The sequence below is a fragment of the Proteus penneri genome (genome assembly GCF_003144535.1).
GTDB lineage: Bacteria > Pseudomonadota > Gammaproteobacteria > Enterobacterales > Enterobacteriaceae > Proteus > Proteus penneri.
On record NZ_PHFJ01000004.1, the window covers coordinates 1 to 57,671 of the forward strand.

The window sequence follows — 57,671 nt, forward strand, 5'->3', positions numbered from 1 at the left end:
TGGTGGGCGGTATTGGGCTCGAACCAACGACCTCCTCCTTGTAAGGGAGATGCTCTACCAACTGAGCTAACCGCCCGTCGTGATGGGGTGCATTATAGGGATACTGCGCTATGAGTCAACGATTTTTATCAGTTTTTTATTGTGAAAATGATCGTTCGTTTTATTTTTAGTCAAGATGCTTTTTTTAGCATCATAAGTGATACAGCAATTAACCAAAATAATCCTACGGGTACTCTTCGTCAAACAAAAAATCATCAATTTGAAAATTTTATCTCTGTTAAAGGCTTAATGCCATTGAGGAATTAACATCCAGTGATAAAATGAGGTAACCATTTCGTTTTTTTGATAATCACGATTACTTATCTATATAAGTAAGACGTACAAAGGCAATCCCAATGAGTAAAATAAAAACCCGTTTTGCACCAAGTCCTACTGGCTATCTACATGTTGGTGGTGCGCGTACCGCACTTTATTCCTGGTTATATAGCCGTCACAATAAGGGCGAATTTGTACTGCGTATAGAAGATACCGACTTAGAACGTTCTACTCAGCCAGCCATCGATGCAATCATGGACGGTATGAATTGGTTAAATCTGAATTGGGATGAAGGTCCTTATTATCAGACTAAACGCTTCGATCGCTATAACCAAGTGATTGATCAAATGTTATCTGCGGGTACTGCATACCGTTGCTATTGCTCTAAAGAGCGTTTAGAACAGCTACGCGAAGATCAAATGGCCAAAGGTGAAAAACCGCGTTACGATGGTTGTTGCCGTGGTGGTAACCATAATCACAGCGCTGATGAGCCTCATGTTGTGCGTTTCTTAAATCCTCAAGAAGGTTCTGTTATTTTTGATGACAAAATTCGTGGCCCAATTGAATTTAGTAACCAAGAGCTTGACGATCTAATTATTCGTCGTACTGATGGATCCCCAACTTATAACTTCTGTGTTGTTATTGATGACTGGGATATGGAAATCACTCACGTTATTCGTGGTGAAGATCATATCAACAACACACCTCGCCAAATCAATATTCTCAAAGCATTAGGTGCGCCTGTACCAGAATATGCTCACGTATCAATGATTTTAGGTGATGATGGTAAAAAATTATCTAAACGTTATAACGCTGTCAGCGTAATGCAATATCGTGATGAGGGCTATTTACCAGAAGCACTATTAAACTACTTAGTACGTTTAGGTTGGTCTCATGGTGACCAAGAGATCTTTACTATTGATGAAATGATTGAACACTTCACTTTAGAAGCTATCAGTAAATCAGCCAGTGCATTTAATACTGATAAACTACTTTGGTTAAACCATCACTACATCAATACACTGCCAGCTGAGAAAGTCGCTGTTCATTTAGATTGGCATATCAAACAACAAAATATTGATACCAGTAATGGCCCATCATTAGTTGAACTGATCAAATTATTAGGCGAACGCTGTAAAACATTAAAAGAGATGGCTGAAAGTTGCCATTACTTCTATGTTGATTTCGAGAACTTTGAAGAAACAGCTGCGAAAAAACATTTACGCCCAGTTGCTCGTCAACCATTAGAAGTTGTTCGCGATAAATTATCAGCAATTACGGAGTGGACAGCTGAAAATATTCACCAAGCTATTCAAGATACCGCTGATGAATTGGAAATCGGTATGGGTAAAGTGGGTATGCCATTACGTGTTGCTGTAACGGGTGCAGGCCAATCTCCAGGCTTAGATGTTACTGTTCATGCTATTGGTAAAACACGGAGTATTGCACGTATTAATAAAGCATTAGACTTTATTACTGAAAGAGAAAACCAAGCTTAATTTACTCGTTAATCTTGCTTATCAAGAAAGATACATTCCTAAAATAGGGAATGTATCTTTTTTTTGTACTCTTTTTCAGCAATCAATAAATAATGTGAGATTAACTGATTGACAGTATTGTGCTTGTTGCCTATTATCAAGCCCGTTCCAGTATGTTGGGGCTATAGCTCAGTTGGGAGAGCGCTTGCATGGCATGCAAGAGGTCAGCGGTTCGATCCCGCTTAGCTCCACCAATATACTTCTAGAACAATCCAATATGTGGGGTTATAGCTCAGTTGGGAGAGCGCTTGCATGGCATGCAAGAGGTCAACGGTTCGATCCCGTTTAGCTCCACCAGAATTTTAAGATCCTGAAGAGAAATCTTCGGGATTTTTTGTTTTCTACTCTCCCTTTATTTATTTCTACTGTGCAGTGTAACCGCCATCAATGGCATAAAACGCTCCTGTTGAGAAACTGCTCTCATCTGAAAGTAAAAAAGCAACCGTTTTAGCGACTTCATCTCTAGTTGCCATTCTTTTCATTGGGTGTGTATTTGCCATCCATTCACGAACTTCGTTGGGTAGCATTTGCATTCTTGGCGTATCAACATACCCAGGCCCAATAGCATTGATCCTTATTCCTTTATCTGCAAACTCAAGCGCAGCTGAACGTGTGATCCCTAATACGGCGTGTTTAGCTGCTGTATATGCTGAAATACCCGCAATTCCCACGATGCCATTAGATGAAGAAAGATTCACAATACTCCCTCCTCCACTTTTTAATATTGCGGGTATACCATATTTCAACCCATAAAATACGCCATTGATATCTGTATCAATTACTGCTTTCCAATCTTCAATCTCATAATCCACAATAGACGTATTATGAGGCCCCGTGATCCCTGCATTATTAACCAAGCCATGTAATGCTCCAGCTTGAGACATAACAGCCTCAATCATTTTTTCGACTTGAGAAGATGAGGTCATATCAGCCTGTAAAGCAATCACTTTCTCGCCTGTTATATCAATAGAACGTGCTGTTTTTATTACTTGATCTAAATGCCTACCTGTAATGAAAACCGTCGCACCACGTTGAAATAGTAACTGTGCAATACCTTCACCTACACCAGTACTTGCACCAGTGACTAAAATCACTCTACCTTTAAAATAATCCATCATTTCAACTTTACCTCTTATCAATAACATCAGTTTCTATCAAGCAACCATAAAATAATTAACCAAAGTTAACTATATACCATAATATTTGATTAACTTTAGTTAATCAATATAAAGTTTGTTCAAAATGCATGACCTGATAATATTAACTTTAGTTAACATAATTCATGAGATGGCGTATTTATGGAAAAATGTGAATTAGAAAATGCATTGTCATTATTACAATGTACATTAGTCGCGCAGCGAACTCGTTATACCCCAGAGCAAGTCACTTGGGGTCAATATGATATTTTGGAATTATTACGCTTACGAGGTGACTTAACCCCTTCTCAATTGAGTGATTCTTTGGCTATTTCAGGACAAAATTTGTCGAAATTTATGCGAGGATTAAAATCATTAGGATTTATTGCACAAAAACGTTCTGAAAAAGATAAGCGTGAATTTATTACCCATTTAACTGATGAAGGTCACGCTTTTTTAGCAAGAGCAGCATTAGGTCGAAAACAAAATGCTGAAAAAATAAGTGAATGTTTAACGCTCGGAGAACAAACATTATTTATTGAATTAAGTCAGAAAATTATTAATGCATTAACACCTGAAAAATCCGGTATAGATAATAATTAACATCATCGCTTTAAGGGCTTTAATAGTCCTTCTAAGCCTTCAATTTTAATTGCAAGGGTCATCTCCATGAGTTGCCCTAGTTTTCCTTCAGGGAACTGTCCTTTCTTAGCAAACCATAATAAATACTCTTCAGGTAAATCAACTAACATTCGCCCTTTGTACTTACCAAATGGCATTTGTGTGTTTGCTATATCAATAAGATGCTGTTTCTCTAACATGTTCTCTACCACATTGCCCTTGAAGAAATAGTTCCGATTATAGGGTAATTTAAAGATAAAAAAAGCAGTACCCAAAGGTACTGCTTGATTTTCTGTTACTTGATTAACAAGTGATGCAATTTACATTGTTATTTTATTCACATGCTACCTATCTATTTTATCTTCCAAGATTAAACAAACAGACCTGCGATAGCTGCGGATAAGAAGCTTACTAATGTAGAACCAAACAGTAATTTCAAACCGAAACGAGAAACAACGTTTCCTTGTACTTCGTTTAAACCTTTAATCGCACCTGCCACAATCCCGATTGAAGAGAAGTTAGCAAATGAAACTAAGAATACAGACAAGATACCAACAGAACGCGGTGAAATTTCAGCAGCAATATCTTGTAAGCTACCCATTGCAACGAATTCGTTAGACACTAGTTTAGTTGCCATAACACTACCAACACGTAATGCATCTTGCTCTGGAACACCAATAACCCATGCTAATGGATAAAAAACGTAACCTAAGCAATCTTGGAAGCTAATACCAAAAATCATGCTGAAAATTGCATTCACTGCAGCAATTAAGGCAATAAACCCAATCAGCATTGCAGCTACGATTAACGCAACTTTGAAACCAGCTAGAATGTATTCACCTAACATTTCAAAGAAGCTTTGACCTTCATGAAGATTACCCATTTGAATATCTTCTTCATTCTCAACAGAATATGGGTTAATCACCGAAAGGACGATAAAGGTACTGAACATATTCAGTACTAGAGCAGCAACAACGTATTTTGGATCTAACATTGTCATGTATGCTCCAACAATTGACATTGATACTGTCGACATTGCTGTTGCAGCCATAGTGTACATACGACGCTGAGACATTTTGCCTAAAACATCTTTATAAGCAATAAAGTTCTCTGATTGACCAAGAACTAATGAGCTCACTGCGTTGAAAGATTCCAGTTTCCCCATACCATTCACTTTAGAAAGCACTGTACCGATAATACGGATCACGAAAGGTAATACTTTGATATGCTGAAGAATACCAATTAATGCAGAAATAAAGATAATTGGACATAAAACATTCAGGAAGAAGAATGCTAAACCACCTTTCATCATGCCACCGAATACGAACTCAGTACCTTGTGCGGCATAACCTAATAAGTGATCAAATAATCCAGCGAATCCACGAACAAAGCCCTCGCCAACATCAGAGTTGAGGAAAAACCATGCTAATGCGATTTCAATAACTAATAACTGCACGATATAACGCAGACGGATCCCTTTGCGATTGTTACTCGCAATGAATGCTAATGCGCCAATAACGGCGAGTGCTAAAACGAAGTGAATGATAGAAGACATGCATGCTCCAAAAATAAAAATAAATCTTGTAGAGCATTTTATGTAACGCGTAACATTACGATGTGATTTTTGTCACAATACTATGAAACCATATACACACTATTTATTAAATAAGATAGGTTGATCACATTTTCAAAGTTACTTAAGGAACATTAAATGTACATTTAGCTTAAGTAAAAAATGCTACTAGGAAGGTTTTCCAGTAGCATTTATTAAATAGTAGAATGATTATTTCGATTGATCAAGTAATCGTATCATTTCATCTTCATCGATAACAGTTATCCCTAATTCATTAGCTTTCACTAACTTAGAGCCAGCCGCTTCACCCGCAATCACCATGTCAGTTTTTTTAGAAACACTTCCACTCACTTTTGCACCTAATGCAACTAATCTGTCTTTTGCTTCATCACGGGTTAACTGTGAAAGTGATCCAGTTAACACGACAGTTTTACCTGCAAAAGGATTTTCACCCACTTCATGAGTCACAATAATAGGTGCTTGCCATGTAATACCAGCATCATTGATCAATTGATCAATAACCGTTCTATTGTGTTCTTCTTGGAAGAAATTAACGACATGTTTAGCCACGATATCGCCTACATCAGGGACTAATTTTAGCGCGTCAACATCCGCATTTCGTAATGCTTCAAGCGTAGAAAAATGGGCGGTTAATCCACTTGCCGTTGCTTCACCGACTTCTCTAATTCCGAGAGCATAAATAAAACGCGCAAATGTCGTTGATTTAGCCTTGTCTAAAGCAGTGATCAATTTTTTTGCTGATTTTTCACCCATTCGCTCTAAACCAGATAGGATTTTTTCATCTAAACGAAAAAGATCTGCTGGCGTTTTGACATACTCTTTTTCAACCAGTTGGTCGATAATTTTATCGCCCATACCATCGACATCCATCGCACGACGAGAAACAAAATGCTTAAGTGCTTCTTTACGTTGTGCACCACAAATTAATCCTCCTGTACAACGCGCTACCGCTTCGCCTTCAATACGCTCTATATCAGATTGGCAAATTGGGCATTGCGTTGGAAAAATAATCTCTTGTGCATCAGCTGGACGTTTCTCTTCGATCACACTAACAACCTGAGGAATAACATCACCTGCTCGACGAATAACCACCGTATCGCCAATGCGTATCCCTAAGCGTTCAATTTCATCAGCATTGTGTAATGTAGCATTACTCACAACAACACCAGCAACTTGTACCGGCTCTAAACGAGCAACAGGGGTAATTGCTCCAGTACGTCCAACTTGAAATTCGACATCTTTGATAATCGTCATTTGCTCTTGAGCTTGAAATTTATAAGCAATAGCCCAACGTGGTGCTCTTGAGACAAAACCCAGCTCTTCTTGCAGAGCAATATCATCCACCTTAATAACGACACCATCGATATCAAAGCCTAAGTTAGGGCGAATTTCTTCTACATGGTGGTAAAAATCAAGTACTGCTTTGCTACCTGTGCAAAGTTTAACAGCATCACTAACGGGCAATCCCCATTTTTTAAACTGTTGTAGGCGCTTATAGTGGCTTGTTGGTAATTCTCCACCTTCGAGTACCCCGACCCCATAACAGAAAAAGGTTAATGGACGTTTTGCTGTGATACGGGGATCAAGCTGTCTTAATGAGCCGGCTGCAGCATTACGAGGGTTAGCAAAAACTTTTCCACCTGTGCGACGAGCTTCCTCATTTAAATATTCAAACCCTTTTTCATTCATAAAGACTTCGCCACGGATCTCAATACGAGCAGGAATATTTTCACCATATAAACGCAGTGGAATGGCTTTGATCGTTCTTACATTCTCAGTGATATTTTCCCCTGTTGTACCATCACCACGCGTTGCAGCTTGTACTAATACTCCATTTTCATAAAGTAAACTGACAGCCAATCCATCTAATTTTAATTCACAGCAGAAAGTAATCTCTTCACTATTCTTTAAACGATCACGTAAACGCTTATCAAACGCCAGATAGCTTGTTTCATCAAAAGCATTATCTAAGGAGAGCATCGGAATTTCATGTCTCACTTGCTCAAATGCAGTTAGAGGTAAGGCACCAACTCGCTGTGTAGGCGAATCAGAGGTAATTAATTCGGGATATTCAGCTTCTAATGCTTTTAGCTCATTCATTAAGCGATCGTATTCAGCATCAGGTATTTCAGGTGCGTCCATGACATGATAGAGATATTCATGGTGACGTAGAGTAACGCGAAGTTTATCAATTTTTTGTTGAGTGTTTTTATTCATGATTATCACCAAAGAAGAAAAACCCCCGCAAGCGGGGGTATTTTTACAGATATATACTCTAAATAATTCGAGGTGCAGCTAGGCGACAAGTAAACGAATCGCTAGGAGCATTCATCAGTATGTGACTAGTGCGAATGAACGTAGTCAACAACGCTGCAACTTGAAGTATGACGAGTATAAAGCTATTGATTTAGATCCAACGTCCTGCGAATTCTAGATTTATAAAGCTCGATTTTTTGTGGCGTTAAGAGTTTGCGTTCATCATCCAGCACAACACCACCTACATCAGATGCTATACGTTGAGCCGTAAGTAACATCAATTTAAAGTTTTGGTTAGCATCACCATAAGATGGCACCATCATAAACATTGATACACCTGGTGTCGTCAATTCCGCCATTGTATCAATATTAAATGTTCCCGGTTTCACCATATTCGCTAAACTAAACAATACAGGCCCATTAGCTGTTGGATTAAGATGACGATGGAAAATATTCATTTCACCAAACTGGAATCCAGCTTGAATGATACTTTGCATTAACGCTTCACCATCCAGCATTTGACCATGATGTGCACTTACGTTTAGAACAATAACCAGCTCTTTCTCTGCTTCTGACGCTTGTGAAGCCGATTCTGCCATTGACTCTTCAGCAGGAACATGATGCGAAACCTCAGTTTCAACAGGAGTCACATGAGCCGCTGTCTCTGAAATTGAAGGCTCAAAATTTGCAGATGGGCTTTCTGTATTAACGTGTGATTTTATTTCACTCGCAACATTAACCGCAGGAGCTGGTTTTGGCTCATCTCTAACAATAGGTGTTGGCTCTTTTTCAATCACATCAAAAACACCAAGGCTGGGCTCTTGCTGTAATGAAGTATCGTGAGAGTTCCCTTTTGTTTGGGTTTCAGACATTAATGGATCACTATCTACCACTGAAATTTCAGGTTCATGTAGAGGCGCCGATTTTATCGGTGGCTCACTCTCCCGCTTTTCAGTAGAGGATAAAGTTGATGTCTGATGACTAGCCTCAGCATATTGTGGTTCGTCATCGTTCTCATCTGACTGATAATTCTGTTTCTGACGTTTTACTGGGCGATTACGGAAAAGCTTAGAACGCTCTTTTCGACCAATCCATAAGCCGTGTAATAACAAAGCTATGATTAAAATCGCACCAACAACGATTAATATCAGACGCAAATTTTGCTGCATCATTTCTATCTCTGTTGTCTTGAGGTTTAATAGCCACGTTGGCAAATATTACTTTTTACTAAGAGTATTTGCCAATGCTCATAAGTGCAAGCCAATACTTAATTTTCTTGTCACAAAGATACACACATCAATCTCTTATGCACATTTTTTAGACAATTCATGACTAGTAAGGCTGATTATCTCCCTATATGATACTAGCTTGCCCTCATTGGAGAGAATAGGAAGTATGACAAATTTGACAGAAACGAATAAAAATTTAAATGGATTTCATTATTTTGCTCTTGGTTGGCGTTTAATTACACGCAAAGGGCTAAAACGTTTTGTTATCTTACCATTACTAGCCAATATTATTATTCTCGGAAGCGCCTTTTGGTGGTTATATGGTCAAATTGGTGGCATGGTCAATTGGATGATGGAAAAAGTGCCTGATTGGTTACAGTGGTTGAGTTATTTAATCTGGCCATTATCCGTTATTTTTATCTTATTAGTGTTCACTTATTTCTTTAGTACCTTAGCCAATATTATTGCTTCTCCGTTTAATGGATTATTGGCTGAAAAATTAGAAGGCCAAATAACTGGCATTGCACCACCAGATACGGGTATTGCGGGTATATTGAAAGATGTTCCACGTATTTTAAAACGTGAGCTAATTAAAATAGCTTATTATTTACCACGCGCTATTGTCTTGTTATTGCTCTATTTTATTCCTGCTATCGGACAAACCGTTGCCCCTATTTTATGGTTTGCTTTTGGTGCTTGGATGATGGCAATTCAATATAATGACTTCCCATTTGATAACCATAAAATTTCATTTTCAGCGATGAAATCCTCACTCAAACAGGACAAATGGAATAACCTTCAATTTGGTATGGTTATTAATATTTTTACCATGATCCCTATTCTAAATTTAGTCATCATGCCCGTCGCAATTTGTGGAGCGACTGCAATGTGGTGCGATCGTTATCGTAAACAGCATGTGCAAGATGGGCAGTGGTAAGCCTAACTAATTTAGCAACATCTCGATAAATACAAAAAACCCCGTTTTATTTAATTGTAAGCGGGGTTTTATTTTAAACTTTTTTCAATAGCGTGGTTGGGCTTATTTTGTTATTAGCCAGACTACTCAATTAATGAACGAATATAATCTTTGGTTTCTTCTCTATCCATCGGCTCACGCTCATTAATTCCCATTTCAAAGATATTTAATGCACCATCTAGTTTTTCAATAATCTCTTCATCATCTCGAATGCAGAGAATATAAGCATTTTCAAACGGTGTGAGATCAACCAATCGTAACCCTTTTTCTGTCAAAAAGTAGTTAATATATTCCAAATAAGGTAGTTCATAAGGCAACATATAAGGATCAATACTCACTTCATCCCAATCAATATTTTCAACTTGAGATAAAATCAGTGCGCCAGGTGATTCAGACAAAGAAATCTGTTCTAACGATTTCAAGTCAGGAATATCACCAAAATATTCTGTCCATTCCACATAATCCATTAATCCTTGAGCAGAGAGCGATTCGTATAGCCAATTAAGTACATCTTCTTGAGCATCGGACTCGGGTAAATTTTCACGCAAAGCTTGCGCATCTAATTCTGGTACAGCGAGTTCAAGTGCGTTAATCAACTCTTCAATGGTTTCCATTATGACCCCTGTATTTGCAAGAAATGTAGTTAAAAATAGATTATCAGCCATCAATATACTGCACATCTCTTGATTTATTAATTTGTGAATTGTCTCACTGACTCTTGATTAGAATCTTTTGGAATAAAAAGATAAAAAAGTTATAAGTATATTCATAAAGCTTATTTCCATCTTTAGCTTGATGGCGTATGGTAATTTCATCTGACCTTATAAAAAATCATGTACCGAGGATAAAAATGAGCAAGATTTTCGAAGACAACTCGCAAACTATTGGGCACACTCCTTTAATTCGCTTAAAGCATTTCGGAAATGGTAACATTCTGGCTAAAGTGGAATCTCGTAACCCAAGCTTCAGTGTAAAATGCCGTATCGGTGCCAACATGATTTGGGATGCAGAAAAGAAAGGTATTCTTAAAGAAGGTGTTGAACTTGTAGAACCTACTAGTGGTAATACTGGGATTGCTTTGGCTTATGTTGCAGCAGCTCGTGGCTACAAATTAACACTGACAATGCCTGATACCATGAGTGTAGAGCGCCGTAAATTACTCAAAGCATTAGGGGCTAATTTAGTGCTGACTGAAGGCGCAAAAGGCATGAAAGGGGCTATCGATAAAGCCAATGAAATTCGTGATAGCGATCCTGGCCGTTACCTTTTACTACAACAATTTAGTAATCCAGCTAACCCTGAAATTCATGAAAAAACCACAGGCCCTGAAATCTGGAATGACACTGATGGTGAAGTAGCTGCTGTTATTGCTGGCGTCGGCACTGGCGGTACTATTACAGGTATTGGTCGCTATTTGAAAAACACACAAGGTAAAGCAGTAACAATGGTTGCGGTTGAACCAGCAGACTCCCCTGTTATAACTCAAGCTCTAGCTGGTGAAGAAATTAAACCAGGCCCTCATAAAATCCAAGGCATCGGAGCAGGTTTTATTCCTGAAAACCTAGATTTATCGTTACTGGATCGCGTTATTCAAATCACTAACGAAGAAGCCTTTGATACTGCTCGTGAACTTATGACGAAAGAAGGTATTCTCGCAGGTATTTCTTCAGGTGCAGCTATTGCGGCAGCCGTAAAACTTGCAAAAGAGCCCGAATTTGCAAACAAAGAAATTGTGGTTATTTTACCTTCTTCAGGTGAGCGTTATTTAAGTACACCACTTTTTGCTGATATTTCTGACAGCTAAATCGCATCACTCAATTGTAAAATATTTATTAAAAAAGCACCTCAATGGTGCTTTTTTTGTGGTAGAGATCAAAGTTTGTCATCCAGACAGGTGATTTATTTCTTCGAGTTTAGTATTTAATCAATTAATTATTTCGAAGGTCGAAATTAATCAGAAAATAACCGAGATAACAAAACGAACTCTTTTATCTTTCTGAACACTATTTTTATCAGATGACGCTTTACGACTTAATATTATCTGATATTGCTACGCAAAGCAGGACAAATTCATCTACACTTACTAAGTCCTGACTTAATGTGAACAATTGAGTTATAAAAGGAAAATATCCTATGTACCAGCAAGAAGTTACTATTACAGCACCAAACGGCTTACATACTCGTCCTGCGGCACAATTTGTAAAAGAAGCCAAAACATTCTCTTCAGATATCACGCTTATCTCTAGCGGCAAATCTGCCAGCGCGAAGAGCCTTTTCAAATTACAAACGTTAGGCTTAACTCAAGGTACTGTTGTGACTATCTCTGCAGAAGGCGAAGATGAAAAACAAGCCGTTGAAGCATTGGTAAAATTAATGGCGGAATTAGAATAATTCGCGATTAATTATTAGCACAGTATTTATTCCCCTGAAACTATTCAGGGGAGTTAATTTCAATGATGATTTTAAAACAACAGTATTTTGCAATCCTATTCTTTTAAGATTATCACCAGCAAGTCGTAGGATAAATTATGATTTCAGGAATTTTAGCATCACCCGGTATCGCATTTGGTCAGACCCTTCTCCTCAAAGAAGAACCTATCATTATTAGCCAACGTAAGATCCAAAGTGATGAAATTGAGGATCAAATCGAACGCTTTAAAGACGGCCGTAATAAATCTGCACAACAACTAGAAATTATTAAAGAACGTGCTGAAAAAAACCTTGGTGCGGATAAAGCCGAAATCTTTGAAGGTCATATCATGTTGCTAGAAGATGAAGAATTAGAACAAGAAATTGTTGCTCTCATCAAAAGTGACAAAAAAACCGCTGAAGCTGCTGTTCAATCAGTTATTGAAGATCAAGCAACTGCATTAGAAGCGTTAGATGACGAATATCTAAAAGAGCGTGCGGCTGACGTCCGTGATATTGGTAAACGCTTGATGCGCAATATTTTAGAAATGCCAATTATCGATCTAAGCGCTATTTCAGAAAAAGTTATTTTAGTTGCAACAGACCTTACCCCTTCTGAAACTGCTCAATTAAGCTTAGACAACGTATTAGGTTTTATCACTGATTTAGGCGGTAGAACATCTCACACCTCTATTATGGCTCGTTCATTAGAAATTCCAGCTATCGTAGGAACATCTAATGCGACACAAACCATTAAAAAAGACGATTATCTTGTTCTTGATGCGATTAATAACAAAATCATTATTAATCCATCAGATGAGGAACTCGAAACATTAAAAGCAATCAAAGACGAGTACCTGCACGAAAAAGAAGAATTGGCAAAACTTAAAGACCTACCTGCTATTACACTTGATGGGCATCAAGTCGAAGTTTGCGCTAATATTGGTACAGTTCGAGATGTTGCGGGTGCTGAACGTAACGGTGCTGAAGGTGTTGGTCTGTATCGTACTGAATTCTTATTTATGGATAGAGACTCTTTACCAACAGAAGAGGAACAATTCCAAGCCTATAAAGCGGTAGCCGAAGCAGTAGGAAGTTCTGCGGTCATTATTCGTACTATGGATATTGGTGGTGATAAAGACTTACCTTACATGAACCTACCAAAAGAAGAGAACCCATTCTTAGGCTGGCGTGCAATTCGTATTTGTCTTGACCGTAAAGAGATCCTTCATCCACAATTACGTGCTATCTTAAGAGCATCTGCTTTTGGTAAACTACGCATTATGTTTCCAATGATTATCTCTGTTGAAGAGATCCGTGCATTGAAAGCAGAACTTGAAATACTAAAAAGCCAGCTTCGTGAAGAAAAGAAAGCTTTTGATGAATCTATTGAAGTCGGTGTGATGGTAGAAACCCCTGCCGCAGCAGTGATGGCTCGTCATATGGCAAAAGAAGTTGACTTTTTTAGTATTGGGACTAACGATCTAACACAATATACTCTGGCTGTAGACCGTGGAAATGAGCTGATATCTCATCTATATAATCCAATGTCACCTGCAGTACTCAACCTGATAAAACAGGTAATTGATGCATCACATGCTGAAGGTAAATGGACTGGAATGTGTGGTGAACTTGCTGGAGATGAACGAGCAACATTGCTCCTTCTCGGCATGGGATTAGATGAGTTTAGTATGAGTGCTATTTCAATTCCTCGCATCAAAAAAGTGATTCGTAACGCGAATTACGATGATGCAAAAGCACTAGCAGAGCAAGCACTTGCTCAGCCAACTGCTAAAGAATTGATGGACTTAGTAGAAACTTTTACTAAAGAAAAGACACTGTGCTAATCGCATTAGCCAGAGCCCGGTCCCAACTACAATAATTAGGAGAAGATTCATGGGTCTGTTTGATAAATTAAAATCACTGGTTTCAGAGGAAAAGAAAGGCAGTGGCACGATTGATATTGTCGCACCACTTTCAGGTGAAATCGTCAATATCGAAGAAGTTCCTGATGTTGTTTTCGCTGAAAAAATCGTAGGTGACGGTATTGCTATCAAACCTGCTGGTAATAAAATTGTTGCGCCAGTCGATGGTACTATCGGTAAAATTTTCGAGACTAACCATGCTTTCTCTATTGAGTCTGACAACGGTATCGAGTTATTTGTCCACTTCGGTATCGACACTGTTGAACTGAAAGGTGAAGGGTTTAAACGTATCGCTGAAGAAGGTCAGCAAGTAAAAGTCGGTGATACTATTTTAGAATTTGACTTAGCTGTATTAGAAGAAAAAGCAAAATCAGTTTTAACACCCGTTGTTATCTCTAATATGGATGAAATTCAAGGTTTAACCAAAATGACAGGCCCAGTTACTGTTGGTGAAACCGTTATTATTCAGATTAAAAAATAATCTTCTGTAATGTTCTCTATTTAAACCGCCACCCATATGTGGCGGTTTTTTTATATTCAAAACCCCAAGACCAAAGACCCAAAATACTCTAAATAATTCAAGATGTAGCTAGGCGACAAGTAAATAAGTCGCTAGGAACATACACAAGTATGTGCCTAGTGCGAATGAACGCAGTCAACAACGCTACACCTTAAAGTATGACGAGTAACGCTGCAGTTTGAATTATGACGAGTAAACACCCGTCGACAAATAACGATCCCCTCTATCACAAACAATCGCCACAATCACTGCCCCTGGATTTTCTTTTGCAACGCGCAGAGCGCCAGCAACAGCCCCTCCAGAACTTACGCCACAGAAGATACCCTCTTGACTTGCTAAAAGGCGCATTGTTGATTCAGCTTCGGTTTGAGACATATCAATCACACTATCCACCAGCTCTTTTTTAAAAATTCCCGGCAAATAAGCGGGTGACCAGCGACGAATACCTGGAATTTGGCTTTTTTCTTCTGGCTGAAGTCCAATGATTTGTACTTGGTCAGATTGTGTTTTTAAATAACTACCTACACCTGTAATGGTGCCTGTTGTGCCCATACTTGACACAAAATGTGTAATACGGCCTCGCGTCTGTTGCCAAATTTCGGGGCCTGTTGACAAAAAATGGGCTCTTGGGTTATCTGGATTATTAAATTGATCTAATACCTTTCCTTCGCCCTGCTGTTCCATTTGTTGTGCAAGATCTCGCGCACCTTCCATACCGACTTCACGACTTACTAAAATCAATTCTGCGCCATAAGCTTGCATAGAAGCTTGACGCTCTTTACTCATATTCTCAGGCATTAACAATTTTAAGCGGTAACCTTTTACCGCCGCAATCATCGCCAAGGCAATACCCGTATTACCACTGGTTGCTTCAATCAGCGTATCACCCGGTTTTATTTCACCGCGTAATTCCGCTTGTTCAATCATCGATAATGCAGCTCTGTCTTTAACTGAACCTGCAGGATTATTGCCTTCAAGTTTAACCCAGATTTCAGCGTCTACCTCTTGCGTAAGTCGTTGTAGTTTTACTAATGGTGTATTACCAATAAATTGTTCTAACCCTGCCACAATAAGTCCCTGCTCATTTATTTGTCTGTATTAATGAAGAAATCACATTTAACTTATTAACGCAATAATATTAATGCAATTCGATAAGTCTCTTTGCTTTTATAGAAACCAAAACACCCACGCCAGAAATAAGCATGGGTGAAAAAGAGTGAAATTAGCGATAGATTAATAATGAAATTAGGCAGTATAAGCTAACGATACCGTTTTTAAGGGTGTATCGCCCGAATATAAACGGGCTTGAGCACCGCCCATATAATAGGTGTTTCCTTTTGTTGGCGTTAAAGACATCTCATTCCATACTGCCGTAATTGGCGTTTTATTCCATCCTATGGGCTGTAAAATCAATTGCCAATAATGTCCTTTAGGTGAAACCTCAATGACTTTAACCGGTAATCGACAAACACTATTTTCATGTGTACTTAATGCTATTTCCCAAGGGCGTAAAAACACATCGACTGAACCTTGATAAAGCGGTATCACCGATAATGGCAAGTGATATCCCCCAATCTGTAATTGAGCGCCATTAATTTCACCTTGTAGATGATTCACATCACCTAGAAATTCTAAAACAAAGCGGCTTTGTGGTGATTGCCATACTTCTTGTGGTGTCCCTACTTGCTCTATTTTACCATTCCCCATAATCACAATGCGATCAGCAACTTCCATCGCTTCCTGTTGATCATGAGTCACAAAGACACTGGTAAATTTAAGCTCTTCATGCAATTCACGTAGCCAACGGCGTAATTCTGTTCTTACTTTGGCATCTAAAGCACCAAAAGGCTCATCTAATAATAAAATTTGAGGCTCTACAGCCAAAGCCCTAGCTAAAGCCACCCGCTGTTTTTGCCCACCCGATAATTGTGCTGGGTAACGTTGCGCTAAATGAGGCAATTGGATCATCTCTAACAACTGCTGCACTTTTTTATGAATAGCTTCTTTGTTCGGGCGCTCTCGTCGAGGTAATACTGTTAAACCAAAAGCAATATTCTCAAATACGGTCATATGGCGAAACAGCGCATAGTGCTGAAAAACAAAGCCAACTTTGCGATCTCTCGCATGCAATTGGCTAACATCCTGCCCTTCAAAACAGATTTTTCCTTGGGTTTGATGTTCTAATCCCGCAATAATACGTAAAAGCGTTGTTTTTCCTGATCCTGAAGGCCCTAACAGTGCCACCATTTCACCTGAAGCGACATCAAGGGTGACATCATGCAACACTTCAGTGCGATCAAAATATTTTGTGACACTATTAATTTCAATACTCATATTTTGCCTCTACTTTGTGTCAATAATGATGTCATTGCTGACGGGCTAAATGCCATTGCAAAGCACTTTTAAACATTAAGGTAAAAATTGCCATCATCGCGAGTAATGCAGCTGCAGTAAATGCACCAACAGTATTGTAATCTTGATGCAGCAATTCAACTTGTAACGGCAGTGAATAGGTTTCACCACGAATAGCACCAGATACCACCGAAACAGCGCCGAACTCACCAATGGCTCTGGCATTGGTTAAAACCACACCATATAACAATGCCCAGCGAATATTTGGTAATGTCACACGCCAAAACATTTTCCATCCACTCGCCCCTAATAACACCGCGGCTTCATCTTCTTGGCTACCTTGACTCATCATCACCGGCACCAGTTCTCTAACAACAAAAGGACAAGTGACAAATACGGTGACTAAAACCATTCCCGGCCATGAGAACATAAGCTGAATATCAAACTGAGATAACCATTGACCAGCCCAGCCATTACTGCCGTAAAAAAGCAAGTAGAGCAGTCCAGCGACAACAGGCGATACCGCAAAAGGGATATCAATGAGTGTCATTAATAGTTGTCGCCCCGGAAAACGAAAGCGAGTAACCAGCCATGCCATACTGACACCAAACAACATATTGACAGGCACCGTGATTAACGCGATTAATACCGTTAACCAGACAGCATGTAACATATCGCTGTCTAATAAGTTTTCAGTAAATATTTCAACACCTTTTGAAAACGCAGTCATAAAGATCCACGCAATCGGCACAACTAAAAATAAAATGGATAACACAACGCCTGTAAGAATTAATCCCCACTTTACCCAATCTATTTGGCGACGATAGATAGAGCGTTGTTGCATAATATCTGACATCAATGCCCCCTCAACCGTTGACCAAATCGGCTTTGTAATCCATTAATTGAAAACAGTAAGACTAAAGAAACAAGTAAAATCACGGAAGCCACAGCACTTGCCGCAGGATAATCAAATTCTTGCAATCGAATAAAAATCATCAAAGAAACGACTTCTGTTTGCCATGCAATATTGCCAGCAATAAAAATCACAGCGCCAAACTCACCTAAACTGCGCGTAAACGAGAGCGCAGTTCCCGCTATTAGCGCCGGCGATAACTCCGGTAATACAACCTTACGAAAAGTTTGCCAACGACTCGCCCCGAGTGTTTCAGCAGCTTCTTCATACTCAGGGCCTAACTCTTCAAGCACTGGCTGAACTGTTCTTACAACAAAAGGTAAACTGGTAAAAGCCATAGCAACGGCGATGCCAATCCATGTATTAATGACTTTGATATCAAATTTATCCAATACAAAACCGTACCAGCCTTGTGTTGAAAAAAGAGTTGCAAGCGTCAAGCCAGCAACAGCCGTAGGTAAAGCGAAAGGTAAATCCATTAAACCGTCAAGTAGTCGTCTACCCGGAAAACGGTAACGAGTAATGATCCATGCAAGCAACATACCGAAAATAGCATTAAAAATACTGGCAACCGCAGCCGCTAATAGTGTGACTTTATACGCAGCCACAATTTGAGGATGTGTTATCACCGCCCAATATTGGGACCAACTCATATCAGAAAGTTGCACAACCAGCGCACTCATTGGTAATAGTAAGATCAAGCAGGTATAAAACAGTGTTCCGCCTAAGCTTAATCCAAATCCCGGTAATACCCGCTTACTGGTTGTGATAAACATTATTGACGTCCTTGCACTAATAACTTGTCAAGCATGCCATCAGTTGTGAAATGCGTTTTCATCACGTTATTCCAATCACCAAATATCTCTTCAACGGTAAATAAAGATGTTGTTGGAAACTGTGCTGCTTTTTGAGCCATGACTGCTTTATCATTTACGCGATAGTTAAATTGCGTGATGATCTCTTGTGCTCTAGGGCTGTATAAATAATTGAGGTAAGTTTTTGCCAATGTTTCTGTGTTATTACGTTGCACATTTTTATCAATCCAAGCGACTGGAAACTCAGCTAGAATATCTACAGGTGGCACAATAACTTGATATTCATCTTCACCATATTGCTGGCGAATATTATTAACTTCGGATTCAAAACTGATCAGCACATCCCCAAGCCCACGTTCAATAAAAGAGGTTGTAGCACCACGACCTCCCGTATCAAACACTTCAACATTTTTAAGGAACTTTTTCATTGCTTCTTGGGTTTTTGCATCATTACCATAAGCTTTTTCAAAAGCGCCCCAAGCAGCTAAATAGGTATAACGCCCATTACCTGATGTTTTTGGATTAGGGAAAACCACTTTGACATCTTCGCGGGTTAAATCCTCCCATGTTGTAATATTTTTAGGATTACCTTTGCGAACTAAATACGCCATAGTGGAATAATAAGGTGAGCTATTGTTAGGCAAACGTTGTTGCCAATCTGCAGGAATAAGCTTGCCTTTATCATGCAGAATTTGCACATCTGTAACTTGGTTATAGGTCACTACATCCGCAGGTAGCCCTTGCAATATCGCAAGTGCTTGCTTAGAAGAACCCGCATGAGATTGTTTAATAGTCACTTTGTCATCAGGATGCTGCGCATCCCACTGCGTTTTAAAATCACTATTTAGCTGTGTGAATAACTCTCGCGCAATGTCATAAGAGCTATTAAGTAATTGAGCGGCCCCTGCATAACTACTAACAACCAAAGACAATACTGCGGTTGTTTGTAATGCAAAGGTTTTGATTGTATTTTTCTTCATCAAAAGTACCCATCATTGTAAGTTTTATTCTAATGGTTACTTTATCGGCTTTATTTATAACAGTGTAGTTAGCTTTTGTTATTTGATATAACTGAAAGATATTAAAAATGAATAAAACTCAGGCTAATTTATTAAATTTGTATCAATTACTATTAATATGAAAAAAATTCAGACAAAAATGCCCGCTTTAAAAGCAGGCATTTCATTAATAAAACGTATTTAACACTAGATAATGATTACAGTGCTTTTAATACTTCGTAAGAAGGTGCGAAGTAATAACTTCCTGTTACCGGTTTACTCATACGTAATAGGTCGTCATGTTTGCCATCTAATTCACCAAACATGCTCAATAATTGCTGCTCGATGTTATATAAACGACCACAGTAAGCTAAGAAATATAAACCATGTTTGCCGCTTGCAGTGCCGTAAGGTAGGCTGTGACGTAAAATCGCTAACTCTTCACCATCTTCTTCAATCACAACACGAGAAACGTGAGATGTCACATTACGTTCTGATTCATCAAGTTCAACACTGTCTTTTTTAGTACGACCGATCATTTTCTCTTGATCTGATTCACTAAAACGAGCCCATTTTTTTAGGTTATGCTCATAACGTTGAACTAAAACATAACTACCACCCGCATCAACACCATCATTAATTAGCGCAACACCATAACGCTCATCATCTTGTGGGTTTTCTGTACCATCAATAAAACCACTTAAATCGCGCTCTTCTATCCAACGGAAACCATGAATTTCTTCTTCAACTTTGATTGCATCACCAAAAGCAGTAATTGCAGCTTGAGCGAGTGAGAAATTCACATCATGGCGCATAGATTGAATGTGAATAAGGAGATCACGTTGTGTCGCTGGTGCTAAACCTTTACCTAATGGGCGAAAAGGTTTTAGCTCAGGAGCACTGTTTTCATCTGATAATTTTTTCCAAAGATCAGAGCCAAATGCAACAACTGCGCCTAATGACGCATCAGGAAATTGCTTTTGTAAATCAGATAATGATTGCATGAATTTCTGACACCCTTCACGCAGAGCATCTAATTCACCCACGACCATTGCTTCAATAAAAAGACCAAATTTACTATGTGAGACTAAAATGCCACTTTGTGCATGAGACATATTGCTTTCCTAATCAATAATCAAAACACCCAAAATGATGTTGATTATATCGAATATTTTTTTCTGAATATTTGCCTTTTAACAAATATCAGACAGTCTAGTTATAAACTATTCCTTGTTTTATAAGGAATAGCGTTAAAGCGATTTATTAAGCCAAATAATTTGCGTTAATGTCCAGTTTGATAAAACTTCATCAGGTGGCATTAATCCGTCGGGGCCATCCCATTGGCCACTAAAGACATAACTTACCGATTTAGCTTCTGCAGATTGGCACAAAATGGTTCTCTGCTTTTCATCTTTAGGACCTTTGCTACACGCACCAAATGCTTTCTTATAAATATCTTTAAATGGTGTACCTATCGTTGTGCCCCAATCTGTCATTGCCTTATCATCAAAGACTTCTATTTTCTCAACGGTACTTTTTTCTTTGCCATAGAAAGCCACTTGAACTTTATTATCTTTTAATGCTTGAACGACAACAATAATATCACTACCTTGCATCTCCATACCTTCACGGTAATTGAAGCTACCACCTAACTCATTTTTTATTTCACTTTCTGTTATTTTTGTTGATTGGGTGATATTTCCTAATCCATTAGCAGAAACGGTTAACGTATCATTTGAAAACCAATTCATCGGATTTAGTGCAGAAAAAGACATTCCTCCCATGGATGAACAGCCACTTAATAGCAAAACACTCGTGCTTAAACACAAGGGTAACCAAAACTTAGGCATCATTTATTTCTCCGTTAAACTTTTTCATCACACATTAAAATAGATATTGAGGGTATCAAGCACACCTTATCTTACTCTTTGTATTGCCTCAAACATCAGGCTAAAACAGTTACAATAAGTCAGCATAACAAAATATATACTGATTTGATCTTAGATAACCACATGAAAAGAAAGCCTAGTTACGACCATCAACATAACATTTTGTTCCACAGAAAAGGCAATATCAGATTTTACGTATAAAATAAGAAGTATAAACGTAAGAATAGAAACAAAGAAAAAGAGATAAGTATAAAGGGAAGAGAAACAACCCCTAAAGATATCAGGGGTTTAAACACAATTAAAGATCGAAATCCTGATCAACAATTAATCGCTTAGTATAAGTTGTGCTTTCTTGATTTTGATCTTCATACAATAACTTCTCAAACATACAAATTGTTGCATCATTTTCTTCTGGTACAACTAATGTAATTTGTGGGCATCCTTTCGCAATCAGTTTTTTCTCTAATCGGGAGATCAATGCATTCGCAATGCCTCTTCCTCGAAAGTCAGGATGAACAGCTAAATAGTATAAAGAGCCACGATGACCATCGTAGCCTCCCATCACAGTGCCTACAAGCTCACCTGACACTTCTGCTATCAAAAATAAATCGGGTGAGTGGTTTAACTTTCTTTCAATATCAATTTCAGGATCGTTATCGGGCGATATCAAATCGCAACGCTCCCAAAGTGTAATAATTGCCTCAAAATCATCTTGGCGAAATACACGTATTTCCATGGCTTTGCCCATTATTAGTCATATAAATCTGAATTTATTATCGCTTGTTTAGTTTATGAATCAACTTGAAAATGAGAACATAGACAATATGAAGTTCTATTTTTAATAAATATGATAAAAACTGTAGGTTATTATGAGTTTACCTGATATTCATCGCGTTAAAGAATTTTTCTTATCACTACAAGATACAATTTGTCACTCTCTTGAAAATATAGACCCAAAAGGCACTTTTCAGCAAGATACTTGGGAAAGAAAAGAAGGTGGTGGTGGTCGTACTCGCGTTTTAACTAATGGCGCTCTTTTTGAACAAGCTGGCGTCAATTTTTCACATGTTTATGGCGACACTTTACCGAAATCAGCCACTGCACATCGCCCAGAATTAGCAGGACGTCGCTTCCAAGCAATGGGAGTTTCATTAGTTATTCACCCTATTAATCCTTATATTCCGACTTCTCATGCTAATGTGCGTTTTTTTATTGCTGAAAAAGAAGGTGAAGATCCAGTGTGGTGGTTTGGTGGCGGCTTTGACTTAACACCTTATTATGGATTTGAAGAAGATGTTATTCATTGGCATAAAGTTGCTAAATCTGTTTGTACTCCTTTTAGTGAAGATTATTACCCTCGTTATAAAAAATGGTGTGATGACTACTTTTATATTAAACACCGCAATGAACCTCGTGGTGTGGGTGGCCTTTTCTTTGATGATTTAAATACCCCAGATTTTGACCACTGTTTCGAGTTTGTCCAACACGTTGGACTTGGTTATCTTGATGCCTATTTACCTATTGTTGAAAAGCGCAAATCAATGCATTGGGGAGAGCGAGAACGCCAGTTCCAACTCTATCGCCGTGGTCGCTATGTTGAATTCAATTTAGTGTGGGATAGAGGGACATTATTTGGCTTACAAAGTGGTGGAAGAACTGAATCAATTTTAATGTCTATGCCACCTTTAGTCCGTTTTGAATATGATTACTCCCCTGAACCCAATACCCCTGAAGCAAAGTTATACAGCGATTTTTTGATCCAAAAAGAGTGGGTGTAAAAAACTTAATTTATTGATGATAAAGCCACATTAAAAATGTGGCTTTACTAAAGTAGAACTAGAAGTTTAATGACAAATATTGTCTAAAATCAATTAAATAAAAAAGCCAGTAACCCTGTGACTTTATTTTTATTTTCCCAACCTTCTCCTTTCATACAGGTATTAAAATAATCCCTACGCTGCCATTCATTCACATCTGAAGGAAAAGATGTTCCTGCCCTTGAGTTTGAAATATCTTTGCCATTTATTTTCATTGGAGCAAAAGAAGGCTGACTTGAAGCTACATATCTCGCGGGATATAGCGCATTGGCTTCTTGCATACACATGTTTTTAGCGATATCTAAAGGAGATGGTATGGTGGTGTTTGCTTCCCATTTTTCAGGTGTTGCACAAGCAGAAAGCATAAAAACTGATGTGATAATAATCTTTTTTTTCAACGTAGTAGCTCTTTAAGGCGAATAGGTATCAATTGCATTTTAGCTATTTTTTTAAAGAAATAATTAATTTTTTATGAAATATAAAAAGCGACTAACAACAGTAACATCCAAATAACTCATTGAATTATAGATATAAAAAAGCCACATAAAATGTGGCTTTTTACTTAAATAATAAAATTTCTTATTTAGATTTCTTTAAGTGCGACATTAAACGTTTACGTTTACGCATTTGAGAAACGGTTAATTTATTTTTCTTATCCGCATAAGGGTTTTCACCCTCTTTAAATTGAATACGGATTGGCGTACCCATCACTTGCAAAGTACGACGGAAATAGTTCATCAAATAGCGCTTATAGCTATCTGGTAAATCAGTTACCTGATTACCATGGATAACCACAACAGGTGGATTATAACCACCGGCGTGTGCATATTTCATTTTTACACGGCGTCCACGAACAATCGGTGGCTGGTGATCATCTTCTGCCATCTTCATGATACGAGTGAGCATAGAAGTCCCTACACGACGAGTTGCACAGACATAAGCTTCTTGAATTGATTCAAAAAGATTACCTACGCCACTTCCATGTAATGCAGAAATAAAGTGAACACGCGCAAAATCAACAAAGCCTAGTTTAAGATCAAGCATTGCTTTTACTTGTTCGCGATCGTCTTGTGTCATGCCATCCCATTTATTGACAGCAATGACTAATGAACGACCTGCATTCAAGATATAACCTAATAATGAAAGATCCTGATCTGAAATACCTTCACGGGCATCGATTACCAGCAATGCAACGTTAGCATCTTCAATGGCTTGTAATGTTTTGATAACAGAGAATTTTTCGACTGTTTCTTTTACTTTACCGCGTTTACGAACACCCGCAGTATCGATAATGATATAGTCTTTATCATCACGTTCCATAGGGATGTAGATACTGTCACGGGTTGTACCCGGCATATCGTAAACAACCACACGATCTTCACCAAGCATACGGTTTGTCAGTGTTGATTTACCAACGTTAGGACGACCAACAATCGCTAATTTTACTGGTAATGTAGAAGGATCGAAGTCATCTTCTTCCTCTTCTAATGCTTGCGCTTCTTGTTCTGCTTCTAATGCAGCCCAATAAGCCGCATTTTCTTCTTCTTCAGTCAGCTCGACTTCTTCTTCCACTACTTTACCCGTAATTGGTAATAACGCTTGTTCAATCAATTGAGCAACACCACGGCCATGGGATGCCGCGATTGGGAAGATTTCACCTAATCCTAAAGAGTAAAAATCGGCTAATGCAGTATCAATATCAATACCGTCAGTTTTATTCGCAACTAAATACGTTTTTTTCTCGACACCACGAAGGTGTTTTGCAATACCTTGGTCTGCTGGCATCAAACCCGCACGAGCATCAACTAAAAACAGTACGATATCGGCTTCTTGAATAGCCTGTAGCGATTGTGATGCCATATGAGTTTCAACACCCTCTTCAGCACCATCAATACCACCGGTATCAATAATAATAAATTCTTCGCCTTCTAACTCTGCTCGACCATATTTACGGTCACGGGTGAGGCCAGGAAAATCAGCAACTAATGCGTCTCTTGTGCGTGTTAGTCGATTAAATAACGTGGATTTACCCACGTTAGGGCGCCCTACTAAGGCAATAACGGGTATCATTTTTTGATGCCTCATAAAAATACAATCACAAACCTGATTGTATTTTACATGTAATTACTAAAAAGACGAAACGGCTCCTTTAAAGGAGCCGTAAAATAAATAGATTTGTCAGCAATTAATTACCGACTATAAAGATAAAGCTTACCGTCACGAGCTTGGATCATCAGTTTATCTTGTACCGCTTGAGGGCGGCTTAATAAGCCTGAGCTATTCACTTGGTTTTGTGCAATAAATTTACCTGTGTTGGTATCAATCCAATGGAGATAACCTTCTGCATCACCAACAACTAAATAGCCATCAAAAATAGCCGGAGCAGTTAAATTACGATGCAATAAATCTTCTTGTGTCCATAATGTCACACCATCAGATTTACGCACAGATAAAACTCTATCATTTTGGTCAACTAGGTAAAGATTATCACCCAACAACACCATATCATTGACTGAGCCTAGCTCGCGTTTCCAAAGGATTTGTCCAGAACGCATATCAAGGCTAACTAAATTACCGTTATACGCCATTGCATAAACTGTATTTTCATCAATAATCGGTGTGATATCCACATCATTTAATCGGCTAATTTCAGTAGAGCCTTTAATTTGTGAAATATTTTGTTGCCAAATCAATTGTCCTTGAGAAAGGACAACCGCACTGACGCGACCATTATCCGCACCAATAATCGCTGCGCCATAAGCGACAGCAGGTGCAGACTCGCCACGAAGAGATAATGAAGGAGTGTCTAAGTTAATAGTCCAAGCAATCTCACCACTTAATAAGTCAAGTCCTTGCAACATGCCATTACTGGTATGAATAAGTACTAGACCATCACTAACAACAGGTTTTGAAATGGCTTCACCAGCAACGTCTGTTTCCCAATCAATGGAGCCATCCTCTGTGTTCAGTGCATATACTTTCGCTTTTTCCGTTCCCACAAAAACGCGAGTGCCTGAAACTGTTAATCCACCAGAAAGTAATGCAGACTCATTGGATGAAAGAAAACCTGTTTTAATAGAGAGATCTTGCGACCAAAGCTCTTTACCTGTTTCTACATCTAATGCTTTAACTAAACCATGGCGATCAGCGACATAAATAACTGCGCTATCCCATGTTGGTGACAAGTGAGAATAGTATTTACCAATACCATTTCCAACTGATTTGTCCCAAACAGCTTTAGGTGTAAATTGGCTTTGCACCTCAGGCAATGGAGACATTGTCACATTGTCCTGTTCACTAGAACATCCTGCCAACAAAGCAGATGCTAGTAGACCAACCAGGAGAGTTTTACGCAGTTGCATGTCTGAAGATCCCTTTAATTGGATAAATTATTGAGTTTAAGTTCAACCAGTGAGCGAATAGCACCCGCGTTTTCATCAGTTAACGCGCTACGATAAGCGGCGGCTGCACCTGCATTATCGCCTTTCTTCGCTAAGACATCACCACGGATATAATTTTTCATTCCATTCCATGCTTTGCCCTTCACTTGCTCTAAAGAAACTAAAGCAGCATCTGTTTTATCTAATGCTAATTGTACGCGAGCTAAACGAAGATTAAGCATATCTGCAAATGCGTCATTTTTTACTTTTGCCACCGCATTAGTTAGATGACGTTCACCACTGACTAAATCATTAGCATCGATAGCAATTTGAGCTAATTCTAATGAAGCTAAAGCGCCATAAATATCATTGGTTTCAGTAACAAATTTTTCAGCTAATGCAATATTTTCAGGCGTAGGCTTAGCAAGTGCCTCACTGATTGTTGCAAAAGCACCTGCACTTTCTTGCAGTCGATTTGTTTGGTGTGATTGCCAATATTTCCAGCCAAATACACCACCAAAACCAATAACAGCGGCTAAAACGATAGTTAAACCGTAGTTTTTAAAGAACTGTTTAATTGCATCAACTTGTTCGTTTTCGGTGCTATAAACTTCCACAAGTCTCTCCTTAACCTAATAACAGAGTCAATTGCTGAGCGAGGTCATTGCGAGCAACGATTGTTTGTTCCCCTGAACGCAAATCTTTCACTGCAACAGTGCCGGCATTAATTTCATCTTCGCCTAAAATAAGAGCAATTTTAGCGCCTTGTTTATCAGCACGTCCTAACTGCTTTTTAAAGTTGCCATTACCATGATTCGTCATTAAACGTAATGTTGGTAATTGATCACGAATTTCTTCAGCCAGCATTAATGCTGCACTTTGGCTCTTTTCACCAAATGAAGCGAGATAAACATCAGCGACATTAGTATCTGCAACAAATTCAGGATTAACCGCTTGAACTAATAAGATCATGCGCTCCATCCCCATAGCAAAACCAACTGCCGGTGTCGGATGTCCACCAAGTTGTTTCACAAGGCCATCATAACGGCCACCGGCACACACTGTTCCTTGTGAACCTAATGCACTAGTTACCCACTCAAAGACAGTACGGTTATAATAGTCTAACCCACGGACTAAACGCTGATTAACACGGTATGTAATACCGACAGCGTCCAATAAGGCACAAAGACCATCAAAATGCGCTCTTGATTCGTCATCAAGATAATCGAAAAGTTCAGGCGCATCATTCAATAAAGTCTGAATTTCTGGATTTTTTGAGTCTAAAACACGTAATGGGTTAGAATACATACGACGTTTGCAGTCTTCATCTAACTTATCGACATGTTGTTCTAAGAAAGCGACTAACGCTTCACGATATTTAGCACGCGCTTCTAGTGAACCAATAGAATTAAGTTCTAATGTTACATGTTCTGCAATACCTAACGCTTTCCACCAACGCGCAGTCAGCATAATTAATTCTGCATCAATATCAGGGCCTTGTAGGCCAAAGACCTCTGCACCTAACTGATGGAATTGACGATAACGACCTTTTTGAGGGCGCTCATAACGAAACATTGGCCCTAAATACCATAAACGCTGTTCTTGATTATAAAGCAAACCATGCTCGATACCTGCACGAACACAACCTGCTGTATTTTCTGGGCGTAATGTCAGACTTTGGGCATCTTCACCACGATCGGTAAAAGTATACATTTCTTTTTCAACAACATCGGTCACTTCACCAATTGCTCGCTGAAATAGAGGGGTATGCTCTACGATAGGTGTTCTGATTTCACTAAAGCCGTAACCTGCTAAAATTTGTTTTAGCGTATTTTCAATTTTCTGCCATACACGAGTGTCAGCAGGTAGATAGTCGTTCATACCACGAATGGCTTGGATTTTTTGGGCCACTTTTCTTCTCTAATAGTTATTAATTGATTGTTAGGCTGATTATAGAAGCGAAATCAATCAGTATTCAACGTGAAATCAATAGTAAAACTGGCTCATTGATTAATGAGCCAGTTTTTTGAGTATTATTTGTCCAATTGATTTATGTTTATACGCATATTGTCATCAAGCATTGATGCTTTAGCACGAATTTTGGCTTCTAATAGATCAATCATATTAACGTTATCAAGACGCTCTTTTTGTCTCACACCATCTTCATAAAAACCGCTGCGTGTTTTTGCGCCAGTTACACCTAATGTTGAAACTTCAGCTTCGCCAGGGCCATTAACAACACAACCAATAATAGAGACATCCATAGGTGTGATGATATCTTCCAAACGTTGCTCTAATTCGTTGACGGTTCCAATAACATCAAATTCTTGACGGGAACACGTTGGGCAAGCAATAAAGTTAATTCCGCGAGAGCGAATACGTAATGATTTTAAGATATCAAAACCAACTTTAACTTCTTCAACCGGATCGGCCGCCAATGAGATCCTTAATGTATCACCGATACCTTCTGATAATAAGATCCCAAGGCCAATCGCAGATTTAACTGATCCGGCTCTTGCCCCTCCCGCTTCGGTGATCCCAAGATGCAGGGGTTGATCTATTTTTTTCGCTAATAAACGGTAAGAATCAACAGCGAGGAAAACATCAGAAGCTTTTACACTAATTTTAAATTGTTCAAAATTAAGTCTTTCAAGAATATCAACATGGCGCATTGCTGATTCAACTAACGCTTCAGGTGTTGGTTCTCCATATTTCTCTTGAATATCTTTTTCAAGTGAACCACCGTTTACTCCAATACGAATCGGAATATTGTTATGACGAGCACAGTCAACAACTTGGCGAATACGCTCTTCACTACCGATATTACCTGGATTGATACGCAAACAATCAACACCATATTCAGCAACTTTTAATGCGATACGATAATCAAAATGGATATCAGCCACTAAAGGCACATTAACTTGCTGCTTAATTAATTTGAATGCTTCTGCAGCATCCATTGTAGGTACAGAAACGCGAACAATATCCACCCCTACACGCTCCAGAGATTTTATCTGGCGAACAGTCGCTTCTACGTCTGTCGTTCGTGTATTCGTCATCGACTGTACTGCGATAGGAGCACCATCGCCAATAGGTACATTACCCACATAAATTCGTGTCGATTTACGACGAATGATAGGTGATTCTTTATGCATTGATTAATTCTCCCATGCTTCCATGCTTGCTCAAATATGTAGTCAGATTAAGCACTCGGTACTGTTATTTTTGCTATTTTTCCAGTAAAACGGCTTAAATCAACAGATTCACCATTAAACTGTATGCGAGTAACAGAAGGTGCGCCTATTTTTAGTTTATAAGGTTGCTCACCATCAAATTCCAAACGATCACCCGCTTTCTTAATACCATTAAATAAGACTTTATTTTGAGCATTACGAACTTCTAACCAACATTCACCATCAAACATAAGAACCAATTGGTTCGCAATCGCAGGGGCTTCCGAAGAGGTAGATTCTTGTTCTGAATCTGCCCGAGAAGTTGTTGATGTTGTTAAAGGTGATACGGGTAATGGAACCGTTCTCACTTCTGTTGGTGCTGGTGATGTAGTTTCAGTCGTTGGTGATGTTGTAGCGACATTATTCGCTTGATTATCAACTAATGACGAAGCAGGTACTTGTAAATTATCACCTTCAGATGTTGACGTATTATCTGAGGTTACTAAAGAAGAATCTATCGGGTTGGTGTTTTCTTGTGCGCTACTTTGCCCTATGTCTTGAGATGCCATAGAGACTAATTCTTGTTGATCAGCCTGATGACCTTGCCACCACCAAATCCCTACGAGAGCAACCATAATAATCAAAATCACCCATGTGATTTTCATTAGCCAACCTTCACGTTTTTTATGACGTTTTCCTAATGAATAATTTTGTGTGGTTGTCATTCTAATTTGTTTAACTGGAGCTTGTTGGTCGATAAAACCAAGGATTTCTTTTTCAGGAACGCCAACTAACTTAGCGTAAGAACGCATGTATCCGCGTAAAAATGTTGGTGCAATGTCAGAAGAAACAGAATCTGTTTCAATGTCGCGCACTGTTGATAACTTCAAACAAAGTCGATCAGCAACAGTTTGTTGTGTTAGCCCCACTTTTTCTCGTGCCTGGCGTAAAAGTTGACCTGCTGTTAATTTCACTTCTTCGGTTTTGTTTTCAGTATTCATTAGCAATCTAGGCACTGTGGCTATTGGATGTTTAACATTGATGAACTCGCAAAAGCACCAAGTACCTTAACGTCTCACCGCGAATTTATTGATATTTTATGATCACTTTGCTGACAAACCAAATAATCTGGCGGTATATCTTCAATTGACACACTATTATTGTTTAATAGTTTTTGTTCACAAAGGAAATTACCATAAAGCCTTAATACATTAACATTTACTGGCTTCGACTTCATCGCTAATTTGTAATAATCTAACGCTTGAATAGAATTTCCCAATAACTGAGATGTTAATGCCATTCCTAAATTAGCATCAGGGTGATTTGGTATCACCGATAACACTTTTTGGAAATGATATTGTGCTATTTGATATTGTTTTTCAGCTAAATATGCATCACCTAATTGTAAACGTGTAGACACTGCAACACGTTGTTGATTGGCTGATGATTGGCAACCTAATGTCAATAACATCACGCCAATAGTTATAACTACTGATGATATCCTTATCATCGCTTTATTCCTCAAATATATTCATCCGTGTTCTCTCTACATTGTAATTGTGTAATACACTTCACAAAGAAAGAGATTCCTAACCGTATCAGACTGCTTTTACTGAAATTAGTTCACCTTGTTGGCGTTTTTTCAGTGTACGTTTTGTACGGTCAATAACATCGCCGGCTAATTGTCCACAAGCCGCATCAATATCATCACCTCGCGTTTTACGTACAATCGTCGTAAAACCATATTCCATTAATACTTTAGAAAAACGGTCAATTCGACTATTGGAACTACGTCCATATGGTGCACCTGGGAACGGGTTCCATGGAATTAAGTTAATTTTACATGGTGTATCTTTTAAGCATTCTGCTAATTGGTGAGCTTGTTCTGTGCTGTCATTGATATGATCAAGCATAACGTATTCAACAGTCACACGCCCTTGGTTCGCATTTGATTTGGCGATATAACGGCGAACACCTTCAAGAAACATTGCAATATTATATTTCTTATTAATTGGAACAATTTCATCACGAATATCATCAGTTGGCGCATGTAATGAAATAGCTAAAGCCACATCAACCGCATCTGCTAATTTATCTAATGCAGGAACAACACCTGATGTAGAGACAGTAACGCGACGTTTTGATAAACCAAAACCAAAATCATCCATCATAATTTCAAGTGCTGGAATAACATTATTTAGATTCAGCAACGGCTCGCCCATTCCCATCATAACAACGTTAGTAATAGGACGACGGCCTGTCTCTTTTAATGAGCCAATAATTTTAGCGGCACGCCAAACTTGTCCAATAATTTCCGATACTTTCAAGTTACGGTTAAAACCTTGCTGTGCAGTTGAACAGAATTTACACTCTAAAGCACAACCAACTTGTGAAGAAACACATAATGTTGCGCGATCATCTTCTGGGATATACACAGTTTCTACTTGTTGATCGCCAACTTTAATTGCCCATTTAATCGTGCCATCTGTTGAACGTTGTTCTTCAGAAACTTCAGGTGCTTTAATTTCAGCAATTTCTTTTAATTTATTGCGTAACACCTTATTGATATCTGTCATTTGATCAAAATCGTCATAACAGTAGTGGTACATCCACTTCATAATTTGGTCAGCACGGAAAGGTTTTTCGCCCATAGAGACAAAAAGCTCACGCATCTGTTTACGATTTAAATCTAACAGATTAATTTTAGTTTTTTGATTCACAGTATTTTCTTTAGAAACAGCGACAGAAGCGCTTGGCGCTGGAGTGGTAGATTGGGTCATGACATTGCCTCGTTGTTACACTATGCGGCCTGCATTAGCATTGATGCTAACGGGATACTTATATAATTTGTATATTTAAACAATAATAAAAAACGCCCCGTTAATTATCAAACAGGGCGTCGCATTGTACTGTTTTTCGCGTAGAGATGCTAATAAATTAGCGCGCGCAAACTTCGTTTTCAGTGAAGAAGTATGCGATTTCACGAGCAGCAGAAGCTTCTGAATCTGAACCGTGTACCGCATTTTCAGTAAAGCTATCAGCGTAGTCAGCACGTAATGTACCCGCTAATGCGTTGTCTGGATTAGTTGCCCCCATCAAATCACGATGACGCTGAATCGCATTTTCACCTTCTAACACTTGAACCATAATTGGGCCAGAAGTCATAAATTCAACTAAACCATCAAAGAAAGGACGGCCTTTGTGTTCTTCATAAAAGCCTTCAGCTTGTTCACGCGTTAAATGCAACATTTTAGCACCAATGATGCTAAAACCTGCACTTTCAAAACGGTTATAAATTGCACCGATAACATTTTTTTTCACTGCGTTTGGTTTGATAATAGAAAATGTGCGCTGAATAGCCATGTCTTACCTCTAAATTATTTTATTAATGATAACTTTTTTTATCTCTTTTATCGCAGATCATGGAAAAACGAATCAAAAACCGCATTCCCTGCAAAAAATAGTGCTCGATTATAGGAGGATAAAAATGAATTGCACAGATTGAACACCCTTTTTTTTAAAAAACTGTGGCAAAAAAGTTATGAATTATCGATCTAATCACATTTTTGACGCTTTCCATGTTCAAACTTAAAAATAACAATAAAAAAGAACCGAAATGACACACGATAAATAGCCTCTTTGTCTTTATTAAAACTTATTTTAGTGAAAAATCACTCAGTTCTCGTTTATCTCATCGTTTTAGTTTAACGAAATATAAAATTAACCATATCTGTTTGACCACTTAAATCAAGCACCGATAATTGGTATTTACCTCGTTTCTCTAGTAAATAAGAGAACGTTTCCCCATTTTCAGTCTTCCCTATTTGTTCACCATTTAAAAACCACCATTGCATACCACTTCCACCTTGCGTAGAAACGGTTATTTCAAGATTAGTTTCACCGGGCAATGGTCTTAGCAAATCACCCGCACGAATACCCGAAATAAACAAGGGAATAATGTCCTCTTTGATTGGTGGACAAGTTTCAGAAATCGGTGGTAGGCGTTTTGCTCTACGCTCTTTTTCAGGTAACCATGCTTCTAATGCTATCGGCCATAAAGCAATATCTTTTAGCTCTGCATTAGGGCAATTAGGCCCTGTGCGTTTGCCTTTATCATCTAACCAAATTTTTTCGTTGATCCCCAAAATACCTTCTTGGCTATCATTTAATAAAGTTGGCGGAATAGTGTTATCTAAGATCCAGCTTCGACGACTGACTCTACAATTGCTATCTTCTTTTGGTAATGCCTTACCTGTTGGCCAACAGATTGTTGCCGCAGTTACACTATTAGGACGTAAATCTGTTGGTGGTCTTTGTTTATTTTGATAGAAATAACCTGTTAATAAGTTATTGACCTGATTCATAATAGGAACAGCTGTCGCAAAGCCAAATTGCCCAGCAACCGGTGTTCCATCAGGCCTACCCACCCAAACGCCAATGGTATAGCGTGCATTTACACCTATAGACCACGCATCCCGATAACCATAACTTGTCCCTGTTTTCCAAGCCAAAGGAACAACAGGTGAAATTGCGCTATCTGGACGAGGTCTGGCTTCTCCGGCTAATATTCGCCTAATAATCCATGCTGATCCTTGTGACATCAACACCCGGTTTTCTATTATTTGTTCCGGTTTAAAACGTAACGGTGCTGTTTTTCCTTGCCTTGCCAACGCACTAAAGGCAGAAACAAGCTCATCCATTCGTGTCGCAGTTCCTCCTAAGATCAGCGCTAAATTAGGCTCTGAACCATAAGGAAAGCGCATTTCAATATGGTTATGACGCAATTTTGCTGCAAATTTCTTGGCACCATACACTTCGATAAGTTGCACCGCAGGCAAATTTAAAGAGCGACTTAGTGCTTCACTGGCACTGACCGCCCCATTAAAACCAGAGTCAAAATTACCAGGACGATAATTATCAAATCGACGAGGAACATCTTGTAAGAGTGATTCTGCATGAATAAGCCCTTCATCTAATGCTAGCGCATAAATAAATGGCTTTAATGTTGAACCTGGTGAGCGCCATGCACTAATCATATCGACATGACCAAAGCGCGAATTGTCATTAAAATCGGCAGAACCGACATACCCTTTCACACTCATATCCGTATGATCAACAACCAATATGGCTAAGGATGTTTTATCTGCTAATTGATACTTCCATTGATTCGCAATCTCTTCAAGTTGCCGTTGAATATTAATATCAATCGTTGTTGTAATAACAGGCTCTCGCTTTTCGTTATACATACGACGAGCCAGCAAGGGCGCTAATTGTGGTGTTTGTCTTGGTGCTAATAAAACCTGCTCTTCTTTGATTTCATTAACTTTTTCTTGTGACCATATCTGATATTCTGCCAGCCTATCTAATACTTTATCTCTAGCTGCTTGAGCACGTTCAGGGTATCTATCTGGTCGTAAACGGCTTGGCGCTTGTGGTAATACCGCCATCAATGTCGCCTCTCCTGCGGATAAATCAGCAGGTGATTTGCCTAAATAAGCCCAACTCGCTGCACCTATACCTTCTAATGTACCGCCAAAGGGTGCTCTATTGAGGTAAATCTCCAAAATTTCATCTTTTGAGTAATACCACTCTAATTGCAAGGTACGCCAAAGTTGTTTGATTTTTCCCCCTAAAGTACGGGAGTGAGGATCAATAAGGCGAGCCACTTGCATTGATAATGTGCTTCCGCCCGACACTATTCTTCCGGAACTTAGATCTTGCCATGCCGCTCGTAATATCGACATTGGATTAACACCAGGATGTTGATAAAACCAGCGATCTTCATAAGTAATTAAAGCTTCTAAATATTCAGGAGAGACATCAGCGAGTTTGACATGATAACGCCATACCCCCTCTTTATCGGCAAAGCGCCAAAGAGGTGTACCATCTTGCGCTGTAACGATAGTTGCAATTTGGGGTTCGGGATCAGGGAGAGGCCAAATTTTATCTGCGATCCAGACTAAAATCGACGTTGCTAGCAAAAAAATAATGATAACAGCAATAAGCCGTTTATATCCTAGTTTCATTCAATCACTCAAAGGAAAAAGCCCTTTCCGAAGAAAGGGCTACAAGATTTAAGGAACAACGTCAATCTTGGTTTCTGTTGATCCTATTGCACGCCAATAAGGCACATACATAGATTCAACTTGTGGTGGTGGTACTTGATAGCTACCCGGTGTTACTGCTCTTGCTAAATAGAGCAATGTTGTCGGACGATATTTATCAACAGAGATAGCGGCAACAAAGCGATCATCACGATATTCGAGATGTTTGATATTTGCTTGTCCCATATCGTCGATAAATTCCTGCAAGTCTGCAGCACTATCACTTAAGCTTGCACTACTTGATGCTAAGTTTTGGTTTTCGATTTCAAGACCAGCAGGTAATAAATCAACAACTAACGCATCAGGTACGTCTCTATCAGCAGAAACTTCCAGTTTAACCACCAGCATTTCACCACTTTGTAAGCGATTAGGATGAACGCGGTTTCCTTTTAAATCATAATAACTACGATGAACATTTAATACATTACTATAAGGAGCAGGCGCAACTTTCGGGTAGCCCACGATATTCATACGAGAATAAATAGTGGCTCCACCACGATTGTTTAGCTCTAAACCCTCTTGTAATTGCGTTGATGTTAATGTCTCATTAACTGCGCGATCGCTACTGATTGCAGGGACTTGACGATTAACAGCAACTTCCCAAGGCTGTTCTGCCATATTAATGAAGAAACGGCCGGCAAGGTATAACGAGTTGCTTTCTTGGGTTGAGAACCATTCACGACTGGTTAAATTATCAGATAGTGCCATCACACTTGCATCACGAGACTGTGTTTCAAGGTTATTTTCACTTAACAATGCAATAATTAATGCTTGGTCACGAATAGTGCTACCGTAGTCGCCTAATCCATAATTATATTTACGCGTTGTTGTCACACCTTCAGCAATTAAACTTTCAGCGCGGTTGCTATCACCCATCAGTTTTAGTGCGATGCCTAACTGAACTAAGGCTAAGCCATTTCCAGCTTGGTTACGCTCAAGATAAAGACGACGTAATTCACCTAAAGGTGCTTTTTGCTGATTCGCTAATACTAACGCAGCATAAGCCCTAGCTGAGAAACGTGCTGCATCTTGATTAACCGCATATTCATAATTAACTAAGTTTTTATCTTGTAAATAACGTAATAAGCGATCATTCGCACGTTTTAATGAATCAGCAGGAACTGAATAACCTTGTTGTGACGCACGGAATAAGAAATCAGTCGCATAAGCGGTTAACCAATATTCTTCACGTCCCCCCTGATCCCATAAAGAGAATCCGCCTTCTGATTTTTGCATCGTCAGCAGATGCGCAATACCTTTATCAATAGCTGCTTTTCTATCAGCGTCAGTTTGCGTTTTAATTCCCAACTGTTTCAACTCTTTTTCTGTTGAATACAGTGAAGGATAAAGCCCACTAACTGTTTGTTCTAAGCAACCATAAGGATAAGCAAATAGTTCTCTAACATAACGCGCCACTTGTAACGGAGGACGGCTTGTCAGTAATAGTTCGCCTTCAAGCGTTGAGTTATTAAAGCGACTTAAACTTTCTGATGGTAAGCGCCAAGTGTCACCATCTTGCAATGTACTTGCATAATGGATCGTTTCTGCTGGGAATGCAGGGCGAACACCAATATTCCATGTATTGTGATAAGGCTTAATCTCTTCACCCGGTACTTTAATACCATAAATAGACAATGAGAATTCACCTTGACCAAAGCCATGTTTCGCTTTTACTGGGATTTGAATTTGAGTACGTTCACCTTTCGTTAGCGAGACGGTTTTACTTTCAGCACCACCTAATCCGACCAAACCTGAGGCGGTATAATTTAAGGTAATAGATTGCGCATCATCTGTTAGATTGGTTAAATCTAACGATAAAAGAGCATTATCACCACCCGCCATAAAGCGAGGTAATGAAAGCTGAGTGACTAAAGGTGCAGCAATAACAACTTTACCCTCTTGGCTACCAAATTTATCCGCAGTCCAAGCTTGCGCCATTAAACGAACTTCACCATTAAACTCAGGAATAGGTAAAGAAACTTCACCTTCACCTTGCGCATTTAATTTTACAGGAGCTGATTGTTGCGCAATGATTTGCACATCCGTTAATGGTTTTTTACCACCACGAGATAATGCAGTAGCTTCACCACCATCCCCACCAAAACGCAAGTTAGCTAAACGCCCTTGCCCTTCAATTAATTGCCCGTAAACATCATATTGGTCGATGCTGTAACGTTTACGACCAAAGAAAGCATCGTAAGGATCAGGGGTTTTATACTCGGTGATATTCAATACACCAGTATCAACAGCAGAAACCAATACATTAATATTTTCAGGTAATGGTTGACCTGCAACTGGATTCGCTTTTATGCGGATTTTTAAATCTTGGTTAGGACGAATTTTTTCAGGTGCATCAAGTGAAATATCAATACGACGGTTTTTATCCTGTAATGGTAAATGTAAAATACCCACAGCACGTTTTACTGTCGCTTGTTTTGAAGTATCTCCCGGTCTTACAACAACAGAAGTCAGATAGAGATCGTGTCTTGCCCACTCTTTATTAATAGGCACTTCAACATCAAGCCCTTTTTCAGGTACATCAATTTCCTGCCACCATAAAGGTCCATTACTTGATTCCAGTAATACATAACCTTTACCTGGGTGAGGAGCAACAATGTTTAACTTAACTTTTTCACCCGGTAAATAACCATCTTTATCCAGTTTCAATTTAACTTGGTCTGGCCTTACCGCACCTGTTCCCCCCGTGTTGTCCATCCAAGAATACCCAGCCCAGAAACGTAAGCTACTGACTAATTCTGTTTTGGGATCGACAACCTCAATACGATAAGAACCCCACTCAACGGGGAATGCCACTTTTGCAGTGCCATCTTTAGCAATCTTGATTGTCTGCTCATCCATTTGTAGATCTTTTTCGTTATAGCCAGATTCCCAGCCATTCGAACTAGACCAACGCCAGTAATAATCATGACGTTCATAGATAAACTTCACTTTAAGATCATTAGCGGGTAGTTTCTTACCATCTTGATCTGTATAGACAATCTCAAATTCAGCCATTGAGTTTTCATCAACGCTATAACCTGATTTATATTTGTCTGTACGGTAATCGTAAACTTCTTTTTTAGGGAATACAGGACGAATGCCAGCAAGGTGAGTTGCAGGCCAAACCGCTTGTTGATAACGACGCGTAACAGGTCGTCCACCCGCTTCAAGTAAGCTTGCTTGTAAAATAATATTGATAGGTGATTTCAGTTCAGCATAGCGATCACTATCAACACTTAATTCACCTTGTCCGTCAGAGTCTAAATTAAGTTCAAACTCATCCAGTAAACGGCTGAAGTTTTCATCTTTTACCGCACCAAATTCATAGCCTGGTAATTTACTGACAGCTTCACGTGAAGCTTTTAAGAAAACTTGTCCTTGTAAACGATTATCAGCAGCTGGTGCGCCATAAAGATAACGCCCTTTAATGTCAAAATAAGCGTCATTACCGCTTAATATAATTCCTTTCTTACCAGTGATTTCTAATGCCATACGTTCTGGCATAAAATCTTCAACCTGAAACTCATAGAAACGAGGAGTACCATCACCTACATCAAAACGTAGGGTACGTGTACCCGTATTTTCATCCTCAGGAATAACCAATTTTAATTGGTAAAGTCCATTTTCAGGTTGCCATACAAAACTACGTGACACTTGCCCGTCAGTTTTAAGCAGATCGACTTTAACAGGTTGCTCTTTAATAGGATTACCATCACCGTCACGTAGCAAGGCATTAACGATTAATGTTTCACCAGGACGATAGAGATCGCGAGGACCGAAAGCAAAAAATTGTTTGCTATAACCTTGAGGGCCACCGATATCAAACTCAGAAAGATCAAGCGCAGGTTTACGCAAATCAATCATACTAGTTTGACCATCACGAATAGCCATTAATAAACGCGCTTTATCACTTTTCTCAAGTGTGGCATGTCCTTGGCTATCTGTTTGCGCTTTAGAAATCAACCCACCTTTTTCATCTAACAGACGAATTTCTACTTTATCTAATGCAGAACCATTTTTAAGTGATTGAGTGAAAACATCTAGCGAATCAAGGTAACTGTGCATCGACAATCCGATATCACTAAAAGTGAATACCGTAGCCGGCACCGTATAAGAGTATTTACCGGCTTGTTGCATTACAGCAATATAGGCACCTTCTTTTTTCAGGGCATCTATTGATTTTAACGGTAATAATACGTTTTCACGGGTATTTTTTTCTGTGTTTAACTCAAAACGACCGGTATAAACCAGATCAGCTTGAGATAAAAATTCATCTGATTCCCAATAGTTAATATTAGAACGGTTTTCCCATTGCGTTAAGAATTGCGCTAATTGATCATCTTTAACACGGAAAAAATTTACATCAACTTGACCCACATTTAACGCAATAATCGGTAAACCTTCAGCAGCTTCAAGTGGCAGTAACGATCCCTTACTGGTGAAACCAACTGATGGAAAAATTTCTTCTGTTGTTAATTTCTGACTAAAAGGTGTCGTTAATGTACGTTCATTAATACCTTTTATTTTTTCATCAATTGTTAAATTTAATTCTGTTGATGGTGGTAAATGGCGAAAACGCAGTTCCATTAAGTTATCAGATAACTCCCACGCACCTTCTAATTTCCCTTTTTTGGTATCAACAAGATGAATAACATCATCAAACTTTTGGTCAGGATCAAGCGGTACAGAGAAGGTCACAACCATTGTGCTCGCACCATCACGCTGTAATTCTGACGCATCTAATACAGTGACTTCTTTTCCAGCAAAGCGCATTGCTAACTCATCACGAACTTCTTTGCTTTTTAATGCAGTTTCGTTATTTGTTTTTGTTGTAACTGCCGATTTTTCACTGATTTGAGTTTCTGTCTTTGGTGTGTTCTGAGCAGCATCTTTTTGCTCAGTCAATTGTGTATTTTGTGTTTTATCAGCAGATGATGTGTTTTCATCTGCTTGATCATCACAGCCAGTAAGCGCCAATGCTGATGCCAATACAACAGCAAGAGAGCTCCAACGATAGCCTCTCTTTTCTGTATATTGTCTAAATTGGTTTTGGTTCATATCCATTTCCTTTAATTCAACCCCTGAATAATGCGATGTTTTCTGCAGACTGAGATAATATATGTATTTCTTCATTCTAATAAGGTAAAAAAATAACTCGATAAGCTATTTTTTACCGTGTAAAACGAAATAAATGACAATACAAAATCGCTTTATTTTTACTTTAAAAACAAAGCCTATATAAAACAAAGCGTTATATGAAAATATAAACAATTTACTAATTTAATCATTTTTCTATTATAAGATAAAAAAAAGCGATATCTGATGAGATATCGCCTAAATTTAGCGGGCCGATTTAACTATCCAGATTAACTATCGGGATCCCTTTTCTTAAAAATCCGCCAAGCTTGCGTTGATAAAAAGGTGATACATGGTGGATCATAAAATGACTTACACCTTTTTCATCTTTATTCACAAAACAAAAATCTAAGGATTGCCCTTCTTCTAAATATTCAAAAACCGATTCAGCCGCTTGTGGGAGTATCTGCGCAATCTCATCTTCTTCGCCAGTTATCTCTAAACCAATAAGATAAAATTCCTCTTCATTATCTTGCTCCTGAGCATTAACAATAAAGGCACGGCGGATTGGTTTATGTTCACCAAAAAACTCGCTAAGTGCAGTTGTTAATTTTTCAGGTTGTGATTCTAGAACACTTAATTTCAAAGAAGAACCTTCAACAGAAACAATTTCTTGTGTCTCAAATTGTTCAGATACACCCATTACAAACTCCAAATCGAATAACGTTTATTTATTTTGCTTTTGCTAATAACAGATTCGCGATAGAACGCACACCGTAACCCGTAGCACCTGCCGCCCATTGTTCTACAGAAGATTTTCTGTACGTTGCTGAACAATCGATATGTACCCAACCTTTTTTGTAGTCAGTAACAAAGTGCGATAAGAATGCAGCCGCAGTACTTGCACCCGCAGTATGAGAAGGTGCTGCGATATTGTTTAAATCAGCGAAACTAGAAGGTAATTGACTACGATGAAAATCCGCTAATGGTAAACGCCAGAACAATTCATTTTCTTGCTCAGCGCTAGCCAGTAGCTCTGCAGCTAATTTGTCATCAAAGCTCAATACAGAGTGGTAATCATTACCTACTGCAACTTTAGCGGCACCGGTTAATGTTGCGGCGTCGATAATCAGCTCAGGTGCAATATTGCTGGCATCAATTAAACCATCTGCTAGCACTAAACGACCTTCCGCATCTGTATTCATGATTTCGACTGATTTACCATTACGGTAACGAATGATATCACCCAGCTTAAAGGCATTACCGCTGACCATATTATCTGCGATACACAGCAGTAATTTCACACGTTTATTTAAACCACGAGTAATAGCCAATGCTAAAGCACCCGCTAACGTTGCTGCACCACCCATGTCTGCTTTCATTGAATTCATAGATGATGAAGGTTTGATGCTATAACCGCCTGAATCGAAGGTGATACCTTTACCTACTAGACATGCAAATACAGGGGCATTGCTATCTTGAGTCGGATTAAAATCTAATGCTAAATAGACAGGATCACGGGAAGAACCGCGACCTACAGTATAAATTCCGGCATAGTTTTGATCGCGCAGATCGGCGCCTTTAGTGATCTTATAGCTGATATCTTCTTTACCAAGACCACAGAAAAGATCAACAGTGCGCTGTGCCAGTTGCTCTGGGCCTAATTCTTCAGCCGGTGTATTAATTGTGTCTCTAACCCAATCAACGATACGAATACGTGATTCTAATTCGTGTTTATCCGCTTCGCTTAATTGTGGCCATTCGATAGAACGAGCGCCTTTAGGTGCTCTAAAGCCTAACCAAAAAGCCCAGCTACGCTCTATATCCCAGCCTTCACCAACAAGAGCAACATTACGAATACCTTGGCTATCAACTTTACGTCCACCACGCTGAATAGCGCCTAAACGGTTTTCTTCCATTAAGTGGATTGTCATGCCTGTTTCGCTAGTGCTAATTAGTGCTTTATCACCCCAACATGCTGCTGCAGGTTCATTAGACAGCATGATAGGCATAATTTGTTTATTCATTTATTATCTCACTTATTATTACTGGTGACAGTTAACCTATTCAGACTACCAGATATTTACCGTTTAGCGTGATCAATTTACTGCAAAAACCCAGAGGTCACCATTATCATCTAGGGATCTTCCGTATTTACATGATATTCCTCAAAGAAGATCGCACAATGAAATCTCCAGACTTCCCTATTTATGGTTATTTTTAACACACTGATAAAGTAAAATATGAAAGGTCATAATGCAAAAAGACCGGCAATAAGCCAGTCTTTTAAATTTATGAGGTTATCAATTATTCAAATTCATCAAGCCAAACAAGTAAAATAGCCTCAAGAATTTTTTCATTTGATTTCTGCGGATCATCATCAAAATCTTCTAAATCACAAATCCACTGATGCATATCAGTAAAGCGTACCGTTTTAGGGTCAGTGTCTGGGTAAAGATCAAATAATGCTTCCCCTATTTCACGTGTATCACTCCATTTCATACTTGGCTCCTGAAATTAGTGCTCTCTTGCATGGTTAATCGAATATTTAGGGATCTCAACGACTAAATCTTCGTCAGTCACTTTAGCTTGGCAACTTAAGCGACTTTCAGGCTCTAAACCCCATGCTTTATCTAACATGTCGTCTTCAAGCTCAGAGCTCTCTTCTAGTGAATCAAAACCTTCACGCACTACACAGTGACAAGTTGTACATGCACAAGACATTTCACAAGCATGTTCAATCTCAATACCGTTGCGCAATGCAACATCTAGAATAGACTCACCTTCTGTTGCGTCAACAACAGCACCTTCAGGGCACAGTGTGCTATGGGGTAAAAATACAATTTTAGGCATAGTTATATCTCATCCACAGAATGACCTGCCAACGCTTGACGAATAGATGAATCCATTCGACGCGCTGCAAAATCCTGAGTTTGCTTATCCAGTAGTTTAATCGCGTTTTCAATGGCAACAGGATCTGTTCCTTCAACGCTCTCTATTAAGGTATCTACAACTTTGTCGATAGCGCTTTTCTCATCTTCATTTAGCAGATGAGCATCTTCTTCTAATGCCGCAGTTAAACTTTCTAACACGCGTGCTGCTTCGACTTTTTGCTCGGCTAGGCGACGAGCTTGTAAATCTTCTTGGGCATTTTCCATCGAAGATTGGATCATCTTAGCGATTTCAGTATCACTAAGACCATAAGAGGGTTTGACTTGTACTGAGGCTTCAACGCCCGTTGATTTTTCCATTGCACTGACACTAAGTAAACCATCAGCATCAACTTGGAATGTCACACGAATATGAGCACCACCTGCAGCCATCGGCGGAATACCACGTAATGTAAAACGCGCAAGAGAACGACAATCGCTCACCAATTCACGCTCACCTTGAACAACATGAACACTCATTGCCGTTTGACCATCTTTGAATGTCGTAAATTCTTGCGCTCTGGCAACTGGGATCGTGGTATTGCGAGGGATCACTTTTTCAACTAGTCCGCCCATCGTTTCAAGGCCAAGAGAAAGTGGAATAACATCTAGCAATAGCATTTCGCTATCTGGTTTATTACCCACCAAAATATCAGCTTGGATTGAAGCACCTATGGCAACCACTTTATCTGGATCAATAGAGGTTAAAGGCTCACGTTTAAAATAATCACCAACCATTTGACGAACTAATGGCACACGTGTTGAACCGCCAACCATAACCACTTCTAGAACTTCATCTATTTCAACATCCGCGTCTTTTAATGCGCGGCGAACAGATAATAATGTACGCTTTACTAATGATTGAATTAATGATTCAAACTCAGTGCGAGTAATTTCGCCTTTCCAACCATTAATACTGATATCAGCAACATCATTTTCACTTAATGCAATTTTAGTTTCTGATGCTACATCCAGCAGTTGGCGTTGTAATATCGCATCTTTTTGATAGCCAAAACCTGCGCGTTCTCTTATCCAGTCGGCCAGCATCATATCAAAATCATCACCGCCTAATGCAGTATCACCGCCAGTTGCTAAGACTTCAAAAACACCCTTGGTTAAACGTAAAACAGAAATATCAAAAGTACCACCGCCTAAGTCATAAACAACAATAGTGCCTTCTTTTCCTGAATCTAAACCATATGCAATAGCAGCTGCTGTTGGTTCGTTTAATAAACGTAAAACATGCAAACCAGCACGGCGAGCCGCTTCTTTTGTACCTTGGCGTTGAGCATCATCAAAATAAGCAGGAACGGTAACAACAACACCATCAAGTTCACCACCTAATGATTGCGTTGCACGTTCTGCTAATGTTTTTAAGATGTCAGAAGAGACTTGAATAGGATCGACAATACCCGCCACTGTTTTAATTAACGGTAAACCATTGTCATTTTCATGGAAATGATAAGGAAGATTTGGATAACGGCTTATCACATCACTTAGTGAGCGACCCACCATTCTTTTAATTGAGCTTATCGTGTTAGCAGGATCTTTTTCTGCTTCTTTTTTAGCATTCCAACCAACGTTGATATTATCAACTTGATACTGCACGACAGATGGCAATAAATAGCGACCTTCGCTGTCAGAAAGCGCTTCGGCTTGCCCACTACGTACAGTGGCAACTAATGAGTGTGTCGTACCTAAATCAATACCCGCTGCAAGTCGGCACTGGTGCGGTGCAGGTGTTTGACCTGGTTCACTAATTTGTAATAATGACATAACTGTTTCCCTTAAAAACCATCAAACAAGCGTTCTTCAAGTTGTTCTACTTGCTCTTTTAATTTTGCAAGAAAACGCAATTTTCTCACATTATCTGCAGCAATATCCCAAGTTTGGTTATCTAGCGTTTTGACCATTTCATCATGGCGTATTGCGTACATTTTTTCTAAACGCGCAGAAAAATCGGCTAACAAACTTTCCGCTTCAGCACTGTGTTCGATGTTATCCAACTCTTCACGTAATGTGAGTTGCTCTATTAAAAAAGCAGTATCGTGCATCGTTTGTTGCTCATTAGCAATATCGATACCGTTTAATGAGAGTATGTATTCAGCTCTTGAGAGTGGATTTTTTAAGGTCTGATAAGCCTGATTGATGGTTGAAGCAAGCGAGATTGCCTGAGCCTGTTCTTTATCAGATTTACCAGCAAAGCGATCTGGGTGATACTGACGTTGCATATCTTGATAACGTGTAGCAAGTTGCTGTTTATCAATATCAAAACGATTAGGCATGCCTAATAGTGTGAAATAGTCCATACATCTACTCTTGGATTAATTAACGTTAATACCGTGTTTTAACACAAATTACACGGTGAAGCTTTCACCACAACCACACTCATTAGATACATTGGGGTTGTTAAATTTAAAGCCTTCATTTAATCCTTCTTTGACGAAATCAAGCTCTGTTCCATCTAAATAGACCATGCTTTTACCATCAACGATAACTTTCACACCTTTGTCTTCAAAAACAGTATCTTCGTCATTGATGACATCAGCAAATTCAAGAACATAAGCCATTCCAGAGCAACCGGATGTTCTTACGCCTAAACGTAAACCTTCACCTTTTCCACGATTAGATAGAAAAGAGCGAACACGATTAGCGGCGGATTCTGTAAGGGAAATTGACATGGCACACCTCACTCATAAAGAACGAAAGCGGATACTGAAAAAAAGTTTCAGCATCCGCCAATATTTTATTTTTTTATTATAAAAGACAATTATTTGCCTTGGCGTTTGCTTTTATAGTCTGCAATCGCTGCTTTTATTGCATCTTCTGCAAGAATTGAACAGTGAATTTTCACTGGTGGTAATTCTAATTCTTCTGCAATTGCTGTGTTCTTAATAGATTCGGCTTCATCTAATGTTTTGCCTTTCATCCATTCTGTAACCAGTGAACTTGATGCAATCGCTGAACCACAACCATAAGTTTTAAAACGCGCATCTTCAATTACGCCATTATCATCAACTTTGATTTGCAGTTTCATAACGTCACCACAAGCAGGTGCGCCAACCATACCACTTCCTACAGTAGGGTCATTATTATCAAATGATCCCACATTACGAGGGTTTTCATAATGATCAATTACTTTTTCGCTATAAGCCATGATTTAACTCCTGAAAACGTCTGATTAATGGTGAGACCATTCGATACTGTTGATATCAACACCTTGTTTATGCATATCCCAAAGTGGAGAAAGATCACGTAAGCGACCAATTGCACTGTGGATTTGTTCAATTGCATAATCTATTTCTTCTTCTGTTGTGAAACGACCCAGAGAGAAGCGAATAGAACTGTGTGCAAGTTCATCAGTTAAACCTAAAGCACGCAGTACGTAAGAAGGTTCTAAACTTGCTGAAGTACAGGCAGAGCCTGAAGATACAGCAAGATCTTTCAGTGCCATCATTAATGATTCGCCTTCAACATAGTTGAAACTTACATTAAGAATGTTTGGCGCAGTATGTTCTAAAGAACCGTTGATATAAACTTCTTCGATATCTTTAATGCCATTCCATAAACGTAAACGTAATTCGTTTAAGCGTTTAGTTTCATCAGCCATTTCTTCTTTCAAAATACGGTAAGCTTCGCCCATACCTACAATTTGGTGAACGGCTAATGTACCTGAACGCATACCGCGCTCATGACCACCACCATGCATTTGTGCTTCTAAACGAATGCGTGGCTTACGACGAACATAAAGTGCACCGATACCCATAGGGCCGTATACTTTATGCGCAGAAAGAGAAAGTAAATCAACTTTTAACTTAGAGAGATCAATAGGTAACTTACCAACGCTTTGTGTCGCGTCTACATGGTAAATAATCCCTTTGCTACGGCATAATTCACCGATAGCAGCAATATCTTGAACGACACCAATTTCGTTATTTACATGCATGATAGAAACTAAAATAGTGTCTTCACGCATCGCTTCTTCAAGCTCTTTCAGGTCAATCAGACCATCACTTTTTGGTGCTAAATAAGTAACTTCAAAACCTTCACGCTCAAGTTGACGACAAGTGTCTAAAATGGCTTTATGTTCGGTTTTCGAAGTGATGATGTGCTTACCTTTTTTCTGGTAAAAGTTAGCAACACCTTTTAGTGCGAGATTATCAGCTTCCGTTGCACCTGATGTGAACACAATTTCACGAGGATCTGCACCGATTAAATCAGCAATCTGATTGCGTGCAATATCGATAGCTTCTTCTGCTTGCCAACCAAAACGGTGTGAACGAGAGGCTGGGTTACCAAAAATGCCATCAATAGTCAGACATTGCATCATTTTTTCAGCAACTCGTGGATCAACAGGAGTGGTTGCTGAATAATCTAGATAAATGGGTAATTTCATTGCTCACTAACTCCAAAGACGACGGATCTTCTTTAATAATTTTGTTTTTGCCTACCTAGAGATCGCCGTTAAACTCGCATATTAACAATGGTTTCTTGTAAACGACCATTTATAGCATGGCGTTTTTCATTGTCTTGGCGATCGGCGACATCCATAACCTCTTCGTTATTTACTAACTCTTCAAGGCTGATACTGCTTAGGAAACTGGTTATACGATCACTTAAATCACGCCACAAAGTATGAGTCAGGCAACGATCACCACCTTGACAACCTTCTTTATTACCCTGACAACGAGTAGCATCGACAGATTCATCAACCGCAGAAATAACTTGAGCAACAAAAATTTGCCCTGCATCACGGCCTAATAAATAGCCGCCACCAGGACCACGAACACTTGCAACTAATTCATTTTTGCGCAAACGTGAGAAAAGCTGCTCAAGATAAGAAAGGGAAATCCCTTGGCGCTCTGAAATATCAGCGAGGGGGACAGGACCTTGCTGTGAATGCAATGCAACATCAAGCATTGCAGTAACTGCGTAACGCCCTTTTGATGTCAGTCTCATAACAAATACTCCGTGGTGAACAATAATCAAATTGTGTCATTCCTGAGTAATTTAGTCAACTATTTATCCGAGTGTTTTAGTCAAGTATTATACTTGGTCAAAAGTTGACTTAAGTTAATCAACTTAGCCCTCTATTTCTTAGCCCATTTCTCAACTGACGTTAGAATACCACGCAAGATATGAAGTTCTTGTGTTTCTGGGCGCGCACGCGTAAATAGACGGCGTAAACGGCTCATCACTTGTCCCGGATGTTTAGGACGAATAAAGCCAGATTCATTAAGCACCTGTTCTAAATGAACATAAAAACGTTCTATATCATCTGCGGGTGGATAATCAATCTCTGATGAGCTATTTTCCTCTTGTTTTTCTTCTTGGGCAAGTGCTGCCATACGAATTTCATAACTAACAAGCTGGACAGCCATTGCTAAATTTAAAGAACCATATTCTGGATTAGTCGGAACATACAAATGAAAATCACATTTTTGTAATTCTTCATTGGTTAAACCTGTACGTTCACGACCAAAAATAATAGCAACAGGCTTATGTTTCGCTTCCATAACACAGCGCTCACCGCATTCACGAGGTGCAAGCATTGGCCAAGAAAGTGTACGGCTACGAGCACTTGTTCCTATAACTAACCCACAGCCTTCAATCGCTTCATCGATACTATTAACAATATGTGCATTGCCAATAACATCACTTGCGCCTGCTGATAAGGCAATAGAATGTGAATCCGGTTTTTCTTTTGGATTAACAAAATAAAGATTGGTTAATCCCATGGTTTTCATAGCTCGAGCAGTAGAGCCCATATTGCCTGTATGAGAAGTTTCTACAAGGATGATGCGAATATTTTCTAACATTGATTTCTTGTTAATTGCTTTGTGATCCATCTATTTTATCACAATTGTAGCCAGAAACACGAATGTCTGTTATACTTTGGCACGTTTTTTATCCCCGTTCTTTAACATCTTGTGGAAGATAACCATGCATCCGATGCTGAATATTGCCATACGTGCCGCACGTAAGGCTGGTAATTTAATCGCCAAAAATTACGAAAATCCTGAATCTGTAGAAGCTAACCAGAAAGGTACTAATGATTTTGTCACTAATGTTGACCGTGACGCAGAACAAGCAATCATTGAAATTATCCGTAAATCTTATCCAAAACACACCATTATTACGGAAGAAAGTGGCGAGTTACTCGGTGAAGATCACGACATACAATGGGTTATTGATCCACTTGATGGCACCACTAACTTCATTAAACGTTTTCCACACTTTTCTGTTTCTATTGCTGTACGCATTAAAGGCCGTACTGAAGTTGCGGTTGTTTACGATCCTATGCGTAACGAATTATTCTCAGCCGTTCGTGGTCAAGGCGCACAATTAAATGGTTATCGTCTACGCGGCTCTAATGCTCGCGATTTAGACGGTGCAGTTCTTGCGACTGGTTTCCCATTCAAAAGTAAACAACATTCAGCCGCTTACATAAACATGTTAGGCAAATTATTTGTGCCTTGTGCTGATTTCCGTCGCACAGGTTCAGCAGCATTAGATTTAGCTTATGTTGCCGCTGGTCGTGTTAATGGTTTCTTTGAGATTGGCTTAAAACCTTGGGATTTCTTAGGTGGTGAATTAATCGCTCGTGAAGCAGGTGCTATCGTTTCTGACTTTACAGGTAACCATGGCTACTTACAAACAGGTAATATTGTTGCCGGTAACCCTCGTGTTGTCAGAGCATTATTAGCTGAAATTCGTAGCGAATTAACAGATGCATTAAAACGTTAATTTCGTTGATACGAATAAAATATAAAAGAAAAAGATCTGCAATATCAAAGGATATTGCAGATCTTAATTTTATAAAATAAAGGAATTAGGTATTTTGAGGCTGTACTTTAGGTCTGATAAACATGGCAGGGATCGTTAATGCAGCCATTAACCAGAAGATCAACGATTCTTGGTTAGGCAGTTTTTCATACAACCAACCAGATACAATAGTCATAATCGCAATACTCCCTCCCATCGCTAACGCTGAATACACCGCTTGCAGACGAATAATTTCGTGCTCTTGACGAGCACTAATAAAGCGCATAGCAGCTAAATGACACACTGTAAACGTACCACTGTGTAAGACTTGAACGACAATAAGCGCGGGTAATGCAGTAAAACTTCCCATTAATCCCCAACGTAAAAGCCCAGCAAAAGCAGAAAGTAAGAGTAGATTTCTTGCGCTCCAACGACGGAATAAACGATGGCTCAGCATAAAAACAATGACTTCTGAAACCACACCTAATGACCAAAGATAACCAATTGTTGCGGTGTCATAACCTGCTTTTTCCCAATAAAGTGCACTAAAACCATAATAAGCTGCGTGTGCACCTTGCAGTAAAGAGACGCATAGCAGAAAACGCCAAACTGGCCCATCTGAAATAAGTTTTATAAAGGAGACGTTATTGTGTTCTGCTTTTTTCACTTTACCCTGTGGCATAACTTTAGGACGAAGCATAGATGTCAGGAATAGAGCAAAAGTACTGGCAATCAACCCATAAAGAATAATGGGATGCCCAAAAACATCAATTAAAACACCTAGCAGTGATGAGCTAATAATAAAAGCGATTGAGCCCCAAACGCGGATTTTTCCATAGTCTAAAGGAAACTGTTTTTGCCATGTTCCTGCTAGAGAATCGCCTAAAGGCACCATAGGTGAAAAGAAAACATTAAATCCTGTCATCACAAAGAATAACCATGCCCAATGGCTACCCATCATAAATGCAACAGTAAAAAGTAATGAGAGAAAAGCAAATAATCTTAATGCAGTGATAAGTTTTGACGGATCTTTTACCGCAGGTGTTAAAATTAGGCTACCAACAAAACGTGCGGTTAAACCTACACCTAATAACAGACCTATCATTGCAGGATCAACACCCTCTCCTTTTAGCCATATGGACCAAAAAGGTAAAAAGATGCCGTATGAGAAGAAATAAGTAAAATAATCTAAGGCAAGCCACAATGTTGATGGAATAACCATCCAATCCCCCATTTTTAAGATGCAAAAAACCCGCCAAGAACAAGTTCTCGAAGCGGGCTTGTACAACGGGTTTATTATATCGTTACAAACTTATGCGTAAACTGGAAATTTAGCGCAGATATCCAAGACTTTTTGTTTCACTTTCTCAATGTTCGCTTCATCATTGATATTATCAAGGACATCACACATCCAACCGGCTAATTCGCGAGCTTCCGCTTCTTTAAAACCACGACGTGTAATTGCTGGAGAACCGATACGAATACCAGAAGTTACAAATGGGCTACGTGGATCATTTGGTACACTGTTTTTGTTAACAGTGATATTTGCACGACCCAGTGCAGCATCTGCATCTTTACCTGTAATGTCTTTATCAACTAAGTCTAATAAAAACAGGTGGTTTTCAGTTCCGCCAGACACTACTTTATAACCGCGATCTAAGAAAACGTCTACCATTGCTTTCGCGTTTTTGGCAACTTGTTGCTGATAAACCTTAAATTCTGGCTCCATAGCTTCTTTTAATGCAACCGCTTTACCTGCAATAACATGCATTAAAGGACCACCTTGAGAACCAGGGAATACAGCAGAATTCAGTTTTTTATAAAACTCTTCATCGCCACCTTTAGCAAGGATAAGACCACCACGTGGGCCTGCTAATGTTTTATGCGTTGTTGTTGTAACAACATGTGCATGAGGAACTGGGTTAGGATAAACACCCGCAGCAATCATACCCGCAACGTGCGCCATATCAACAAACAGGTAGGCACCAATGCTATCTGCGATTTCACGCATTTTTGCCCAATCAACCAAACCAGAATAGGCAGAGAAGCCACCAATAATCATTTTTGGTTGATGTTTTTTAGCTTGAATAGCGATATCTTCGTAATCAATTTTTCCCGATTCATCAATACCATAAGGTACGATATTATATAGTTTACCAGAGAAGTTAACTGGTGAACCATGAGTTAAGTGACCGCCTTGCGCTAAGTTCATACCTAAAACAGTATCACCTGGTTTTAATAATGCCATATAAACAGCGGCATTTGCTTGAGAGCCTGAGTGAGGCTGTACGTTAGCGTAATCTGCACCAAATAATGCTTTTGCACGATCGATAGCCAGTTGCTCTACAACATCCACATACTCACAACCACCGTAGTAACGTTTCCCCGGATAGCCTTCAGCATATTTATTTGTCAGCTGAGATCCCTGCGCCTGCATAACACGAGGGCTGGTATAGTTTTCAGAAGCAATAAGTTCGATGTGCTCTTCTTGACGAGTCACTTCACCTTCCATTGCATTCCATAATTCTGGATCGTAATCAGCAATATTCATTTCACGTTTTAACATTCACATCTCCTGACTCAGCTAACTTCACTAAAGACAAACTCCCATACGGGAGAAAGAATGGCATACAGTGTAAACTCTTTTTCTTCATTGAGATAGCCCCTAATGAAAAAATACGCAATCGTTTGCCATCCAACTATAACAGCACATTATTACTTTTTAACAACCTCATTTTATCCTGTGCTTATTCCTCTTTTTGAGGCACATCTCGCCTTATTTTGCAAACACCCCGCATCATTCTCTAAGAATTGAGATTTTTTGTTAAAAAATAAAAACAGAGATTTACAAAATAATCAAAAAGAGATAAGTTGCATATAAAATACAATTTATAAATATTCACAATAAACTGAAAAATTTTCAGGAGCAATTATGTTAGATGCACAAACTATCGCGTCAATTAAATCAACAATTCCTCTCATTGCTAAAACAGGCCCAGCATTAACCGCCCATTTTTATGATCGAATGTTTTCTCGTCATCCAGAGTTAAAAGATATTTTCACCATGAGTCATCAAAGCAGTGGCGCACAACGTGAAGCCTTATTTAATGCGATATGCGCTTATGCAACGAACATTGAAAACTTAACTACCATTTTGCCTGCCGTTGAAAAAATTGCACAAAAACACGCTAGTTTAAACATTCTTCCTGAACACTATCCCATCGTTGGTGAAAATTTATTAGCAACCATTGATGAGATGTTTAGTCCCGGACAAGAAGTGCTAGATGCTTGGGGAGCGGCTTATCAAGTATTGGCAGATGTCTTTATCAAACGCGAAGAGCAAATTTATCAACAAAAAGAACAAACAAATGGAGGTTGGAGAGGATTACGAAACTTTAAAGTTAAACATAAAGTAAAACAAAGTGATGTCATTACCAGCTTTGAATTAGCTCCTGAAGACGGCCTTGATATTACACCTTATCAAGCTGGACAATATTTAAGTCTTTATATCCGTGATGAACGCCTTGAGAACCAAGAAATACGTCAATATTCATTAACTCAATCTTCAAATAATAAAACATACCGCATCGCAGTCAAACGCGAAGAGAAAGGTATTTTATCGAATTTTCTTCATGACCATATTCAAGAAGGGGATATTTTACAAGTCGCCGCACCAGGGGGCGATTTCTATTTAGATGTGTCACCAACAACGCCAGTAACCTTAATTTCAGCAGGTGTGGGTTTAACACCAATGCTGTCTATGTTACACACACTTTCAACTCATCAAGCAAATATTAATTGGTTACATGCGGCTGAACACGGCGGTGTTCATGCTTTTAAAGATGAAGTTAATCAAGTCGGCAATCAGCTTTCACACTATCAACAAGCAATATGGTATCGCACGCCACGTGCTGAAGACGTGCAAAATAAAGATTATCAATTCAAAGGATTAATGATATTAAAACAAGTTGAAGATTGGTTAGCTATTCCTGATATGCAATTCTATTTTTGTGGTCCATTACCTTTTATGCAATCTGTTGCTAAGCAGCTTATTGAACTGGGTATTAATAGCGAAAAACTTCATTATGAATGTTTTGGTCCGCATGCCGTTATTACGCAAGATTTGCAGTAAAAACACCTTCATTAACATTCAATTTTAAATTAAATAAAAAAGCGCTGTAGCATTATATTATCAGCGCTTTTTTAGGTTATTTCACTACCTTTTTATGATCGATATTTATTTTCAATCGCTGCGGGAATTACATGCTCTTTAGCAGAAAAACCGTACCAAATAACACTAATTAAACAGAGTGTATAACCAAATAACTCACTTCCCTCTTCCACCATATTTTTAACGGCACGGTTGTAATCTTCACCTAATAATTTATGCCAAAGTATTCCCATGCCAAATAAACGAGAAAACAATAAAATACATAACAGGCCAGCAACTAACATTCCATGGCTTGGATGAGTAATAAAATGAAATAAGCCTTTTAATGTTTTCTTGCCTTCTCTAATTGCAATGGCAATAGAAACAAATGCTACCGTTAGAGCAAACCAAACCCAAGATCCGTGTGCAATCCGATCAAATACACCATCTAATTCACGAATTAAAATACACAAGAAAAACCCCATAATAAGCGTGAATGCTCCCCGTTGTTCACTTTTTTGGCACACTTTAACAAAAAAGAATAAGCAAATAATAGCAACGATAATTTCTTGGGCTAATTCAGTTACCGACGTTTCAGAAATACCATTATCAAAAACCAAAATATCAAGAAAAATAAATCCCGTAGTGATAGCGATTAATACTGCTGCACATAAAAATAAAGCGAGACGCTTTAATAAATAATTAAACACTATTTTGCCCATACCTTAATAATTTTTAATATTGATGATAATAACTTTACTTAAAAGTTATTGAATAACATTTTGTGCCTTAAAATTCACAAAAAATAGTAAAATAAATTGTTCTATATCATCAATAGACTTGTATAAGATATAAATAGCATTATAGGCAAAACATTAAAAAATTAATTATGTACAAGAAAAAGAAAAAGCCCGATATCTTGATTAAAAATATCGGACTTAAATAAAAATGAATAATAAATTATTTGGCTTAAGTTAATTAATTAAATAGCCTCTTCGTCTTGCTCGCCAGTACGAATACGAATAACACGATTCACATCAAAAACAAAAATCTTACCGTCACCAATTTTACCTGTTTGTGCTGTTGTCATAATTGTATCTACACAGGTTTCAACAATTTCATCAGAGACAACAATTTCAATCTTTACTTTAGGTAAAAAATCGACCATGTATTCGGCACCGCGGTAAAGCTCTGTATGCCCTTTTTGGCGACCAAAGCCTTTTACTTCTGTTACGGTCATTCCCGTGATACCCACTTCACCCAGTGCTTCTCTTACATCATCTAATTTAAACGGCTTAATTATCGCTTCAATTTTTTTCATCGTATTATCCTGCTATTACCAGTTGTGGCGACCAAAACCGCTTGTAATTGGGTATCTGCGATCTTTACCAAAATTACGACTTGTAATACGTGGCCCGACAGGGGCTTGACGTCGCTTATATTCATTAATATCGACTAATTTTATCACTTTACGGACGGTTGCTTCATCAAATCCTGCTGCAACTAAGTCAGATACAGATTTATCTTGCTCAACATAGCCTTCAAGAATAGCATCCAGAATGTCATAAGGAGGTAAATTATCTTGGTCTGTTTGTCCTGGTGCAAGTTCTGCTGATGGTGGTCTATCAATAACACGCTGAGGAATAGCGGGTGAAAGTGTGTTTCGATATTTAGAAAGCTCAAAAACTAACGTTTTAGGGACATCTTTTAGTACATCAAAACCCCCCGCCATATCACCATACAATGTAGAATATCCCACTGCTGATTCACTTTTATTGCTTGTAGTTAACACTAAACGACGGCGTTTATTCGACATTGCCATCAAAATAACAGCACGACAACGTGCTTGTAGATTTTCTTCTGTGGTATCTGCGGCAGTATCTTTAAACATAGGAGCAAGCTGAGCCATAAAAGCATCAAACATCGGTTCAATAGAAACAGTATCAAACTCAACACCTAATAAATCTGCTTGTTCTTTCGCGTCATGAATACTCATTTCTGAAGTATAACGGAATGGCATCATAACGGCCTGAACACTCTCTTTGCCTAAGGCATCAGCTGCGATAGCAACCGTTAATCCAGAGTCAATACCACCAGATAAGCCTAGAATTGCCCCTTTAAAGCCGTTTTTAATTACATAATCACGCGTTGCAAGTACTAACGCTTGATAAACTTGTGCTAAAGGTGAAAGTTCCGGAGCAGGATCTACCATCGGAATAATATTCAACTCGTCGAATTCAACGATAGTGGTTTGTTCATCAAATGCAGCTAAACGATGGGTAATAGCACCGCGCTCATCAAATACTTTTGAACAACCATCAAATACCAACTCATCTTGACCACCAATTTGGTTAAGATAAATCACGGGAAGGTGTGTTCTTTGGCAATGTTCTTTGATTAGCTGTGTACGTACATGAGGTTTTTCACGGTTATAAGGTGATGCATTAATAGATAAAACAAGATCAGCGCCCGCTTGTTTTAATGCATCAATAGGTTCATTGATCCAAATATCCTCACATATTAATAAACCTAAGTGGTAACCCTTAAATGGTACCACACAGCGCTCATTTCCTTGTTGGAAATAACGCTTCTCATCAAACACACCATAATTAGGTAATTGTTGTTTGAAATAACGCGCTTGCAATTCACCTTTATAAAAAAATGAAAGTGCGTTGTAAATTTTGCCGTTTTGCCACCAAGGATGTCCAACCACAATCGCTGTTTTTTTACTTGCTTGTTCTAAACGCGTAAGTTGTGTTTCACAACGCTGTTGGAAATCAGGACGAAATA

General features: G+C 38.9%; 52 protein-coding genes and 3 tRNA genes (1 of these 55 running past the window's edge). 12 read left to right on the forward strand and 43 right to left on the reverse strand.

Annotated features, from left to right (window positions below):
• Nucleotides 1-76 (reverse strand) — tRNA-Val (locus tag CUB63_RS06540).
• A 319-nt stretch (nt 77-395) separates the two neighbouring features.
• Between CUB63_RS06540 and gltX the strand changes: the two genes are divergently transcribed.
• The 3 genes from gltX to CUB63_RS06555 all read left to right on the forward strand — a co-directional run bounded on the left by gltX (nt 396) and on the right by CUB63_RS06555 (nt 2,150).
• Entirely contained in the window at nt 396-1,814 is a 1,419-nt protein-coding gene (gene gltX, locus CUB63_RS06545) for a glutamate--tRNA ligase (protein ID WP_006533395.1), read from the forward strand.
• 157 nt (nt 1,815-1,971) lie between these two features.
• Nucleotides 1,972-2,047 (forward strand) — tRNA-Ala (locus tag CUB63_RS06550).
• Between the two features lie 27 nt (nt 2,048-2,074).
• Nucleotides 2,075-2,150 (forward strand) — tRNA-Ala (locus tag CUB63_RS06555).
• A 65-nt stretch (nt 2,151-2,215) separates the two neighbouring features.
• Here the strand turns inward: CUB63_RS06555 and CUB63_RS06560 are convergent.
• The gene (locus CUB63_RS06560; protein WP_072063487.1) at nt 2,216-2,968 is read right to left on the reverse strand and encodes an SDR family NAD(P)-dependent oxidoreductase; all 753 of its coding nucleotides are present in this window, start codon (nt 2,966-2,968) and stop codon (nt 2,216-2,218) included.
• A 183-nt stretch (nt 2,969-3,151) separates the two neighbouring features.
• On the opposite strand from CUB63_RS06560, the gene CUB63_RS06565 reads away from it, so the two are divergent.
• The gene (locus CUB63_RS06565; RefSeq protein ID WP_109847717.1) at nt 3,152-3,592 is read left to right on the forward strand and encodes a MarR family winged helix-turn-helix transcriptional regulator; all 441 of its coding nucleotides are present in this window, start codon (nt 3,152-3,154) and stop codon (nt 3,590-3,592) included.
• Between the two features lie 2 nt (nt 3,593-3,594).
• Here the strand turns inward: CUB63_RS06565 and CUB63_RS06570 are convergent, their stop codons facing one another.
• From CUB63_RS06570 to zipA, 4 genes are all read right to left on the reverse strand, one after another.
• A complete protein-coding gene (locus CUB63_RS06570) occupies nt 3,595-3,810 on the reverse strand; it encodes a DUF3820 family protein (RefSeq protein WP_072063220.1) in 216 nt (71 codons plus the stop codon).
• 170 nt (nt 3,811-3,980) lie between these two features.
• On the reverse strand, nt 3,981-5,165 hold the full coding sequence (locus tag CUB63_RS06575; RefSeq protein ID WP_006533399.1) for a NupC/NupG family nucleoside CNT transporter: 1,185 nt from the start codon (nt 5,163-5,165) through the stop codon (nt 3,981-3,983).
• Nucleotides 5,166-5,393: 228 nt separating this feature from the next.
• Nucleotides 5,394-7,421, reverse strand: coding sequence for an NAD-dependent DNA ligase LigA (gene ligA / locus CUB63_RS06580; protein WP_109847718.1), 2,028 nt, complete (start codon nt 7,419-7,421; stop codon nt 5,394-5,396).
• Between the two features lie 182 nt (nt 7,422-7,603).
• Nucleotides 7,604-8,632, reverse strand: coding sequence for a cell division protein ZipA (gene zipA / locus CUB63_RS06585; RefSeq protein ID WP_109847719.1), 1,029 nt, complete (start codon nt 8,630-8,632; stop codon nt 7,604-7,606).
• 223 nt (nt 8,633-8,855) lie between these two features.
• On the opposite strand from zipA, the gene cysZ reads away from it, so the two are divergent.
• Nucleotides 8,856-9,626: a sulfate transporter CysZ gene (cysZ, locus tag CUB63_RS06590; RefSeq protein ID WP_109847720.1), complete on the forward strand. Its 771-nt coding sequence runs from the start codon at nt 8,856-8,858 to the stop codon at nt 9,624-9,626.
• A gap of 122 nt (nt 9,627-9,748) precedes the next feature.
• Here cysZ and CUB63_RS06595 read toward each other — a convergent pair whose 3' ends face one another.
• Complete coding sequence (locus tag CUB63_RS06595; RefSeq protein ID WP_072063224.1) at nt 9,749-10,279, reverse strand: hypothetical protein; 531 nt, start codon at nt 10,277-10,279, stop codon at nt 9,749-9,751.
• 236 nt (nt 10,280-10,515) lie between these two features.
• Here CUB63_RS06595 and cysK point away from each other — a divergent pair, with 236 nt between their 5' ends.
• The 4 genes from cysK to crr all read left to right on the forward strand — a co-directional run bounded on the left by cysK (nt 10,516) and on the right by crr (nt 14,480).
• Entirely contained in the window at nt 10,516-11,469 is a 954-nt protein-coding gene (gene cysK, locus CUB63_RS06600; protein ID WP_109399864.1) for a cysteine synthase A, read from the forward strand.
• 329 nt (nt 11,470-11,798) lie between these two features.
• Nucleotides 11,799-12,056, forward strand: coding sequence for a phosphocarrier protein Hpr (gene ptsH / locus CUB63_RS06605; RefSeq protein WP_006533407.1), 258 nt, complete (start codon nt 11,799-11,801; stop codon nt 12,054-12,056).
• Between the two features lie 137 nt (nt 12,057-12,193).
• A complete protein-coding gene (gene ptsI / locus CUB63_RS06610; protein WP_109847721.1) occupies nt 12,194-13,921 on the forward strand; it encodes a phosphoenolpyruvate-protein phosphotransferase PtsI in 1,728 nt (575 codons plus the stop codon).
• Nucleotides 13,922-13,970: 49 nt separating this feature from the next.
• A complete protein-coding gene (crr, locus tag CUB63_RS06615) occupies nt 13,971-14,480 on the forward strand; it encodes a PTS glucose transporter subunit IIA (protein WP_006533410.1) in 510 nt (169 codons plus the stop codon).
• 222 nt (nt 14,481-14,702) lie between these two features.
• On the opposite strand, the gene cysM is transcribed toward crr, so the two are convergent.
• The 8 genes from cysM to CUB63_RS06655 all read right to left on the reverse strand — a co-directional run bounded on the left by cysM (nt 14,703) and on the right by CUB63_RS06655 (nt 22,222).
• The gene (gene cysM, locus CUB63_RS06620; RefSeq protein ID WP_109847722.1) at nt 14,703-15,587 is read right to left on the reverse strand and encodes a cysteine synthase CysM; all 885 of its coding nucleotides are present in this window, start codon (nt 15,585-15,587) and stop codon (nt 14,703-14,705) included.
• A gap of 177 nt (nt 15,588-15,764) precedes the next feature.
• Nucleotides 15,765-16,853: a sulfate/thiosulfate ABC transporter ATP-binding protein CysA gene (gene cysA, locus CUB63_RS06625; protein ID WP_109847723.1), complete on the reverse strand. Its 1,089-nt coding sequence runs from the start codon at nt 16,851-16,853 to the stop codon at nt 15,765-15,767.
• A gap of 31 nt (nt 16,854-16,884) precedes the next feature.
• Nucleotides 16,885-17,727, reverse strand: a complete 843-nt coding sequence (gene cysW, locus CUB63_RS06630) for a sulfate/thiosulfate ABC transporter permease CysW (protein ID WP_006533413.1) — start codon at nt 17,725-17,727, stop codon at nt 16,885-16,887.
• Nucleotides 17,727-18,560 (reverse strand): sulfate/thiosulfate ABC transporter permease CysT, encoded by an 834-nt coding sequence (cysT, locus tag CUB63_RS06635; RefSeq protein ID WP_109847724.1) that lies wholly within the window; start codon nt 18,558-18,560, stop codon nt 17,727-17,729. The genes cysW and cysT overlap by 1 nt, the downstream gene beginning before the upstream one ends.
• Nucleotides 18,560-19,579: a thiosulfate ABC transporter substrate-binding protein CysP gene (gene cysP, locus CUB63_RS06640; RefSeq protein ID WP_109847725.1), complete on the reverse strand. Its 1,020-nt coding sequence runs from the start codon at nt 19,577-19,579 to the stop codon at nt 18,560-18,562. The genes cysT and cysP overlap by 1 nt, the downstream gene beginning before the upstream one ends.
• 236 nt (nt 19,580-19,815) lie before the next feature.
• Nucleotides 19,816-20,712: a Dyp-type peroxidase gene (locus CUB63_RS06645; protein ID WP_006533418.1), complete on the reverse strand. Its 897-nt coding sequence runs from the start codon at nt 20,710-20,712 to the stop codon at nt 19,816-19,818.
• 135 nt (nt 20,713-20,847) lie between these two features.
• On the reverse strand, nt 20,848-21,450 hold the full coding sequence (locus CUB63_RS06650; protein ID WP_232240026.1) for an RpoE-regulated lipoprotein: 603 nt from the start codon (nt 21,448-21,450) through the stop codon (nt 20,848-20,850).
• A gap of 334 nt (nt 21,451-21,784) precedes the next feature.
• A complete protein-coding gene (locus CUB63_RS06655) occupies nt 21,785-22,222 on the reverse strand; it encodes a GNAT family acetyltransferase (protein ID WP_072063231.1) in 438 nt (145 codons plus the stop codon).
• Nucleotides 22,223-22,355: 133 nt separating this feature from the next.
• Between CUB63_RS06655 and hemF the strand changes: the two genes are divergently transcribed.
• Nucleotides 22,356-23,264: an oxygen-dependent coproporphyrinogen oxidase gene (gene hemF / locus CUB63_RS06660; RefSeq protein WP_109847726.1), complete on the forward strand. Its 909-nt coding sequence runs from the start codon at nt 22,356-22,358 to the stop codon at nt 23,262-23,264.
• Between the two features lie 89 nt (nt 23,265-23,353).
• Here the strand turns inward: hemF and CUB63_RS06665 are convergent, their stop codons facing one another.
• The 23 genes from CUB63_RS06665 to trmJ form a co-directional block, all read right to left on the reverse strand.
• Nucleotides 23,354-23,701, reverse strand: a complete 348-nt coding sequence (locus CUB63_RS06665; protein WP_229096563.1) for a hypothetical protein — start codon at nt 23,699-23,701, stop codon at nt 23,354-23,356.
• Nucleotides 23,702-23,882: 181 nt separating this feature from the next.
• Complete coding sequence (der, locus tag CUB63_RS06670; protein WP_082147322.1) at nt 23,883-25,373, reverse strand: ribosome biogenesis GTPase Der; 1,491 nt, start codon at nt 25,371-25,373, stop codon at nt 23,883-23,885.
• Between the two features lie 119 nt (nt 25,374-25,492).
• Complete coding sequence (gene bamB / locus CUB63_RS06675; protein ID WP_006533426.1) at nt 25,493-26,665, reverse strand: outer membrane protein assembly factor BamB; 1,173 nt, start codon at nt 26,663-26,665, stop codon at nt 25,493-25,495.
• A 14-nt stretch (nt 26,666-26,679) separates the two neighbouring features.
• Nucleotides 26,680-27,300: a YfgM family protein gene (locus CUB63_RS06680; RefSeq protein ID WP_006533427.1), complete on the reverse strand. Its 621-nt coding sequence runs from the start codon at nt 27,298-27,300 to the stop codon at nt 26,680-26,682.
• Between the two features lie 10 nt (nt 27,301-27,310).
• Nucleotides 27,311-28,594: a histidine--tRNA ligase gene (gene hisS, locus CUB63_RS06685; protein ID WP_006533428.1), complete on the reverse strand. Its 1,284-nt coding sequence runs from the start codon at nt 28,592-28,594 to the stop codon at nt 27,311-27,313.
• Between the two features lie 122 nt (nt 28,595-28,716).
• Nucleotides 28,717-29,838 carry a flavodoxin-dependent (E)-4-hydroxy-3-methylbut-2-enyl-diphosphate synthase gene (gene ispG, locus CUB63_RS06690; RefSeq protein WP_006533429.1) on the reverse strand — a complete coding sequence of 374 codons (1,122 nt, stop codon included), beginning with the start codon at nt 29,836-29,838 and terminating at the stop codon, nt 28,717-28,719.
• Between the two features lie 47 nt (nt 29,839-29,885).
• Entirely contained in the window at nt 29,886-30,857 is a 972-nt protein-coding gene (gene rodZ, locus CUB63_RS06695) for a cytoskeleton protein RodZ (protein WP_006533430.1), read from the reverse strand.
• A gap of 74 nt (nt 30,858-30,931) precedes the next feature.
• Complete coding sequence (locus CUB63_RS06700; protein WP_006533431.1) at nt 30,932-31,366, reverse strand: hypothetical protein; 435 nt, start codon at nt 31,364-31,366, stop codon at nt 30,932-30,934.
• A gap of 88 nt (nt 31,367-31,454) precedes the next feature.
• A complete protein-coding gene (rlmN, locus tag CUB63_RS06705; RefSeq protein ID WP_072063235.1) occupies nt 31,455-32,636 on the reverse strand; it encodes a dual-specificity RNA methyltransferase RlmN in 1,182 nt (393 codons plus the stop codon).
• 157 nt (nt 32,637-32,793) lie between these two features.
• Complete coding sequence (gene ndk, locus CUB63_RS06710) at nt 32,794-33,219, reverse strand: nucleoside-diphosphate kinase (protein ID WP_072063236.1); 426 nt, start codon at nt 33,217-33,219, stop codon at nt 32,794-32,796.
• 341 nt (nt 33,220-33,560) lie between these two features.
• Nucleotides 33,561-35,882, reverse strand: a complete 2,322-nt coding sequence (gene pbpC, locus CUB63_RS06715; RefSeq protein ID WP_109847727.1) for a peptidoglycan glycosyltransferase PbpC — start codon at nt 35,880-35,882, stop codon at nt 33,561-33,563.
• Between the two features lie 48 nt (nt 35,883-35,930).
• Entirely contained in the window at nt 35,931-41,018 is a 5,088-nt protein-coding gene (locus CUB63_RS06720; protein WP_462938044.1) for an alpha-2-macroglobulin family protein, read from the reverse strand.
• A 295-nt stretch (nt 41,019-41,313) separates the two neighbouring features.
• Nucleotides 41,314-41,739, reverse strand: a complete 426-nt coding sequence (locus tag CUB63_RS06725) for an enhanced serine sensitivity protein SseB C-terminal domain-containing protein (RefSeq protein ID WP_109847729.1) — start codon at nt 41,737-41,739, stop codon at nt 41,314-41,316.
• A gap of 28 nt (nt 41,740-41,767) precedes the next feature.
• Nucleotides 41,768-43,063, reverse strand: a complete 1,296-nt coding sequence (gene pepB / locus CUB63_RS06730) for an aminopeptidase PepB (protein ID WP_006533440.1) — start codon at nt 43,061-43,063, stop codon at nt 41,768-41,770.
• A 280-nt stretch (nt 43,064-43,343) separates the two neighbouring features.
• On the reverse strand, nt 43,344-43,538 hold the full coding sequence (iscX, locus tag CUB63_RS06735) for a Fe-S cluster assembly protein IscX (protein ID WP_006533441.1): 195 nt from the start codon (nt 43,536-43,538) through the stop codon (nt 43,344-43,346).
• 15 nt (nt 43,539-43,553) lie between these two features.
• Complete coding sequence (gene fdx / locus CUB63_RS06740; RefSeq protein WP_006533442.1) at nt 43,554-43,889, reverse strand: ISC system 2Fe-2S type ferredoxin; 336 nt, start codon at nt 43,887-43,889, stop codon at nt 43,554-43,556.
• 2 nt (nt 43,890-43,891) lie between these two features.
• The gene (gene hscA, locus CUB63_RS06745) at nt 43,892-45,742 is read right to left on the reverse strand and encodes a Fe-S protein assembly chaperone HscA (RefSeq protein ID WP_109847730.1); all 1,851 of its coding nucleotides are present in this window, start codon (nt 45,740-45,742) and stop codon (nt 43,892-43,894) included.
• 11 nt (nt 45,743-45,753) lie between these two features.
• On the reverse strand, nt 45,754-46,275 hold the full coding sequence (gene hscB / locus CUB63_RS06750) for a co-chaperone HscB (RefSeq protein WP_072063242.1): 522 nt from the start codon (nt 46,273-46,275) through the stop codon (nt 45,754-45,756).
• Between the two features lie 48 nt (nt 46,276-46,323).
• Nucleotides 46,324-46,647, reverse strand: coding sequence for an iron-sulfur cluster assembly protein IscA (iscA, locus tag CUB63_RS06755; RefSeq protein ID WP_006533446.1), 324 nt, complete (start codon nt 46,645-46,647; stop codon nt 46,324-46,326).
• A gap of 89 nt (nt 46,648-46,736) precedes the next feature.
• Complete coding sequence (gene iscU / locus CUB63_RS06760; RefSeq protein ID WP_006533447.1) at nt 46,737-47,123, reverse strand: Fe-S cluster assembly scaffold IscU; 387 nt, start codon at nt 47,121-47,123, stop codon at nt 46,737-46,739.
• A gap of 24 nt (nt 47,124-47,147) precedes the next feature.
• On the reverse strand, nt 47,148-48,362 hold the full coding sequence (locus CUB63_RS06765; protein ID WP_072063243.1) for an IscS subfamily cysteine desulfurase: 1,215 nt from the start codon (nt 48,360-48,362) through the stop codon (nt 47,148-47,150).
• A 68-nt stretch (nt 48,363-48,430) separates the two neighbouring features.
• Nucleotides 48,431-48,925, reverse strand: a complete 495-nt coding sequence (iscR, locus tag CUB63_RS06770) for a Fe-S cluster assembly transcriptional regulator IscR (RefSeq protein ID WP_006533450.1) — start codon at nt 48,923-48,925, stop codon at nt 48,431-48,433.
• Nucleotides 48,926-49,056: 131 nt separating this feature from the next.
• Nucleotides 49,057-49,785 carry a tRNA (cytosine(32)/uridine(32)-2'-O)-methyltransferase TrmJ gene (trmJ, locus tag CUB63_RS06775; RefSeq protein ID WP_109847731.1) on the reverse strand — a complete coding sequence of 243 codons (729 nt, stop codon included), beginning with the start codon at nt 49,783-49,785 and terminating at the stop codon, nt 49,057-49,059.
• A 124-nt stretch (nt 49,786-49,909) separates the two neighbouring features.
• Between trmJ and suhB the strand changes: the two genes are divergently transcribed.
• A complete protein-coding gene (gene suhB / locus CUB63_RS06780) occupies nt 49,910-50,713 on the forward strand; it encodes an inositol-1-monophosphatase (protein WP_109847732.1) in 804 nt (267 codons plus the stop codon).
• Nucleotides 50,714-50,798: 85 nt separating this feature from the next.
• Here the strand turns inward: suhB and CUB63_RS06785 are convergent, their stop codons facing one another.
• Both CUB63_RS06785 and glyA read right to left on the reverse strand, forming a co-directional pair.
• On the reverse strand, nt 50,799-51,953 hold the full coding sequence (locus tag CUB63_RS06785) for a 3-phenylpropionate MFS transporter (RefSeq protein WP_167426087.1): 1,155 nt from the start codon (nt 51,951-51,953) through the stop codon (nt 50,799-50,801).
• A 90-nt stretch (nt 51,954-52,043) separates the two neighbouring features.
• A complete protein-coding gene (gene glyA, locus CUB63_RS06790) occupies nt 52,044-53,297 on the reverse strand; it encodes a serine hydroxymethyltransferase (RefSeq protein ID WP_109847733.1) in 1,254 nt (417 codons plus the stop codon).
• Nucleotides 53,298-53,663: 366 nt separating this feature from the next.
• On the opposite strand from glyA, the gene hmpA reads away from it, so the two are divergent.
• Nucleotides 53,664-54,863, forward strand: a complete 1,200-nt coding sequence (hmpA, locus tag CUB63_RS06795) for an NO-inducible flavohemoprotein (RefSeq protein WP_109847734.1) — start codon at nt 53,664-53,666, stop codon at nt 54,861-54,863.
• 92 nt (nt 54,864-54,955) lie between these two features.
• Here hmpA and CUB63_RS06800 read toward each other — a convergent pair whose 3' ends face one another.
• The 3 genes from CUB63_RS06800 to CUB63_RS06810 form a co-directional block, all read right to left on the reverse strand.
• Complete coding sequence (locus CUB63_RS06800) at nt 54,956-55,603, reverse strand: hypothetical protein (protein WP_109847735.1); 648 nt, start codon at nt 55,601-55,603, stop codon at nt 54,956-54,958.
• A 260-nt stretch (nt 55,604-55,863) separates the two neighbouring features.
• Complete coding sequence (gene glnB, locus CUB63_RS06805) at nt 55,864-56,202, reverse strand: nitrogen regulatory protein P-II (RefSeq protein WP_006533462.1); 339 nt, start codon at nt 56,200-56,202, stop codon at nt 55,864-55,866.
• Nucleotides 56,203-56,217: 15 nt separating this feature from the next.
• A protein-coding gene (locus CUB63_RS06810) for an NAD+ synthase (RefSeq protein WP_072063248.1) crosses the window boundary here: on the reverse strand, nt 56,218-57,671 show its 3' portion. The gene runs 163 nt beyond the window's last position; the window shows 1,454 of its 1,617 coding nt (coding positions 164-1,617); its start codon lies off the right edge, out of view; its stop codon occupies nt 56,218-56,220.

Coding starts and splice junctions, on each gene's coding strand:
- CUB63_RS06595 (WP_072063224.1), bottom strand. CDS start 10,279: ATGGAAACCATTGAAGAGTTGATTAACGCACTTGAACTCGCTGTACCA.
- glnB (WP_006533462.1), bottom strand. CDS start 56,202: ATGAAAAAAATTGAAGCGATAATTAAGCCGTTTAAATTAGATGATGTA.
- CUB63_RS06720 (WP_462938044.1), bottom strand. CDS start 41,018: ATGAACCAAAACCAATTTAGACAATATACAGAAAAGAGAGGCTATCGT.
- CUB63_RS06800 (WP_109847735.1), bottom strand. CDS start 55,603: ATGGGCAAAATAGTGTTTAATTATTTATTAAAGCGTCTCGCTTTATTT.
- CUB63_RS06655 (WP_072063231.1), bottom strand. CDS start 22,222: ATGGAAATACGTGTATTTCGCCAAGATGATTTTGAGGCAATTATTACA.
- CUB63_RS06650 (WP_232240026.1), bottom strand. CDS start 21,450: ATGATGCCTAAGTTTTGGTTACCCTTGTGTTTAAGCACGAGTGTTTTG.
- rlmN (WP_072063235.1), bottom strand. CDS start 32,636: ATGACCCAATCTACCACTCCAGCGCCAAGCGCTTCTGTCGCTGTTTCT.
- cysZ (WP_109847720.1), top strand. CDS start 8,856: ATGACAAATTTGACAGAAACGAATAAAAATTTAAATGGATTTCATTAT.
- CUB63_RS06765 (WP_072063243.1), bottom strand. CDS start 48,362: ATGAAATTACCCATTTATCTAGATTATTCAGCAACCACTCCTGTTGAT.
- ptsI (WP_109847721.1), top strand. CDS start 12,194: ATGATTTCAGGAATTTTAGCATCACCCGGTATCGCATTTGGTCAGACC.
- iscA (WP_006533446.1), bottom strand. CDS start 46,647: ATGTCAATTTCCCTTACAGAATCCGCCGCTAATCGTGTTCGCTCTTTT.
- cysP (WP_109847725.1), bottom strand. CDS start 19,579: ATGAAGAAAAATACAATCAAAACCTTTGCATTACAAACAACCGCAGTA.
- gltX (WP_006533395.1), top strand. CDS start 396: ATGAGTAAAATAAAAACCCGTTTTGCACCAAGTCCTACTGGCTATCTA.
- ptsH (WP_006533407.1), top strand. CDS start 11,799: ATGTACCAGCAAGAAGTTACTATTACAGCACCAAACGGCTTACATACT.
- hscA (WP_109847730.1), bottom strand. CDS start 45,742: ATGTCATTATTACAAATTAGTGAACCAGGTCAAACACCTGCACCGCAC.
- bamB (WP_006533426.1), bottom strand. CDS start 26,665: ATGCAACTGCGTAAAACTCTCCTGGTTGGTCTACTAGCATCTGCTTTG.
- cysT (WP_109847724.1), bottom strand. CDS start 18,560: ATGTTTATCACAACCAGTAAGCGGGTATTACCGGGATTTGGATTAAGC.
- cysA (WP_109847723.1), bottom strand. CDS start 16,853: ATGAGTATTGAAATTAATAGTGTCACAAAATATTTTGATCGCACTGAA.
- ndk (WP_072063236.1), bottom strand. CDS start 33,219: ATGGCTATTCAGCGCACATTTTCTATTATCAAACCAAACGCAGTGAAA.
- CUB63_RS06700 (WP_006533431.1), bottom strand. CDS start 31,366: ATGATAAGGATATCATCAGTAGTTATAACTATTGGCGTGATGTTATTG.
- CUB63_RS06570 (WP_072063220.1), bottom strand. CDS start 3,810: ATGTTAGAGAAACAGCATCTTATTGATATAGCAAACACACAAATGCCA.
- hscB (WP_072063242.1), bottom strand. CDS start 46,275: ATGGACTATTTCACACTATTAGGCATGCCTAATCGTTTTGATATTGAT.
- CUB63_RS06725 (WP_109847729.1), bottom strand. CDS start 41,739: ATGGGTGTATCTGAACAATTTGAGACACAAGAAATTGTTTCTGTTGAA.
- der (WP_082147322.1), bottom strand. CDS start 25,373: ATGATACCCGTTATTGCCTTAGTAGGGCGCCCTAACGTGGGTAAATCC.
- cysW (WP_006533413.1), bottom strand. CDS start 17,727: ATGTCAGATATTATGCAACAACGCTCTATCTATCGTCGCCAAATAGAT.
- CUB63_RS06785 (WP_167426087.1), bottom strand. CDS start 51,953: ATGGTTATTCCATCAACATTGTGGCTTGCCTTAGATTATTTTACTTAT.
- CUB63_RS06565 (WP_109847717.1), top strand. CDS start 3,152: ATGGAAAAATGTGAATTAGAAAATGCATTGTCATTATTACAATGTACA.
- glyA (WP_109847733.1), bottom strand. CDS start 53,297: ATGTTAAAACGTGAAATGAATATTGCTGATTACGATCCAGAATTATGG.
- pbpC (WP_109847727.1), bottom strand. CDS start 35,882: ATGAAACTAGGATATAAACGGCTTATTGCTGTTATCATTATTTTTTTG.
- CUB63_RS06560 (WP_072063487.1), bottom strand. CDS start 2,968: ATGGATTATTTTAAAGGTAGAGTGATTTTAGTCACTGGTGCAAGTACT.
- zipA (WP_109847719.1), bottom strand. CDS start 8,632: ATGATGCAGCAAAATTTGCGTCTGATATTAATCGTTGTTGGTGCGATT.
- crr (WP_006533410.1), top strand. CDS start 13,971: ATGGGTCTGTTTGATAAATTAAAATCACTGGTTTCAGAGGAAAAGAAA.
- pepB (WP_006533440.1), bottom strand. CDS start 43,063: ATGAATAAACAAATTATGCCTATCATGCTGTCTAATGAACCTGCAGCA.
- CUB63_RS06575 (WP_006533399.1), bottom strand. CDS start 5,165: ATGTCTTCTATCATTCACTTCGTTTTAGCACTCGCCGTTATTGGCGCA.
- cysK (WP_109399864.1), top strand. CDS start 10,516: ATGAGCAAGATTTTCGAAGACAACTCGCAAACTATTGGGCACACTCCT.
- rodZ (WP_006533430.1), bottom strand. CDS start 30,857: ATGAATACTGAAAACAAAACCGAAGAAGTGAAATTAACAGCAGGTCAA.
- fdx (WP_006533442.1), bottom strand. CDS start 43,889: ATGCCTAAAATTGTATTTTTACCCCATAGCACACTGTGCCCTGAAGGT.
- ligA (WP_109847718.1), bottom strand. CDS start 7,421: ATGAATAAAAACACTCAACAAAAAATTGATAAACTTCGCGTTACTCTA.
- CUB63_RS06645 (WP_006533418.1), bottom strand. CDS start 20,712: ATGTCTCATGCACAAAGTGGCATTTTAGTCTCACATAGTAAATTTGGT.
- hemF (WP_109847726.1), top strand. CDS start 22,356: ATGAGTTTACCTGATATTCATCGCGTTAAAGAATTTTTCTTATCACTA.
- iscX (WP_006533441.1), bottom strand. CDS start 43,538: ATGAAATGGAGTGATACACGTGAAATAGGGGAAGCATTATTTGATCTT.
- trmJ (WP_109847731.1), bottom strand. CDS start 49,785: ATGTTAGAAAATATTCGCATCATCCTTGTAGAAACTTCTCATACAGGC.
- iscU (WP_006533447.1), bottom strand. CDS start 47,123: ATGGCTTATAGCGAAAAAGTAATTGATCATTATGAAAACCCTCGTAAT.
- iscR (WP_006533450.1), bottom strand. CDS start 48,925: ATGAGACTGACATCAAAAGGGCGTTACGCAGTTACTGCAATGCTTGAT.
- ispG (WP_006533429.1), bottom strand. CDS start 29,838: ATGCATAAAGAATCACCTATCATTCGTCGTAAATCGACACGAATTTAT.
- suhB (WP_109847732.1), top strand. CDS start 49,910: ATGCATCCGATGCTGAATATTGCCATACGTGCCGCACGTAAGGCTGGT.
- hmpA (WP_109847734.1), top strand. CDS start 53,664: ATGTTAGATGCACAAACTATCGCGTCAATTAAATCAACAATTCCTCTC.